Source organism: Psychrobacter sp. ER1, from assembly GCF_048631835.1.
Taxonomy (GTDB): Bacteria; Pseudomonadota; Gammaproteobacteria; order Pseudomonadales; family Moraxellaceae; genus Psychrobacter.
The window spans coordinates 3228976-3286646 of sequence record NZ_CP184640.1; the positions used below are offsets into that span (position 1 = coordinate 3228976).

Below are 57671 nucleotides of genomic sequence, written 5' to 3' on the forward strand. Positions count from 1 at the left end.
GTTTATACCACCACTATGGCTTACGAGGCTGCCAAACGCCGTCACAAGCTCAAATAGATAGGTACTTGATCAAGAATAAGGGACATATAACGGCTATGATTTCTTTTGTTCAATACTTAAACGGTCATCACTAATTTAATCTCGTTTGTAAACGATCATCTAAGAAAATACCAATTAAGCCAGCTTATAGAATAGCTGGAGATAAGGATCGGCAAAAATTTGAGAAGCGATTTATAGCACTAGCTATGTTAACCAGACCGATAAACGATAAGGAAAGATCCAATGGATCAATTATGGTATTAGGTACTTTCATCGATTTTTTATCAGCATAAAAACGCTATCAGATGTAGATATCAAGCCATGTAATGAGTATGAAAATTTAATGTTAGTTCAATACGATAATAAACAGTTTGCGTTACCCAAATTTTAATTAGCTTTTAATATTTTGTATTTTGTATTTTGTATACAGGTCTATAATAATGAGAGACATCATGATTCACTTGATAATATGACACCCGCTGAGTACAGACGGGTGGCTTAGTTATTCTATAATGAGGTTATATTAAGAATGGGGTATTTACATATTGACAACCTTCAAGCCATATTTTCAAGCTTTCCATATACATGGCTATCTTAATTTGAGATTATTAATTAAACGACTACCATGTTAAAAAGAGAGGTTACCGATAATAAATACAGCGAGAACAATACTAAAATAAATAGGAACGAGACATTTTAAGCCAAACCTGAGCATCACTTGCTCCATGCTGGAAGAGCTTTTTTGCGTGTTTTTTGCGAGAGTCAGTATCAAGACAATAATAGGTACTGAAGTAAAGACTGCAAATCCCGCACTGGCATTTTGTATCGCCGAAAATAGAAGCTCTCTATTATAAACTACCCTAAGCTACTTTGCATATCCATCAATAAAGCATTCCCACCAAGATTAGACCCTGTTAGAAGCCACTTAGCATACCTATCAAAGGTGAAGAAACATGGTATAAAATGAGTTTTCATTACTATTTAAAATAACTACAATTTCATCTATGAATTGTGAAAAGTTCATTAACTGAGATAATAATATAAACACAAATAGAGTTGAACAAGCTTTGATTGTTTTATTAATAGGAATACTGATTTTAGTTGATTTGTTTTTGCTCATGATCAGTAGTATGGCTATCACGATAGCTAAAAAAGGACTTTGATGAAAACTAAATCGACACCCACTCCATGAAAGGTAGTTGACTCTATTAAATAAGGAAAAAGAGATACTATAATTTTAAGAATAACAAGAATGATTATCACTAGAATATATGGAGATATATTCATCAATATGTTCTTATACTCAGAAATTAGACTAGAATTATTCTTAACTAACAAGAAGCTAAAGAAGATTAGAAAAGTTATCAGTCCAGAGAGTACTCCATAATCTCAACTTGTCCCATATAATTAAAAATCATTATAATATTGAAATCGTTGAAGCAATAGAGATGCCAAAGATAAAATTTTGTATTTTATTTCTGTTTTCATTGAGGACGAATGAGCTGATTCCTCCCTAAAACAATAAATACAAATAAACTCATACATGCTGTGAGAAACTTAAAGATTCAATGGGTTGACTGGAAATTTTGGAACCAACAACCGTTGCTAAACCCAAGGTTCCCCAAGGCATGATATTCATACTTAACATAGAAACTTTCAAAGCAGTCCCTCTGCTTCAAAAGGAGAGATAAAAACAGGCACGGCTAGTATTAGAGATACACTGAAGCCAGTAATAGACTCTAGTGCAGGCAAAAGACCAAAGACCAGAAGCATAACCTTATGGTTTCTATCAATAGGCATTTCTTTTAGGTAGCCTTGCAAGCTCTGTTGTACCCATGATCTTCAAGTATATTATTCAGAGTTAAGCTGGGTAAGATAACTAAGAATGCGCAATGTAAGAATGATAGTATTCAATAAAGAATTGTAAAGGACTCCTAAGTCCAGTTGTAAGGACTCCATCATGTAACTAATAACGAGGGTAGAACACACGCCTATTAGTCCTGATACAAAACCACTTTTCTTAAATCCTATGATAAGCAACAGTTTAGGATTAACGGCAGTGATAATAGAAATATCATTAAAATCCTTTGTAATATTCATACATTCTATCGTAGCTTCTACAGCCGTTTTAATTGCTAATTTTGGCTCCATACTGGATTTTTTCTACCTCATCAGAAGTTAGCTGGGGAACTTGATTACGGACTGACTCAATAAGCTCATATGTATGGATGAGGATCTATAGTTTTATGTTTATCAAAATATATTAAACTATCATTAGATGTGATACCTACTCGTTTCATCCCTCTAATGATTTTCAAAATGACACTCAACCCATTGCTCTGTTGTAGTAAAACATCCATAAGCAGCAAGCTTCAAAGATGGTTTAGTTAATAAGGCATTAAAAATATTTGAAGTTAAGGAAAAGAAACCACGGTTTTGTACTTCTCCATGTCAAAAATTCGTCATATGAGGATAGATCTCTTATTAACTGTCTCAACCAATAAGTATGAAAATTCTTTTAACACACCACAGCCGCATTCATCCCATGTTTGATGCAGCCACTTTTTTCATCGTCCTTGCAATCCAAACACTAGTAGGGAAACTTCATCATCTACATATTCATTTCTACAAATCTCAGTTTTTAAAAAGTGAATCATAGCTTCTCGAGACATCTCTTCTGCTACATAGTCGAAGAAATACGGTTCATAAATTCTCGTTCCTAGTCGAATCGTCTTCAAAGTAAACAGCTAAAGACTTTGGTCTTTAAATTCAGAGCTTGGCTAACATCCAACTACACTTTCAAAAATATCTTCAAGTTCTACTTTCTTTTTAAGAAAGTTAGTCTCTAAAAAGGAGTCAGTTTCTATTATATATAGATCATCTTTATAATTATATATATGAATATATATTACTGAGAGCTACATTGATTTTTTCACCTCGTACTCATAAGAGTCATTCTCAATTATAATCTTTTAAGGCTAGTTCAGTGGTTATGTACGAATGGAGATATATTGTCGATTTTATAAGTATCTACGGGTGGCCAATAGCTATCTTGCAGTTCGGGGTTATCTACGAATGCTATTTTTCAACATGGTTGTAGTTCTCATATTATGGATTAAAGTGATCGGTAGAAAAACTAGAGTTATATCTTTAGATTTCACGAGCAACAGCTAAGTCTAGAACACCCATTCCAAAAGGAGAAAATATTCTTGGTTTGTTATATTTTATTTCTATAGTTTCCTTTATAAGACCCTTCTGCACCAGAAACCATAAAGTTCATTTCTGTTTCCATTTCGGTAAGGTGTGTAAAGAAGATCCTGCTTTAATACTATGATCGATATCATCAGAAAATCATGTTGTTTTTGATAATATTGGTTGCTAAGTCTTTAAAGACATATGTAAGACGGTAGGGGTTGTGTCGGAATAAAGCCATATCGTCAACATAAGGTCGACGGCTGGCGGCAAAATATAAGGGTCTGATTCCTTGATCGTATCCTCTAAAACTTGCAATTTTTACCGAGACCTTCGAAACTATAGATTCTACTTTCTCTGTACCTTCAGCTCTAGATCATCTCTATCATGGACTTTTATTTCATCACCCTGTATCCTACATTTATCAGGAACTGTACGTTTCAAGAGAAATTAAGCCTGTTCCAATAACTCCCGGCATTTGATCTCCAGACCCTTATGCAGGTATTTAACCCCTACAGTAGCAGAGGCTGCCGTACGAGACGAACTAATTTGACTTTCTAAGCAAGCTATAGGATATCCCGTTACTCATCATTTAAAATAATTGCGGATGAAGCCCTATTAAGTCCATTATTCACATTGGCAGGAAAACTGAAATCCATTTAATCACCAGCTATAGGTTGAGAGTCATCAATATGAGCAGGTAGAGCTATGATTCTATTTATACTAGAATCAGGAAACCTTAAAAATAACTATCGGGATTTCTAGCTATTTCTGACTAAATTGTAAATATGTTTTTTCTACTTTATATTTAAAATCCTCTTTAAAATACTATTATCCATGGTTCTACATCTTATGAAGTAAATAACTTAAAATTTCGTGTATTATTCATAAAAGATCATCCTAAATTTTTTCTTTAACCCAACTATCGCTGTATATAGTATCCAAATACTTATCTCCCATATCAGGAGATATTGCAACAACCACTGATTTTTCGTCTATTTTATCCAAATATCTGTCTACACCAGATAGAACTGTCTCGTAGAACCGGCTAAAAAAATAGCCTTTTTTGCTAATTTTCGCACATTGAAATAGTTTCCATTCTCATTTATAAATTATATCGTCGTAGCTTGAGAACCTTCTAATAGCTGCGGCGAGCTTGTTCCTAAACCCCTGGTATGAATCTTTCCCCTGGCTTACCTCCAAATGTGACAGAGCCTGTTGAATAACACCTATAACCTTGGTAGTTGGAGAATACTTTTAAAAAATGAAGACACACCACTCCAATGTTCCTGTTGTTCCGATACCAACAAACAAATAGTCTACTTGCAAATGGGAGTTGTAAATAGATTTACAGTAGAATTAAGAGTGAGCCTCGATTGTTATTCTTGATTCTCATATTGATTAACCCAAATTAATTCACTTTGATTTTAATATGTCTTGATGTATTTTATGCGGCTTCCAAGATAGCCACTGTTTCTCATCTTTACAATCAATAATAACTAACTCAGAACCATAGGCTTCTGATTAATGTTCGTTAAAGGAGATATATTTACATCTGATACACAGATAAACTTATACCCTTTGTTGGCGCATACCATAATAAAGCTAATCCAAGTTCCCAAAGAACTTTCAATTACTGTCATTCCTTCTTTAAAACTCCCTCCTTCTCTAGTTGTTCAATCATATATACAGCTGATTTAACTTTTATAGAAACCAATAAATGATAGTCCTTCTATTTTTAGATAAATATTATGCTTGACTTCTGTCTAGAATATCTAAATTTAAGAAAATATCATCAAACATTAAATTAATCGGACTATCATATAACATACTCGTATATTCCTTTACGAAGCTTAAGTATTTATTAAAAATAATGATAGTTGGCTTAAATCAGTCAGGACTCCTTTCTGAGAAACAAATAAATGACTACAAAAAATACAGACCTGTCTGTCTAACAAGCTATATTTATACTTAACAGTTGTTTAAAGTCAACAAAATATCTCAAGTAAGATATGTTTGTGCATTAGTGGGTGTAATTTTGACGAGCGACATGCTAGAGTAATAAAATTTAGATAACTTGGTTGCAACAATTAAATATTTTCTAAAACGGTTTGATATTTAATTCTAATCTACCGAATGCTCATATTTTATAAAAATACAGACAGGTTCATACAAAGAAATAAATCTAGTCTATACTTTTGTCTGTAACGAATATATTCAATATTAGACTTTGTTATCATTTTGGAAAATGAGACTAGAGCGTGCTGCCTACACTAACGATAGTAATCCAAATGGCTAGATCTTGCCAAATATATCCATCAGTTATGTAATAGCTCGATATTATCTAGGCGCTACTTTCCTTGTTTAATGCTATTTCGAAATCAGTGCACATCCTAAAAAAGAGGAATGATCTGAGACAGATACAGTTCGACATAATACTTAAGGATAGTATGTAGTGTTTACTAACTAAATCTTACTACAGTTTAAGACCGTGATTCATATACCTAAAGGCTTATCTCAATTCCAATGACCACATCATTCAATAACCAAAACTAAGCAAGGACAAGTAAATTATGTTAGAGATAAGTCTGAAAGATCAAGAAAATTCAGAAAGGAAGGCTTTTTACCGTTTAAATTTTATCCAAAGGATTTTATAAGCTATATTAAAATAAAATAGACGATCAGATAGACGCCCCTACTGGATAAGTATCAGAGCGGGTTTAATCGACTACTTTATCTCTAAGGAACACCTAAGCAGTACTGACTTTATACAGTCTGATCTGCTTTAAAGGGTTTATGAGTATGTTAACTCAAAGAAAACATCTTTGTCAATCATTAGCTTTTGAACTTAAGAAGAAGGTGGTGATATGGATTTACATCATATTGGGACACAGAGGGCTTCCGGGATACCATCGTGCAGGAGGATTTCGGCTGCACAATTTGGGCTCCTTTAATACCACAGTTAAAAGCCCCCCATTGCTGAGGTATGAAGTATATCCCAAGGAGATAAAATCTCAGGTTCATTCATGTATACGCAGGTAGATCCAGCAGTTTTGAGATTGTCGGAGAAAGGCATGGACATAAAAATAGCAGATTAATTCTAGAAGATTACATGAAGACATGAGGATGAGCCTTTTAAATAGTGACGGAATGAAGATGATATTTTCAGGATCATTTCGCCGTTCAAGACGATTTCGAGGTTGGGGATGCTCTTATTTTTGATAAAAATGTTATTCATAAAAGCGTGATGCTCGAAGATGGAGACTATGATAAATGTACCATTTGTTATGAGATTTTTCTGCGGTGAATCAAAGCAGACTTTCAAAGAGCAATAAACCTAGAAGTGCCTAGAAAAATGAAGGCAGGCCCTACTAGCTACCACCTAGATGTAGCAAAAGAAAATGGTCAATCTATCAAAGATAGTGAGTTCTTCCAAAGAAAATCGCATTGCTTTTTATAAGCTTGCTCTCTTTGATAAAGTTTAATAGTCTAATTATAGTATTCAGCCTAAAATACTTATATGTTTAGTCAACTAATTTTATTCTTAGACATGCAAGCTACCAAAGCTAGAAGTTAGGCAGCTTAATGTTTAAGTGTTTTTCAAACTAAAATATCTAGATGGTAATAATCTTTATGAATAAATATTGTCATATATCTTCTTATAGCGTCAGCTACTATAGCAAGTCCAGGACCAGGTGTTATCCTCAGTATTACAAACTCACTCACCTACGATAGAAAGAGAACTACTTACGGCATACTAGACTATCTTCGGCATGCTGGCAGTAGCTATAGTTTCAGCTACAAGCATCGGTCTACTAGTCATTACATCTAAAAAAGCATTTCTAACAGCAGATAATTGGAGCGATTTATATCCTTTATATGGGTGCTAAAATGCTCCTTGTGGGAAAAGGAACTCTCTAAAAATAACATCTACAATAGATAATGAAAACTACAAAAACTTATGATGGTTGAAACTATTTACAAGGATTTATTTACATCTTCTTCAAATCCAAAACCTATTTTATTCTTTATGGCAGTATTCCTCAATTTATTGATCTGAACTTGCCGGTCATTAACAGTTTTACTACTTTCTTTGACATTTTGCCTTTTAGTAAATCAATATCCACTCTTGAAGACAAATATTATTTCTAGTGGCCAGTAAGTACCTTTGAAAGCTCAGATAAACTGTATTTAATTACAAAAACAGGCGGCATTATTTTAGTAATACTAGCATTAATGTTAGTTGTAAATGCAGGGAAACTCTACTAGGTGTTGAAAACACTATATTTCAACATAGTTTTAATAATTAGCCCTGAACTTACAATAGACTTTCCATCTCTAAAAGTAGTTTCATTAATTATAGCACCATCTAAAATAATTCTAATTTGATCAGCCATAAGTTCTGGGTTTTCTATAGAACATTCTTTTAAGATGTTCTTAATAGTATTAGTTATCCACATCTTATGGTTGATTATTATGGAGTTAAGCTTAACATCATGCATAAATTCATCTGTAGCTTTAATGAACATACAACTGAAAAAATCTTTCTGGTTGAACCAACTCTATACCATTTTAAGAAGATTTCAAGCTTTTATCCCTTTTTCTTTATGTGAATTTAAAGTTTGTGTGATGCTGTTTCTTATAAGATTGTCACGATTTGTCAAACATTCTTGTATGAGTCTATCTTGGATGGAAAATACTTATAAAAAGTCATCTTAGATACACTTGATTCACGTATGATCCTATCTACACCCACACTGACATATCCATGCTCATTAAACAGCTCACTAGCAGTTTTTAAAATATCTAGTTGCTTTTTTTGACATAAAATAACCTCTTTAGTTTTGAATCTGTTCTAAGTATAATCAGTAAAAATCTGTTCACTACAACTAGATATAGCTTGGCACAATAAGCTATATCTTATTTTTTACTCACAAGTATACAGAAAGGTCTGTATTAATATTAGGAGAGTGTATATTGTATAATTTAGATGAGAAAATTGCCAGACGAAATACAATAAGCCTACTTAGCAGTAGCATCCCAGAATCCTTATGGAATAACAATCAGGACAAAGTTTTAGACCTTAAGGCAGAGCTCGCAGAACATCATTTATTCAAGCATGACATCATTCAAACTCTTAACCAGGATAGCATTTGCTTAGATACATTGAAGTATATACATTTGGAGTATGAGAATAGTATTGTAGAGATTTTTACTGATGCTCTATTGATGGCACAGTTTCAAGCTAAGCAGTTAGATAAAAAAAATATATTCGTCCGTGAAAATGTATCCTCGTTTTTGCTAGGACTGAATATAGCAGACGAGTTTGGTTTTTCTTTTGAGACCAATGATGGCCTGACTCCTCTTAACTCACACTTCTGTCTTTTCAAAAAAGTCTTAGGGCAGTTAAACATAAGTTCAGAAATTGATTCGAATCACGCATATACAGAAGAATCTACCGACCTGAGAATATATTTGGAAGAAGCTTATGATGATTATATAAAGCTACTTTTATTACTTGCAGTTGCAGAGCAACAAGTTATAGCGTTTTCAGCTCCTTTAAAACAGGCTGTTGAGAATGCTGGAATAAACACCAAAGATGGCTATTATTATGTTCATGGTACTACCTCTGATATAACTACAGTAGCTTCAGATGACTATCATGAAAATGATCTATGGCTATTAATCACGCACTCACTGCACCTGCACTCTGTAGAAGACCTCCGAACTTACGCTTTAGAATACTGTCAACTATGGATAATTTTTGGAATAAAATGTTAGTTTCTGTAAAGTCTACCTCTGTTAATATTCTATGAAAGAGGCTTTTTAAAAGAGTTCAATCCAAGTTAGTGTAACTTCCGTTTGGATAAATATGCATCAATCCAAACGGAAGTTACACTCAATCCTAAAACGACTTAGTACAGATGCTCAGTTATGCAATTAGCATCAACCACTTTTTAGATGCCGACTGGGTTGCTAAGCACACTACTTTAAATGCTGCCTGATCAGAGGAAGATACCTTACGCTTATTTACCGCAGTACAAAAACACACTGTTTAGATAATCAATAGTATAAGTGGCTTTTTTAATGTCTTGAGGATAGTTAAGAAATACAGTTAAGCACTCCCAGTTATTACACCAAGGCTTAACCACCTGTGGGTACTTACTGTTCCCCATACTTTTAGATGATTAAGACTAGCCTTCCGCTATTTCAAACTTATCAGCGCCACAAGATCGCTCTAAATCAGGCATTACTGCCTTTTTATCTATCTGTGGTACACCTCGATTGAATAACAGCATCATTTGTACAATACACAGCTGAAGATTAGCGCTGGGGTAAGCTATGTTAATAGCATCGGAAACCTTTTTACCATCAAGTTCCACACCTAGAGTCAGATAAACAGCCATATTCATAATATGCTTATTTTGACGCACATTAACTACAATGTAGTCTAGATAGACGATAGAATAGATATTGCTAATAATCTCATTCCCTTTTAAAAAAACTGCGAAGCCCTAGTGTTATCTACTTTAAATACATAATAAGAGAGATTCAAAATGGATAAAGAATTTAGAATATTAACGCTTTCGGGGAGGCGGTTATAGGGGATTATATACGGCCAAAGTTTTAGCCGATTTAGAGGAGCAAACTAATCAGCCTATTGGACGCTACTTCGACCTTATAGCAGGTACATCGATTGGTGGAGTAGTCGCTTTAGCAGTGGCGTATGAAGTTCCAATGAAAGACGTTGTCGATATGTTTGTAAAGCATGGAGAACGGATATTTACGAAACAGAGGTTCAGTTTCTTCTCCATATTCAAAGCCACTTATGGTAATGACTATCTGAAAGCACAAATAAGCCAATTCTTCTTAGATAAAAAATAGGTGATTTAAAGCACAATGTGATAGTGCCTGCTATTAACTTCTCCGCTGGACGACCAGTGGCTTTTAAAACACCACATCACCACAGCTTTTTTCGTGATGCCAAACATGACAACGTGGATGTAGCTATGGCAACCTCCGCTGCACCCATATACTTTCCTAAATACCATTTCAAAGATGCAAATTATGTAGATGGTGGACTTTTTGCTAATAATCCAAGTCTACTGGCAATACATGAAGCCCAGCATTTTTTTGAAATACCTAAAGAGAATATATATTTATTACATGTAGGTACACTATCTTCTCATACTTCTGACGTATATAGGAAAAAACCAGCAAGGGGTATGACAGATTGGGCTAATGGTCTCTTTTTGAACAAAGCTCCTAAGAACATAATAGAACTCACTTTGCAAGTCAGCAGCAAATGATGACTCATATGACTAAGCATATGCTAGGTAATAGGTATTTTGATATAGATTCAGATGTATCTAAAAATGCAACAAATTATATAGGGTTAGATAGAGCTGATGAATATGCAACAAAGTATTACTTCTCATGCCCACGAGGCTTCTAAAGATGCGTTAGGGACTCCATTTATATCAGCTTTACTTAAAAAACAAACTACTATACCTACTTGGGCAAATACTGAGGAGCAAGATAATGAATAATGAAATACCTACTAATAATTTTCATCGAGTTTTACGTAATGAACCAGAAGGTTTTTACTCAGTTATTGCCTACAAAAGATCAGCTAGATATTTTTAAAAACTGCAAAGATCTTGTGCAAGGAGCGCTTGCGTTAAGTCTGAAGAAAAATATGGTACTAAACCAAAGTTTAGATTACAAGGTTCATGGGCTTATGGTACTTGTAATGTACCAAATCGCTGAAGGTCAAGAAATAGATTTTGATTATGGGTGCTATCTGCCTGAAAATTGTTTCTCAGGCGATCAAGAAAATGATGCAGAAGTATTAATAGGCCATGTTAAGCAATGCTTATCTCAACTTTGTTTTAATCAAAATTGGCAGCTAGATGATACCAACCCAAGTTGTCTACGTATAAGGGGATTCATGGCAGACGCTCATTTCGATATTCCTTGTACGCCGTTCCTAACGATATGTTTAATGACTTAAAGGATGTACCTATTTCAAGTCGTAAGAACTCAGACGTTGTCGAAAGTAACGAAAGCTTTGATGGTTTATCAAATCAGAATATGAAGGATCTTTAAATTTCAGTGAAGATACTCAACCACAAGATTTATCAGATTTTTTGGAGAGTCTAACTTTACTCGTAGTTCAGGCATTATTAACTTGAGTGAATCTTTGAAAGTAACCAATTTGACAGTACACAAAAACGAGTCGACTCAATCTTATATAAAGGATATTTCGCTAATCGAAATGATGGTAAGTGGAAAGTATCTAACTGTGAACGTGTTCGTGAATGGTTTTTGAAGGAATGTAGTGAACTTCCTGGTGAAGGCCAACAGTTAAGATCTATAGTTCGCTATATTAAGGCGTGGAGAGACTATAATTTTAACCCTGAACACCGCAAAGCACCTACTTCATTAGCGCTTATGATATTAACAGTTGATACGTATAAATACACTCAGCAACGAGATGATAAAGCGCTAATACAAGTAGTCTCGATGCTTCCTGATAGGTTTTTGCAAGACGTTACTTGCAAAGATATGTAAGATCATGAAACTGAAGTATTTAACGATTATAAAAGATGATACACATGAGTATAGAACTGAAGATAATCGTTTGGCTAAACAATTTTATGAATCACTTGAATATTGTTCAACTAAGGCAACCGCCGCAAGACAATGCCTCACTCTCTAAAAACAAGTCTTGGCGATAAAATAGCAGATAATGAGGATTTAGTTTCTATTAGTGTCATAGAGCCTAGTTCTAGACCTGTACAGGTAGCAGCAAGTGCAGCTATTATCCCGCCACAAATTGGCGGTTGATTTAGATTTATGGAATCGTACTGATGTAATAATAGGTATTAGTAGTCGCTACCCTAACTGGACGTTTTCACGTAGAGCGCAGCCTTCATTGTATTTAAGAGGGCAAAATGAAGTAGTATCTAATCGAGCTTATCTCGATACATGGATTATACGTTTAAATATAAGTAGAAAATACCAGATAGAGCTACTAATACAGGTGTCCGATTGGGATTTTATAGAGTTGCCCTTCTGTATATGTAAGGTCTATACCAGAAAGCGCTATCGAAAATCTTCTACCTTCACCTCACCTATTTCTTAAACGATGGGTGCTTGATGATAAGGTCTATTATTACCTGTGCTGATTACTGTCAATACGATATCATTTGATACTTACGATAAATTATCTGTTGTCGAATATTGTTTCAATCAATCAAAAACATAGTTACTAAACTGCTAACTGATCAGCATTATCGATCCAAAGATACAATGCAAGAAATCGTTTTTTTATGGCAACAAATAGCAACTCGTAATAGTGAAAATCATCAATATCATTTAAATAATACTACTGATATTGATGCTAATCCAAAATATTCAAAACACTACAGCTCTATTCTTTCTATAGTTAATGATACATCAGGCTACCATAATTTTGCAGTCTTAAACTTAAAAGAGCGTTCGAACACTCTATGTCATGTGATTAATTTAGGCAGCTCTTATCAGCCTCATTTCATTCCACGCCAATTTATAGATGAAAGCTCATTGAATGGAATCCCTTTTAAAACATTTAGCAACTGGTTGAAGAAGATTTCTTTGAGCGCCTATTCTCAACTTGAATCAGCTATCTTCTCGGATACGTTAATCATATCAAAGATATAGACATAGTCTGAGAAAGAATCCAACTATGATTTTACAGGATGCTTAATTATAGATAGTGAAACACTTAGCTTTAGAATTGACCTATCTTTATTAAACAAGGCTTATCAATACAAAGGAGACTTACATCTCTCAAAAATTATCGACAAAAGATATTGAGTCAAAGTAAGATTTTTCTGCTAAGTTCTTTTAATTATACACCTCATCACATTTTTGAAAGGAATATCAAAAAGTTGGAACAGCCTAGTTTGATCGACAAGAAAGGTATTAATAATTGGTTGCGGTGCTATCGGTGGTTATATCGCGTTAGCGTTAGCCCGTTTAGGTGCTGGGGCTAATAATGGAAAGTTGATCTTAATTGATAATGATAAATTATCTTCATTAAACTTAGGAAGGCACGTTCTAGGTAAAAACTATTTGTATCAAAACAAGGCTACTGTTCTAAAAAAAGAGATTGAGAATCAATTACCTAATATGAATATTGAAGCTTATCCCAACTCTATTTTAAATAAGATGGGTCTTATGGCAGATGTGGATTTGAATAATTGTATGCTACGGCAAGTTCTGCTGTGTCTCAACGTATCAATGAAAATTACGATCAATCAGAAAAAGATAACTGCACCTATTATCCATGCCGGATTAGAAATAATGGTGAATGTGTCCAGTCTTTATTTTACGATAAGATGTAGTCGCAAGTGCCTGTCGCTCTTGTATTAATAAGAATGGACATCATATTCGAGCCGAATACGACGCACTAGAAGGAGGCGTAGAACCTATTACTGCTATTAGAGCCTGTACTGACTTTACACCCTATGCCGTTTCATCAAGTATGTCTACTGCCTCTTTAGTAACTGATATGGTATTAGACTGGTTGAAAGGAGAGGTAAGCCCACGTTATAGAACACGGTATAGTGAAAAGTGGCACGGGAAGAAACTACAAAGTGCTGACTTTTTACCACATGAGGACTGTCATGTATGTGCTAGACCATGATTAACAATACTTGGTTTTTTAAAAATGAATGTCCGATCCGTATGGTCAGCTTTGAAGTTCATGTCCTAGAAATAATAGATAGGTTTAGACAAAGGAAATATTATTCACAGCTAGAAAGCTGTGGCATTTTAATGGGTGAAAAACGGGGATTGCATGGCGAGGACATTCACGTTATGCACCTGTCTACACCGAAGATAACTGATTTTAGAACGCCCGTTTACTATAAAAGAGGCGTACATGGTCATCAAGAGCATTTAAATCAATTGCATGATTCTAGTCAAGGTCGTATTCAGTATTTAGGAGTGGCATACGCATCCACAAAAGAACGCTAAACCTTCTTCTACAGACTATAGAGAATGGAGTAAAACGCAAATACTTCAAAAGAACAACCTGTATTATTTTTTATTGCAGGGGTGCATGAGGATTAGCTTGGTATCCAAAAAAGTGAAGTATTGCATTTACCTACCTATTTTGTAAATAGAGGATCTTATTAGCTGGTTTTTCAGACAATAGCAATAAAAACTATTCTAAAAAGATGTTGACATATACGCCGTTAAACCGATTATTAGTAATGAATACATCAATCGACTAGTTAAAAAGAAGCTAGATGCTGTGTTAAATATAAGGCGTTTACATAACAAAACTTATAGAAATGACGCTGTCAAACTACTTCAAAGATTAATAAGCTATTAATGAAAGTGGTATAATTTTTGCATATAATTTAAGTTGTAGAGAGCCTTTCCCAAACTTTGGTGTAACTGCTTATAATCCACTAACAGGAGAATAAGCAATGACTACTCAATCTGACATTAAAAAGCTGGCTGAGCAATGGCTGGTAGCATGAACAGCTTCGATCGACATCAAAGACTTTCAGAAGCAGCTCATGCAGTCGTTTATCGATATGCCTTAGAGGCTGAGATGGAAGACCATCTCGGCTACCGGAGGCATGAGAAAGCAGACAAGCCTAATAAGCGTAACGGGCACACTAAAAGAGAGTCCGCAGTGACATAGGCGAGCTTGAGATCTCCACCCCCAGAGACCGCGACAGTAGCTTTGAGCCTGTACTTGTCAGTAAGCATCAAACCCGTATTAGTGGCCTTGATGATAAAATCATATTCCTTTACGCCAAGGGTCAAACCACCACTGAGATCGTAGAGAGCATTAAAGAGCTCTACGATGTCGACATCTCAAGCTCTCTTGTCTCAAGAGTCACCGATAACATATTAGAGGACATCACCGCTTGGCAGAACAGGCCGCTGAGCAGTGTTTATCCTATCGTCTATTTGGACTCGCAACGTCGTGAAGATGGTCAAAACAAGCAGACTTCATCAACAAAGCCACTTATTAGCCCTAGGCGTCAATCTTAGGGTAAAAAGAGCTGCTGGTATGTGGCCATCAGGAATGAAGTATGCGCTAAGTTCTGGCTGCGTTCGCTCGTCTCCGAACTACAAAAACCAAGGGTGCAAGATATCTTGATTGCCTGTGTTGATGGTTTAAAAGTGCTTTCCTGATGCCATCAATACTGTTTACCCTAACACCAGGTTCGTGTGTATCGTGCATATGGTGCGTTACTCAATGAAGTTTGTGCCGTGGACGGATAAGAAGGCCGTAGCGGCTGATTTTGGGCGGCAATTTATGCAGGTGCTGCGACGCTTGAGATAGCAGAGGCCAACCTGAGCACTTTGATGAGACTGGGGCACAGAGTACCCACATGTCATCAAGTCTTGGCGTAATAACCGGGAGGGCTTAACGGTGTTCTTTGAGTATCCGCAAGTATATCAGAAAAGTGATTTATACCACCAATGCTATTGAGTCTTTAAACAGCGTGATTCGACATGTTTTCGCGTGAACAAACGTAAGGTGTTCCGTCTGATCAGGCAGCATTCAAGGTAGTCTACCTAGCAACTCAAGGCGACTAAAAAGTGGTCGATGCCAATCGTTTTGTACTAAGTTCTTTAAACTCAGCACTGTAAGTTCTACGTTTGGGTTTGTTAGGTGGTTGTGTTAAATATGGTACATAGTGTCCACGATTATTAATCGTGGACACTATCTCGCATTTTTAAGTGAGGAAAAGATGGGCTGGTCGATGCTTACGTAATACCGCCATTGATAGCGATAAAAGCGACTGTATCCCTTGTGAAGCGTTATGTTCAAATTAAAATATTTGCAGTCAACCCGTTGAACACTCTGCACGATTCTGATCAGCCTACTTACCACTATCTTTTTGTTAAAAAACCAGAAACTCTAGTTTCTGGTTTTTACATTGTCACTGATTATTTGCAAACTTTAAGCCTCAACTTTCTCTTCGCTGAGGAGCCCTTTATTTATTAAACTTTGTTTAAATCTAGCTGATGCTTTACTAGCTATATGGTCTGAAATACGTCACGATTTTTATAAATATCACTGTACATCTCTTCTTCCAGTTAATTTATCTTTTCCAAGAAGCAGTGCATCTTTATTCTTTCTTACCGTGCTGTAAGTGTTACTATCAAACGCAAATGGAAATTCAGTTTTGTTTAACATGGTATATCTCCCTTACGTGGAATAATTGCAGCAAATTAATTAATCAAGTAATTTTGAAAGAAATGTTGATTGAGCTTATCTTCAAATAATGTTTTGCTTTTCCAACAGTAAAGCCATCGCCTTTACTTTAAGAATTGCTACGACCAATCGCATCACTAACACTTTCCAATGAGGACGGAAGTTCGGTCTTTTCAGAAATGTTAGATAGATCAAACTCTCTGCAAGTTCCGCTAAATCTTCCTAGATAGAAATCTGTAAAGCTTGTAAAGTTGGTTGGTATATGGGAGTTAGGTAGAATGACTCTATATTATTTTGCATCGATACCATAATACTTTCTTTAAACTCTTGCTGTAAAGTTTCGGTAGAAGCCCTTCATCAACTCTCTCCTCTGTATTCGCACATTGTATCGTTATAAGGTGATTTAAAGTATCGATAGTGACTTAGGTATAATGAATCATTGACAACATTATACACCTCAGGGTTCATGCCTCGAATAAAAGTATTCATTACACTGCCCTGTGCAAACGGAACAAGGTCGCAGTGATGTTCATCACTAATTGAGATATCACCAGTAACACTGTAACGAAGGTTCCCACTGACCACTCCATCCGTCTGGATAGAATATAGAGCTGGATATAATTGTTCATTACCGTAGCCTACAAAAACTAATCCTGTAAAGCCTAACAAAAAGCAATTAGATGATAAAATACTAATGAACAAATCAGCAATTTTTGCTCTTAATCCTTCAATATTATCTGAATGTAGTAGTAATGGAGTACTATTTATAAGTACATCATCAATAACTTCATAGATAAAATCCTCATTACTCTGCTTAAAACTTTTTAGATCTACCTCATCTAGACCTTCTATCTTATCTAAGGCATTGAAAATTAAGATATCTTGATCAACTATACTGTCTAGTATAGCTGCTACTTTTTCACGCTGTCGATTTTCTCAGATGGTATATCTTCATACGAATCTAAATCTTGTAATACTAACAAAGTGTCATAATCACCCTGATCTAATAGTTGGTTTCCTACATCATTTATAATTTTATTGACTATGATCTGTAACTTCGTTGTAAGAAAAGCTTTTCTTTTTTCTAAAGTTCAATAATTCATTTTTTATAAGAAATTTCCTGAAATCATCGCTGTACTTTTTAACAGTTCTGAATGATCTTTTCTTTAAACTTTTTCTATACAACTTGATGATTAGCTCCCAAGGTGTATAAAGAAACTCTGCATTGTTAAAGATCATGATCGCAACTGGATGGTGTTTTGATAAAGTGAAGACTTTGTTAGCTGTATTAAAAACCTTGCTAGTTGATTTATCACCATTAGTAATTGTCGCAGCACTATCTGCGGCTAATGCCATACCTGTCTTATTTAAGATCGCTACAACCTGCTGTCATATAACTCTCTTTGGTTTAAAAGCTCAAATACTCAAAATACAAACAAACCTGATTTGCTTCATTTATCTGTTTTATAATCTATATATACGGCATTAAATATATATCAATCAATGGCTTAATATACTAAGCATACACTTTCCCTATTAATATTTATATCTCAAAACTATTTTTTAATGTTAGATTATCCATATCACCTATAGCTTCTATAAAACTCTGATCATGAGATACCAAGATAATTGCACCTGTATAGTCGTGTAATGCTTGCTGGAGCAAGTTTTTTTGATTCTATATCTAAATGGTTGTCAGGTTCATCTAGTAGCAGTAAGGCTGGAGCAGTAGGACCACAAAACAAGCATGCAAGGGCTACTTTTAATTGTTCGCCACCGCTTAATGTATTGACTGGCTTGATTGCAGCATCTCCTTAATTCTCAGTTGCGCCAATCGAGTTCGATATAAATCTTCTGTCCAACCAGACGCCTGCTGACGAAAATTATCTAATGCGGACAGATCTTTATCGAGAAAAGAAAAATGCTGATCCATAAGGCGATAGGACTGAGTAACTGCTATTTCACCTCGCAACGCTTCAAGCTGACCTGATATTACTTTTAGTAAAGTGGATTTGCCACTACCATTCTTACCAGTAATGGCAATGCGTTCGCCCTTATTCACGATCAAACTCAATGTAGCTGCCATGCCAAAAGGTAAGACAACATCAGATAGATGCAGCAGTGGATTACTGGTAACTTCGGGAGTAGCCGTTACGATGGCAAGCGGTTCTATAATCTCTAATTGTGCCTTAGCACTAGCTGCTTGTCCGCTAGCATTTTGTATTCGATCATCGTGTAGCTTCGCTTTACGTGATTGAGTAGCCTCTGAGCGCCCTAACTCACGATCTAGAATAATTTTACTTTGATTGCTATCTTTACGTTTATTTTTACCGCGACTTTGGCGCTGTTCGGTCTTCTCTTGAGCAACCTGCTGTTCTCGCTTGGCTTGCTGTAGTTCTTTTTGCCTGATCAGCACTTCTTTGCGCACCTAAAAGTAGCTGTTCTTGACTCTCTAGCCAATCATGCCAACCACCACGACTTATTGAAATCCCCATACTCGTTAATTCATAAACGATCTGTACTTGTTCTAATAAAATGGGATCATGTGACACTAATAAAACACCGCCATTAAAACTCTCTAGCCATTGAGCTAACCACACGCGACCATCCTGATCTAAATGGTTGCTAGGCTCATCAAGTATTAAAAACTTACATCCTTGCCTTTTAATGCTAACAGTTTTAAACGTGTCTGCTCACCACCGCTATGACTTAAATGGACGCTTAAGAACATCTAGTGATAGCTCACCTTCTGCCAATAAGGCGTCTGTTTCAGCTTCCCAATTCCACTTACCGTCCATAAAACTAAAATCTTCCGGTGTACCTTCACCATTGAGAATACGTGAGCTTACTCGTTGTATCTCACTAACACCTAAAACATCACCTGCGGTTCCTACTATTTCAGTTTCTCCCTGAGCCAAGTAGCCTATTTTGCAAAAGCGTTGTACAACACCTTCACTAGGCTGCAACCTATACTAGGCTGCAACCTATCTGCTAGTATTGCTGCTAAACAGGATTTTCCTACTCCGTTTCTGCCAATTAACGCATGTAACTCATTAGTCAAAAAATATCAATTTCTGAAAATAAAGGCAATGATGATTCAGGAAAAACTAAACTTAACTGTCTTGCTTCTATTAGGTTTTGCATAAACCCTCTTTAAAACGTATTACATTAGCCAAATAAATACAATCCAAGCTCCAATAGATGCTAAAAAGCAAAGTAGACTAGCTCTTTTACAATATGAGAATATGCGAAAGTTGCTAGAAGGAATAATGGACTCGTACCTATTAGCTCCTTCTAAAAGTAAGTATAAACGTTGAATACTTAGTTTATCAGCTAAATCTCTTTCACTTCTTATATCGGCATACAAATAAACAGCTCCAAAGATAATACCCAAGGCATTAGCGATAATGGCTCCTTTTAAATAGAAATAACTGATTACTCTGTATGAACAGCAGGGAACTGTCAAGTGCTGGGGACATTCTAGTAATTTGAGACACTATGACTGAGAATACTCCAGAAGCGATAACAATAAGCCACTTCATCCATTCATAATCTTTTTCATTAGCAGTATTGTGCTTCTTTGCAAGCGCTCGGCCTATTTCGTCCTAGTGTAGGTTTCAAAGCTTCATGACGATTATAAAAATCTACCGTGATTCCCTCTTTATCTAGTTTGTTATTGAACCTCCTTTGAAGAGCCTTCAACTCTCGCTTACTCATCAGCTCGTTACTCGCTTAATTGTCCAATGCAAAACTAATACCCCTAATAGAAGTAGGTAGCCAAACAACCAGTCTCCTTGTAATGTATCAATAACAACTAAAGGCGCTTGATTAATACCAACACTACCAGTTGTATTAGAAATATGGTTTTCAGCAATAAAGCTCAACGCAAAGTATCCGATTAAGGCAAAAAAGTAAATATTATTGATAATTTTAAGAATTTTTCGTCGATTTTACGCATAGCTTACTTTTCCGTAATTAGCTTTTCTTTGAACATTAGTATGAACCCAAAGCTAAATATGAGACAGCCTAGACCAGCTACCAGTTGCTCTGACACAGTTGTTTGATGCTCCCAGTCATACGCTATGATGATTATCAGGATAGATATAATCCAAGATATAGTCGCAACTAAAGCAAATAATATTCTATTACTTGGCAGAAAGTTAGTAGACTGTAACCATTTAGGTTTCAAACACAGCCAGAAAGCCACAAGTGGGATTGCCAGCATGGGGAATACTAGGAAAACAGCTATATAATTGTTCATTCTAATCTTATAAGTTGTTAGAGTACTTTTATAGTTTATGAAATCCCACATGCAGCATGGGTCAACCCATTACCACAGAAAAACTTAATTTCAGTACCTTTTCCTATTTTAGTGACATAATAATTAAAGTACTATAGTCTAGTTATTTTTTAAAGTATATTCTAACCTTATTTGACAGGAGCAAACTCATGGCTGTCTACGTAGATTTTGCAAATATAAGTTTTAGGCAAGATAAGTGGTGTCACTTGCTGGCCGACAGTCTTGATGAGCTGCATGACTTTGCTTTGCTTATTAATGTAGACAAACGATGGTTTCATAAAAATGCCAGTTATCCTCATTATGATATTACTGTCAGAACCAGAGAAATAGCTATCAGTAGAGGAGCTTTACCATCAAATAGAAAAAATAATTGAATGTGCAAAAAGTTAAAAGCTGAGCTTGAATACAATCGCTCTTTAACCCTGAATACGAATCAAATGAGCTTATTTTAAGTAAGGTGTTAAGATGATTATTAAAGAAGATTCGTTGGATGATCTATTGAACTCAACTTTCTCTCAAATCGTAAATTGCGGAGATGAGGTAGAGTCTTCAAAAGGGGGAAACAATGAAATTAGAAATGTTCAACTTATTTTAACTAACCCCAGAGCAAGACTAAGTATCTCAGAATCTAGAAGCAAACTGATCAGCTGTATAGGCGAGTTTTTTTGGTACGTGAACGGAAGTGATAGTATTGAGTTCATAGAGTATTACATATCAAACTACCGAGATTTTATCGACTATAAACAAGGTGAAAACGCCCCTGTTTTGGGTGCGTATGGTTCTAGAATGTTTGGTATAAAGAATCAATTTAAAGCGATTAAAGATCTTCTCAAACGAAAGCCTGAAACACGAAGAGCTGTAATATCGATATATGATAAAGAAGATCTTTTTAGGGACGACTCTAGAGACATTCCTTGTACCTGTTCATTACAGTTCTTCGTCAGAGATAATGCTCTCCACTTGACTACAATAATGAGATCTAATGATGCTACTAAGGGCCTAATACATGACTTATTTAGTTTTACCCTTATCCAAGAACTCATGTGGGCAGAGTTAGCGAAGGATAATGAAGCGTTAGAATTAGGCATCTATACACACTTCGCTGGCAGTCTACATATCTATCATGAGGATAAAACTACAGTTGATAATTTTTTACATATTGAAGGATGGCAAAACAAAGCTACGATGGAACCCATAAACCCTTCTTATTTAGAGAATGATTTTAATACCATTAAAGAATTAGAAGAAAAGCTGAGAACAAAGTCTTTACAGGACGACTTTGATATCCACAGCATTAAAGATATATTTTGGCAAGAGATAGCTATAATTCTATTGTCTTATTCATACGCTAAGCAAGGTAGACAAAGCGAATTAAAAGAGCTTAGAGATTTATGTAGAAGTGACCCTATACTCTATTTTCTAGATAAAAAAATTAATGAAATTAACAGAAAAAATTTTAAGTAGGGCGTTTATGAAATATCAAGAAAGAATCGATTATTCAGTCATATTAGCTAATGACATTACCGAATACCTTACAAACGAAGGGCTTTCTTGCGGGCTTTCTAGAATTTCATATGAGGTTTTAGCTATGCAAATTATCGAAAGCATGAAGCGGGTTAAATACTTCAATGCTGTTTCAAACAGAGATATTGATACCCGAAGGTTAGACCCTCAAGACACCATTTTTGACCCAGTAAGAGCAATTTTATACCTAAAAGACAGAAATTATGATGAAGCATGTTGGTTGACTTTTTTGTTAGTCTATACAGCAGAGAATTACCAATCAAATTGGAATTTCTTGAGGCAACTATACTCAGGTGTAGATGAAAAATTGACGTGGGAAGTTGCTAGTAATAATACTCAAATACTTCCTAGGTTAGCAGATAATCTTATCAACTCACAAAACAAACCAAAATTTGGTAATCATGCGAAGTTTAAGACTTTAAGAGATATACCTAGAGTGCTTGAAGATTACATAAACTTTGTTAAAGTTAATGGTGGTCATTATAACCTGTTCATAAATAACAGTTTAGAAGATCCTAAAGAACATTTTAGAATTCTTTTCCCAGTAATTCGACGCAATATACATAGCTTTGGGCGATTATCGACATTTGACTATTTGTCTATGCTATCTAAGACTGATTTGGTTAACGTTGAAGCTGATAGCTGCCATATCGTTGGGTCAACTGGTCCTAAAGACGGGGCTAAACTTATCTTTGGTAGTTTCTCAGATAAGCAATTAGATAGCTACGCTATGGGTCTAGCAGATCACCTCGAAATTGGCTATCAAGAGATGGAAGACGCATTATGCAACTGGCAAAAATCACCTAATGTATTTTATACTTATAAAGGGTAGTCAATTTAAACCCTACCCTTTATCACCTGTTATTTACATAATATGCCAAGGTTTAGCTAAGTACCTCTGGTATAGAGGAGTTATCGAATATAGGCCTATGTCTATCATTAAAATACCTGTAATCTATTTTTTGAGAAGATTTCAATACTCCTATAAGTAGGCTTGGTGACAGATTAACTTCGTTAGCGACCCTACACAAATTTGCAAAGCTAGAACGTTTGTCTCTACGTACTAATTTAAAATCAACTTTTTGTTCAATCTCTTTTAAGGTGAAAGGGTAGATTAACTGTGAAACCATAAATTCATCAGCTTCCTTTTCGCACTCATCATGCTGTTCATTATCTTTAGGTTCACCAAAATCGTAATGTGTCATTTCATCTTGGTGTAAAATTAGATGTGCAGCCTCATGAAAAAAGTCTGCCAAAAGAGGTGGTCTTGATTGTATTTGTTAGTAATAACAATCATTCCTTTGCCCTCTATGAACTTTGATACGCCCCTTATAGGGCATTTATCCAAAGTGCTTAAGAACACTACGGCTACACCGCATTCAATACAAATTTCTAGTAAATCTTTCTTAAAATTCCTTAACCCTCTTTTTCTAGATAAGGTTTTAATTTCTTGTAATTTTTCTATAAAAGAGACTTATTGAAATCGTTTAGGATATGTTGCTTCTTAAACTCTAACTCTGCCATACGCATAAATGCTGCAATGTTCAATGTTGAAAATTCATAGCTTCCAATTTTTTTATACCTTGATCCTAAGAAATTCTTGTATATACTTTCTTCGTTTAATGGACTCAAGTCTGAAATACCAAAAAACTTTTTAAGTTCAATTGATCAAGGTATTTATAATCTGAACTTGGTAACCACGATCTTTTTTCATCTCTTGAACAAGTGTATAGTAATCTTCAAAATTGCTATCGATATTGCTCTCTTGAAATCTTCTAATACTCTTCTCATAGTTGTTTTGTATATTTAACCAAAAATCTTCACTCCCACCTATAAGTCGAGCTAGGTAAATAGCTGTATCGGAATCGATATCTATCTGTTGATTGTTTAGCTTCTTAAGAAAACTGCCACTCAGACAAGATGGGTCAACATTACTTCCTTCCAGAAATTTTAGTATGGTTTGAGAAGGGTGGTAAACCCAATTAGGCTGAAAATCGTGTATCATTGCTATTTTCTCCTATGTATTTGAGTTTTAGTCTACTAACTGTTTCCCAGTCGTAACTTGCACTTTTACCCAAGTGTGACTTATTGGCTATAGAAAATTGAGCTACAATATCACTAGTCAAATTGACTTGCAAAGTATCTTTTTCAAAATAGAAGTCATTTTGAGTAGGTATATCTTGTAGAGTGTCCCCTGCTGCTAAGGTCGTCAAGATAAACTTTAGCTTTTCTCTAGCTTCTTCTGTAAGCTGATAGAAACTAAGAAAGTCGTCTATTGAGCTATCTCTTAGTTCTCTTGATTGATATGAAATGATCATCTTTTTCCAGTAAGAGGCTGTTATGAGTGTGATTAGTGTTGTTGCCGCAGTAATAAAGCACGACGATAAATATCTATGCGCACAAAGGAAAAGAAGTAAGTTCGAATATCTATCGTATAAATTTGAATTTCCGGGTGGTAAAGTTGAGTCTAACGAGACTCACGAACAAGCACTCCACCGTGAGATATTAGAAGAGCTAGATGCACATATTGAAATAGTATCAATATTAAAAAAATAGAACATCAGTACCCAGACTTTAAGGTTCATATCACTTTTTATAGATGCAGCATTTATGAAAAAGAATCTATAAAAAAGTAGAACATAATAACCTATCGTGGCTTACAAAGCAGGAACTTCATGAGCTAGACTGGGCAGAAGCAGATATACCTATTATTAGGTTACTCTGAATATAATCGCGTTGTCGATAATAATACTAATTTTTATATTTGAATTGATTAGATTTTAAGTGTGTTATAAGTTATCTATACCGTTTCTGACCCAATTACTGTTAATCGAGTTAGGATGCTTAAACAAAGCTAACTTCCCATTGTAAAAGTTAGTAAATTCAGAGTTTAGAGTTCCGTTTAAACTTACAACTTTTGCTATCAATTCAACTAGCTTACCGTCCTTACTGAAAAAATCTTCATCATTGTCAGTTTTATAAGCGATGCCATTAAAACCTTTTACTCTTGTTCCATTGCTTTTTGAGTCATTTTTCTTCTTTAACTTTACTTCTCCAAACTCTAAAATATAATACTTATTTTCCGCAATTTGCAATTCTATGACTAAAACATACTCAGGCCAGTATAAATCATGAGCAGTAGAGTGTAACTTGGCTAAAGACATCACATAGAAATCGTCCTGCTCTTGAAGACCCTGACCAAAAGTAAACCAGCGTGCGGTTCCATGATTTTGTTTCGAGTACTCTTTAGCATGATTCCAAGTTTTATTAAAGCGAGATTGATCGTCTTCTTTTACATCAAAAAGTCCCTTGGCTAAACCTGTTGATCCTCTCCCAATTTTCTCTCCTACACCTAGTTCCTCTGGCATCTCTTCTTTTACAAAGCGTGTGCTATCATCAATAGGTTTAGAAATTATACCGTTTGTTAGTTTGTTGATTATGACTAGATCACCAATTCTCTCCAATCGTTCGAGTAATATTAAAGTCGTTAGATTATTTACAGGGTTGTGAGTAAAATCTAGATCTTCAATATTATCTGGTGGTATGTACTGCCTTACTGTCAAAAAATCTTGAATCTCTATAGATTCATCAGTGCTAAGTCGTCTTTTTGGTTGAAGAACAAGGTTAATAGGATCAAGTTTAGGTTCACTGATACCGATAATATTTGCGCATAATATTTTATCCCCGATAGGGATACCCTTAATATGTAAGGTCAAAGGTTGATACCAAAAATCAATTCGAACGTTTCTTTTTTATTATCTTTAGCCTCTTGAATATTGTTGTGTATTTTCTCAACTTTTTTCCATACGTCTAAGTTATATTTTAACTGATGTAGAAATACTGCGTCTCTTTGAGTGAATTTTGGAGGTAATACAACATATTCATCAACTCCCTCGGCCTTCATTTTTTCTTCGATCTGTTTGTTTCTTGGAATCAGTTTTTTCTCTATAGTATCCAAATTATATCTACTAATAATACGTTTTATATCCATGGAATACCCATAATGGGTAATGAATAAAGATAAAGGGTGAACGATAATTTTATGTTCACCATCTTCAATATTTATTAATTGATTTTTATCATAGCCATTTATTTTTTCAAAGTATTTTGTACTATCGAATGGCATTTCATTTATTAGTTGGCTTCTTTTGATAGTTTCCTCAAATGTAGGATTTTCTTTAAGGTCTATTTCTGCTCCAACTCTCATATCAAAATATGCTTTTGAAAAAGAGTGAATATTATAATTATCTTCAACTTCAACTTCATAGGAATTAAGAACAAAGCGCTCTTCTGACTTACCATTTTTCCAAATACTACCGAAAGGTAATTTATGTATGTGGTTGATATGAATTCTTAACTTTAAATAGCTAGTAGCTTCTTCTCCATTTTCTTTTTAATATACTTAGGCTCTGTTAAATTAGCGAATAAAACATCTACATAGGTAACTGTTCCGTTGCTGCTGGAGCTTGAGCTTGCATTAGTAGGTGCAATAAAATCCTTGTCATACCAAACGACCACATATTCAAAATTCTTATTAAAATGATTTATCGTATAATTACGGTCAGGTTCAGAATTAGCATCTGTATCATAATCAACCTGAGAATGAGGCTTTATGTAGTTACTAATGTCGAAGGAATTTTTATATTTTTCTCTAGGACTGTCTTTAGTAAAAAAATGGCTCATATAGTTCTCACATTTATCAATGATATTATTGTGCCATCAATTTAGATTTTTTGCCATTAATTTGGAACTATTACACCAACATGCTGCTGAGCAGGACTAGGCTGCACCACTGCTAAATTCTCATAGCTTGCACTTGGGTCAACGAGCGACTGTAGATGGTCGCAAACTGCTTTTAGACTCTGAGCAGCTAGTATCGTTACGCCATCAACGCGGCTGGCCTCACGACCATTATCAATCGGCACGATCAGTTGCGGTGTTGTCGGCGGCGAGTTATTTGAGTTATTTGAATTATTTTGTCCTTGGTCACTCGCTGTTAACTGCGACAATGCTAATGCCAATTTCTCAGCTTTGATTGCTCGTGCGACTGCCAAACTACCAGTTACTTGTCGCAATTGACCATTGAGCGCTAATTCGCCAATAAATTCAAATCCTGATAGCACCTCTGGCTCAAGCTGTCCGCTTGCTGCCAGTATACCAATAGCAATTGGTAAGTCTAAACGCGCGCCATCTTTAGGCAAATCAGCAGGGGCTAAATTGATCGTGAGGCGGCGATTAGGAAACTGGAAACCTGAATTGAGAATGGCGGAGCGCACCCTGTCTTTACTCTCACGCACGGCGGCCTCAGGTAGCCCAACGATGGTCAATGCAGGCAGTCCTTGCGATAGATGCACCTCAATGATGACCTTGGGAGCATGCAGACCAACCACCGAACGGGTATAGACTTGGGCAAACGACATCAGCATCTTCCTAATACAGAGTATCATTGATAATAAAGTATTATTTATCAACGCGCAAATGTCGTGTTTTATTGCTGGTGTGGAGAGAATCACCACAACCTCAGCGTCCTTCTGAGGTTTTTTATGTGTAAATGATAGCTCTATTTTAATATTTAAGAATACTCACCGACCACCCCACTGCTAACAAGGATTTGCTATACTAACTACTATACATTTAGCGATACATACTGCTGCCGATGATATATTCAAGCCGTGTTATCAATCAATCTTAAAAGCAAAAAATAAACGCCAAATCCGAAATCATTGATAATATAAAAACCAGCAGTATCTAGAGTAAAAACGAGGAATATCGCATGACAGACTATTCAGAACAGAACACTCAGCAGCCCTACAACCGTGCGGACGAGCCGCCCACGACTGTGCGCCCTGTTATGCAGACTGACAACCCTTATGCTAGTACACGTGGCAGTATTACTAGCAAGCAGCTACCAGCATTTGATGAGGCAATCATCAATAAGTACAATCGCTCAGGGCCACGTTATACCTCTTATCCGACTGCTTTAGAATTTACTCCAATACCGGATAGCTTTGAGGCTATCGGTCTTGAGACAAAAATCCTGCAGAATCGTGAAGGGCGCGCTCCTTTATCGCTATATTTTCATATTCCGTTCTGTCGCCACCTTTGCTACTACTGCGCTTGTAATAAGATTATTACCAAAAAAATAGCGACTCTGGCGATTACTTGCAGTATTTAATCGCTGAAATTACGCATAAGCGCCGCCTGTTATCTACGCCAGAAGGCAGCGACAAACCATTGGTCAAACAGCTACATTTAGGCGGTGGTACGCCAACGTTTTTACGTGACGAAGAGATGGTGCAATTATGGGAGTTTTTACAGACTCAGTTTGAGTTTTTGCCAGAAGACGAAGGTGACTACTCTATCGAAATTGATCCTCGTGAGCTGAGTGAAAACACTCTGAAAATATTGCGTAATCTCGGTTTCAACCGTATCAGCTTAGGTGTGCAAGATTTAGATGAAACTGTGCAAATTGCCGTTAATCGTGTGCATTCCGCAGAGCTTATTGAAAGCGTGCTAACAGAAGCACGTGAGCTTGGTTTTCGCTCTATCAATATTGATTTGATTTATGGTTTACCGCATCAAACGCCTGATACTTTGGACAAAACCGTAAATCGTATCATCGAGATGTCACCAGACCGCCTATCGGTCTTTAACTATGCGCATTTGCCTGAGCGATTTAAAGCCCAACGTCAGATAAAAGATGAAGACTTGCCCAGCCCAGCTGCCAAACTGACGATGCTCGGCAATACTGTCAACACATTGACCGAAGCCGGTTATCAATATATCGGTATCGATCACTTTGCCAAACCTGATGACGAGTTGGCTATCGCCCAGCGTGAGGGTAAATTACATCGTAACTTTCAGGGTTACACCATCATGGGTGATTGTGACTTATTAGGCTTTGGTGTCTCATCAATCAGTCAGATTTCTAATGCCAATACGCGCTATATTTTGCAAAACGATACTGATCTACAGAGCTATCAAGCCAAGATTGATATGGCGAAAATTAATCCAACTGTCATGCCTGCAGTAAAGTACATTAAAACCTCTATTAAGGATCGCTTGCGTGAATATGTCATCATGAACCTGCTGTGTCATGACTATCTCGATTTTAAAGATGTGAATCAAAAATTTGGTATCGATGCCATCACCTACTTTATTAATGAGATTCAGCAGTTGGGCGCTATGCAAGACGACAGACTGATTGATATGGATGCAGCAGGTATGCGCGTCTTACCCAGAGGTCGCTTGCTTGGCCGTAACGTCGCCATGGTATTTGATGAATACTTAGAAAAGAAACACCAAAACCGCTTTTCAAAAGTTATCTAAGCTAGCGAAACTTTAGTCCAATTAATACACATAAAAAAGACCTCAAGCGAGGTCTTTTTTTAATATTGCTATGATTTCTTACACTTTTAATTTATCACCGACCATACCTTTTACAGTGCTTAAGATATCTGCTGGTAATACCACCATTTTGGAGTTATCAGATTCAGCCAACTCTCGTATCGCTTTGATATATTGTTCACCCAGCAAGTATACGATCGGCATCTCTTCCTCGCCCATCGCACTAGTAATCAAACGAATCGACTCTTCAGAACCTCTGGCTAGTACCACCTGCGCTTCAGCATCACGGCGTGAAGCTTCCAAGCGACCATCCGCTTCTAAGATAGCAGCTTGCTTTTGACCATCAGCACGGGTCACGGTCGCACGGCGCAAACGTTCTGCCGCTGCCTGCTCTTCCATGGATGCTTGCATGGTCTGCGAAGGATTAATATCTTGAATCTCTACTGTCTTAAGGGTAATACCCCAATCCGCAATATCTTCTGAAATTGCATGTTTTAGCTTGGTTTTGATCTCGTCACGACTGGACAATGCACTATCAAGATCCATCTCACCAATGATCGAACGCAATGACGTCTGTACTAGATTACGGATACCGTACTCATAATCTTCGATACCATAGACCGCCTTATCAGGACGCACGATATTAATATAAGCGACAGCATTTGCAATAATAACGACGTTGTCACGAGTAATGACTTCTTGTGACGGGATATCGAGTACGATGTCCTTAGTCGTTACTTTATAAGCCACATCATCTACATAAGGGATGATGAGGTTGAGTCCAGGCTCTAGCGTTTGGCTATACTTACCCAGTCTCTGCACTACCCATTTATAACCTTGCGGTACAATACGTACGCCTTTAAACACGGTGAATACCACCAGTGCAATCAATACCACCATGACAATACTAAAGCTTTCCATAACTCATCCCTTATTATTATACCTGCATACTTTTATGCATCGCTGCCTGCGCTTTTGTACTGCTCACAATTAGCTCATTGCCAACGATATCCGTCACGACCACTCTATCACCGATTGCCACCTGCTCCCCTCTCGTACGGCACATCCATTCAGCCGCACCAACGATAGGAACACTAAATCTAACCGTGCCAGCTTTATCTAGCTGCGGTGACACGATAATCATCCCCACTTCACCAACTATGACACTACCGCCTAGCCCAGCTTTTGTACGATCTACTGACAACGGTCTGATAAACTTGAACCAAGCTAGCAAAAACACAGCAGAGAGCACTAACCAGACGATAATCTGAACAGAGACAGCAATAGGCAACAGCCATGATAGCGCTGCAACGATGATGGCAGCGGCACCAAACCACAGACTGGCAAACGTCGGTACAAACATCTCAACGATTAGTAATAAGAAGCCCAATACTAACCAATGCCAAGGTTCAATCATCCAAAGTATCTCCATCCTTGCCACCATTCCTATCTTTATCATTCCAGTTTTTAATGTAGCACATTTTTAAGGATAACAACGCTTTAACGATAATGATATATTACTTATTAGCTACTTATAAATTACCGTCCTAAAAACTTATACGTAAATTTTAAGCAAAAAAAACGACCACTTAAAGTGATCGTTTCTTTATTATAGCTGTTTGCTAAAAGCTTGTTTTCTAAATAATTAGAATTTTAGCTGTGCGCCAACAGTCATAAGGTCTGCATCGCTACCTAGCATGTCGTATTCAGCTTCGACACTGAAATCAGAGTTTACTGCGTAACCAAGACCTACACCACCAGCGATGTTAGTATCGTCGTCTGAGAAATCAGAAGCACCAGCAAAATTAGTATTGTTAGCTTCTACTTCAGTTTTTGCAACACCTAGCTTACCTTTTGCGTATAAGCCGCTGTTTGGGAATGCATAACGGTAAGTACCATAAGCGCCGTATGTCTTAGCATCGATGTCGCCGCCTCTATAGTCAGCATCATCTGAACCTACGTATTCTGCTTCGATACCGAAGTTAGGATCAAAGTTATAACCAGCAGTTACACCGTATGCAGTAGGGTCATCAGCACCATCAACATCTAGATCGAACTGACCAACTTTAGCAGCAACGTATGGCTGACCTGTATAGCCGTTGCCATAGTTAACAGCAGCTTGTGCACCTACAGAAAGTAAAGAACCAGTTGCTAGTGCAAGTATTGTTTTTTGTAGAGTTTTCATTATTAGCTCCTTGAAAGAAATTTGGACAAACAAGTTATTTATTTATATTGGCCTTGTGGCCCTATCGCCTTGTCTGCTAACGATGAATACATAGTAACAAACTATTTCAGACACTCTGTCAGTGTTTAATGGTACGAGAGTTAAGATTTGAAAGCGTTTATCAGTGTATGGGTTACAAATGCTTAGATATGAAACCTTTTGTTACATCCACCCAGTTTATGCAATAATCCGTACTCATTTCATAGTTTTCTTGCTAGACAAATCGGCTAAACATGGCTGATATAACAATAATTAGAGAGAAAAAATGCAAAATTCTATCACTGAGCGTTTGCAAACTGCACTTGCAGACTTAAAAGTAAAGCAGCAGTACCGTCAATTACCAAATCTAAAGCACGATGGACGATATGTCGTTAGTAGAGGTAAAGCCCTGCTTAATATCGCGAGTAATGATTATCTGGGTTTAGGTGGCGATACCGAGATGCAAGCTGAGTTTCTTACTCAAGTGGGACAGCTATCTACTACGCACACTCCTAAAATGAGTGCCACTTCCTCACGCCTACTGACAGGCAACGATATACAGTTAGAAGCTCTAGAAGAAGAGCTGCAAAATTGGTATCACAGCGCCATAGAAAAACAGAGTTTAACCAAATCCAAGTCGGTGCTGGTGTTCAACAGTGGCTATCACGCCAATCTAGGTATCTTGCCAGCATTGACAGCACTGCCCGTCAAGACGCTCATTTTGGCTGACAAGCTAGTACATGCCAGCATTATCGATGGGATGCGCCTGAGCCAAAGTAAACTTGTCACCTATCGTCGTTACCGTCATAACGATTACGAACATTTGGCCAAGTTTATTGAACAAGCAGACGAGACAGTTGAACGTATCATTATTGTCACCGAGAGTATATTTAGTATGGATGGTGACCGTGCTGACTTACTTCAATTAGTACAATTAAAATCCAGAGATGCTCGTATTGAGCTGTATGTCGATGAAGCACATGCTATCGGGATATTAGGCGATACAGGTTTAGGATTGGCAGAAGAGACGCATACGTTGGCTGATATTGACTATTTGGTGGGTACCTTTGGTAAGGCATTTGCTTCAATGGGTGCTTATATAATGTGTGATGAGGTCGTCAAACAGTGGCTGATCAATGCCATGCGTCCACTGATTTTTAGTACCGCACTCCCTCCTATCAATCACGCATGGACACGATTTATCTTAGCAAAAATGCCGACCTTAACTGACCAACGTGCACATCTAGCACAGTTGTCTACCACGCTTAGCCAAGCCATTGACCCACGGCACCGTGTATCGCCAACCTTGCAAGATATAGATTATCAATCTCCTATTATTCCTTATATATTAGGCGATAATGCAAGTACCCTTGCCAAAGCACAACAGTTACAAGCCGCTGGATTTTACGCGCTGCCTATCAGGCCTCCTACTGTGCCTACAAATACTGCTCGCATTCGCTTAGTTATGAATGCCAAACTAACTAACGAAGACTGCGAGCGATTGATACAGCAATTGTAATTTTATCGTTTAACACAAACTTTATTTCTACTATCGATAGATAACTGGCGCACTTGGACATAATGAAGCCTATGACAACACTCGACACAGCTGATGACCTCAGTGTTAGAAAACGAACCATCGCTCGCCACTTTGCCAATGCAAGCGACTATGACCAGCATGCCAGTATCCAGCAGACCGTTTGTCAGTATTTATTAGGCAGTATTGCTCATACCAAGCAAAGTAGCGTGCTAGAAGTGGGTGCCGGTACAGGTCAAATGACGCGCCTACTCGCTGCTCATATTCAAAGCCAGTATTGGCTTATTAATGAGTTATGTAATGAGCAGAGTGCTACATTGCAATCAATACTGCCAACTGCTGACGTAATGATTGGCGATGCTGAAACCATAGATTTAGCAAAAAATTATAGCTTAATAGTCAGTGCTAATGCCGTGCAATGGTTTGATAGTCCGTTGAGTTTCATCACACAATCAGCGCAGCGGTTAAAATCAGGAGGTCAGCTGGTCTTTAGTACTTTTACGCCAAATAACTTTTTGCAAATCAAAACTCTCACTGGCCAAGGACTTCACTATCCAGATATTGATGAATGGCAATTGGCATTAGATAGTGCTTGCTTTAAGAGTATCGAACTCTCAATTCAGCGCTTTGATTTACCATTTCCAACCCCCTACGCTATCTTAAAGCATATGAAACTCACCGGCGTATCGACCAATCAAACACAACAGTCAGCCCATGACACTCAGACTTTTAGATGGACAAAGTCACGTCTACAGCAATTTGAGTCAGACTACTGGCGGTATTTTTCCGCAGAAAATGAAACAGGGCAACCTGTTGTGAATTTAACCTATGAAGTACTGGCAGTGAGCGCCTTTATACCATAGGCGCGCAGCACGCTATGAAAGCAGTAGCTAGGGCATATCATAAATAGAAAAAGTAACAGCCATAAAAAAACGCATCTCGAAAGATGCGTTTTTTAATTTAACTGCTTGTCGATTTGTATCGACTATACCATTTTCAAAAACTTGAGTAGCCGAGAAAACGAGCGTAAGTACTACATTGAGTAGACTAGGCGAGTTTGACGCAGCTCATCGCGTTTTTGGAGTTGATATTATTTTTTGTCTTCGTCTACTTCAGTAAACTCAGCATCAACGACGTCGTCATCAGCCTGGTTGCTTTCTGCTGCGCCTTCAGCACCTTGTTGGAACTGGCTTGGATCCATACCTTCTGCGCCAGCACCGCTATCAGCGTAGATTTTTGGCTGATTGGCAAGAAAGCATTGTCTAATGCTTCAAGCTTTGCTTTAATTTCGTCATGATCGTCTTCTTTCGCTGCCGCTTCAAGCTCAGTGATCGCAGTTTCTACTGTTGATTTTTCTTCATCAGTAACTTTATCTTCTGCTTCTTTCAGTGCTTTTTGTACCGCATGGATACGACCATCTGCTTCGTTACGAACTTGCGCTAGGTTAGCGAATTTCTCATCTTCAGCAGCGTTGGCTTCTGCATCACGAACCATTTGTTCAACTTCTTCATCCGACAAACCAGAATCTGCTTTGATTTGGATGCTTTGTGCTTTACCAGTACCTTTATCGGTTGCTGAGATGTTCATGATACCATCAGCGTTGATGTCAAAAGACACTTCGATTTGCGGTAGGCCACGTGGTGCTGGTGGGATATCCGTCAAGTCAAAACGACCAAGCATTTTGTTTTGGTTAGCGATTTTACGCTCACCTTGATATACCTGAATCGTTACTGCTGGCTGGTTGTCTTCAGCCGTTGAGAATACCTGTGATTTCTTGGTAGGAATCATGGTGTTTTTCTCGATAACTGGCGTCATCACACCGCCCATGGTTTCGATACCTAGGGTCAATGGCGTCACATCAAGTAGCAATACGTCAGTTTTGTCACCAGACAATACCGCACCTTGAATCGCTGCACCAGCTGCAACTGCTTCATCAGGGTTCACGTCTTTACGTGGCTCTTGACCGAAGAAGTCTTGTACTTTTTGTTGTACTAGTGGCATACGAGTCTGACCACCGACCAAGATTACATCGTTAATGTCGCCAATTTTTAGGCCAGCATCTTCAAGTGCAGTCTTACAAGGACCCATTGTACGTTGTACTAGCTCTTCAGTTAGGCTCTCTAGTTTTGAGCGACTGATGGTCACAACCAAATGCTTAGGACCACTGCTATCAGCAGTAATATAAGGCAAGTTCACTTCAGTGCTTTGTGCACTTGATAGCTCAATCTTCGCTTTTTCAGCCGCTTCTTTTAGACGCTGCATCGCAAGAGAGTCACCTTTTAGGTTAACGTCTTGCTCTTTTTTGAATTCAGCCACTAAGAAATCAATCAATGCTGAGTCAAAGTCTTCACCACCTAGGAACGTATCACCGTTGGTTGCTAGTACTTCGAACTGTTGCTCGCCATCGACGTCTGCAATTTCAATGATTGAGATATCGAAAGTACCACCGCCCAAGTCATATACAGCAACAGTGCTATCGCCTTGCTTCTTGTCCATACCATAAGCAAGTGCAGCAGCAGTTGGCTCATTGATGATACGTTTTACATCTAGACCAGCAATTTTACCCGCATCTTTAGTTGCTTGACGCTGTGAGTCATTGAAATAAGCAGGTACAGTTACAACTGCTTCAGTCACGCTCTCACCAAGATAGTCTTCTGCTGTTTTTTCATTTTTTCAAGATTTCAGCAGAAACCTGTGGTGGCGCAAGCTTTTTACCGTTGATTTCTACCCACGCATCGCCGTTGTCTGCTTTAGCAATTTTGTAAGGTACCATGCCAATGTCTTTTTGTACGACTTTGTCATCAAAACGACGACCGATCAAACGCTTGATCGCAAACAAAGTGTTGCTTGGGTTGGTTACTGCTTGACGCTTAGCTGACTGACCAGCAAGCGTTTCGTCATCTTTATAAGCGACGATTGATGGTGTTGTACGAGTACCTTCAGCATTTTCGATGACTTTGACTTTGTCACCTTCCATTACTGCTACACACGAGTTAGTAGTACCTAAATCAATACCAATTACTTTACCCATAATCAATTGCTCCTAATTTGTTTTTAACTATAAATACTTATTTATCCAGACCGTAGTCGGTCACTTGTTGCTATATATCGGTTTACCCATCGTATTTTTCAAGGCGATAATCACGCAAAAACTGTGTTTCATGTCATTTTTTGTGAAAAACCTTCATATTAGTAGGGTTTAGCCCTAAAAATATTACTGACCAACACGAACCATAGCTGGACGTAATAGACGACCGTTTAGGCTATAGCCTTTTTGTAAGACCGTACCAACTGTATCTGCCGCTGCTTCTGGGTCAATACCCACTGCTTCATGGAAGTCAGCGTTGAATTTTTCGCCTTGTGGATCGACCACTTCTACGCCGTTTTTGGTCAATACTGCAACCAATGCTTTGTGCGTTAATTGCACACCCTCAGCGACTGGATCATTGGCATCGGCATTTTCGATAGCGCGCTCTAAGTTGTCAACGATGTCTAACAATTCTTTAGCAAATTTCTGTAGTGCAAACTTTTTGCTCTTATCCGCTTCTTGCTCCATGCGTTTTTGCGCATTGTAAGCTTCAGCATTAGCGCGTGCAGTACCTTCTTTGGCTTGTTTTACTTCGCCTTCTAGCTCAGCGATACGCGCTTTGAAAGTATCAAGGTTGATTTCGTTTTCGATAGTCGTTTCTTCACCTGAATTATTCTGTGGATCAAACTCTTTCATGGTTTCTTCTAAGATACTGTCATTGTGATCAATATTCTCATGTGCCACATTTTGGTCAAGATTTTCGTGGTTCGGGTTTTGCTCGCTCATGATAGCTCCTTGGAATTTCAATAATGAAGATTAAGAGACGGCACAGTAGACCGAATAATTACTAGTCCTACTATGCCATTATTAAATGCTCGATGATTCTAACTCATTGTTTTTTTAATACGCTTCAATAGCTGCTTGATAAAGGTGATAAGGACAAATTTCAAGCCTAGAGCAAAGGAATTTTTACCATTTATGACAAATATTCGTGAAGTGTCATTAATACGATACATCTAACGTTTTTGTCCTATGTCAATAAATCTCAATATTTGCTCACAAAAAGAACAAAAAACCGCTATTTATTCCAATTGCTTTACGCTTATTAATCAAGCTATTACCAAACGATACCCTATTACTCTGCTAGCTATTTTATCATTGCTATAAATATTATCGCCTACACTCAAATGCACGCTAAAAATCATTTATGAGAGCTGTTATGTCTAATTCAAAAAATTTATCTATCAATACTTTGCTTAATAAAGCATTGATGACATTGCACTTAGCGTCAAAAGAAAATCCAGTGTCAAAAGAATCATCAAATCAAGATGCGAAAGCGTATGACTCATTAGAAAAACGTTTGAGCGTTAAAGAGAAAATACTCGCTTATAACCCTGTGGCAAACTATCAGCCGCATACATTGCATTACGCAATGAAAAGTCTCGGCTACTTACCAGACCCTATTTTGGAAGGCGCGATTGGTTATCTTAAAGGCCCTAATTCAAAACAGTATCTGCATGCAAACGCTCATCTACGTCTCATCCTTGCAGTAAATAGTTACCTCAAAACGCCGTTAGAACTAACCCCAATGCCGGAATTGCGTGAGAGATTTACTGCTGATGCGGTAGCCATGCAATCACCTAGAGTATGGCAGCAAGCCAATACGACTATGCTAGGCAATATAAAGCCCTTCACTAAAAAGGTGATTCACCTGTTAGCTGGAAAGATGAAATGATTGCCAATGCTGATGATGGCGACATGACTGTCCGTTGTTATAAAGGAGGCGGCAAAAAATCTGGTTTTAGAAGAAAACGTATCCATAATCCCGACGAAACAGTCATGCTGTTTTTTCATGGTGGCGGGTTCTGCATTGGTGATGTCGATACACATCATGAGTTCTGTCATGCGGTCTGTGAGCAGACTGGCTGGTCCGTGGTTAGTGTCGATTATCGCTTAGCGCCTGAATGTCCCGCTCCAGCAGCATTAAAAGACTGTATCACCGCATATGCTTGGTTGGTTGATCACTGTCACACATTGGGCGCATTACCCTCTCGTATCGTCTTGGCTGGTGATAGCGCAGGTGGTGGTTTATCAACTTTGATTGCGCAGCAACTGACCGCACCGAGCAAAAGCGCATGGGCAGACCTAGGCATAGATGGTCAGAAAATGTTTAGTCTATTAGAAAAACTACCTGAACCTCTAGCGCAGATGCCTTTGTACCCAGTCACTGATATTGAAACAGATTATCCTAGTTGGGAGCTATATGGTGAGGGTCTACTATTAGATCATGCTGATGTAGCAGTATTTGATGCTGCTTGTTTGGAGAACAGTCCGCTGCCTCGCTTACACATACTGAACTCACCTATGTTGGGTGATAATAGTAAAGTCTGCCCAACTTACATTGTAGCTTCTGAGCTCGATGTATTACGTGATGAGGCATTTGCTTATGCAAAGCAGCTGAAAGGTTACGGCGTTGCTGTAGAGACCTATACTGTGCTTGGTGCACCGCATGGCTTTATTCACTTTATGAGTGTTCACCAATGCCTTGGACAAGAGACAAACAATATCATTCTTGGGTTTAGCAGCTTTGTACGTGAGATCATCAGTACACAATCGCGGTTAGCTGCATAGACCGCTTGCTAGCTAATTATCGGTTTGTATATTCAATTTGTATTGCCAGATAGTGTAATTAACCAAATCTCTGAGCGCGATCCCAATCGAAAGGGAATGCCCCAAAAACCATAACCAGAGGACACGACGAAGTGCCCTTTACCAATCTGCTCATAGCCATAGCCTAATCTATTAATAGCATTGACGATGAAATTAGCGGGGAATACTTGACCGTTGTGGGTATGTCCCGAGACTTGTAAATCTATAGGTAATTGACTGTGATTATCTATATCACTCGGTCTATGGTCTAACAATATCACTGGCTGCGACGTATCTACTTGCGTCAGCAGATCGGTAGTTGCTACACGTTGACGTTTATGATTATCAAAACGTCCAACTAACCATACTGGTTGACCCTCGTGCTCGATATAGAGCACCTCATCGTTCAACAATTGTATACCTGCATTTTGCAGCGCTTCGCTAATGGGTCGCTCATGACCATACAAATCATGATTACCCAATGTCGCATAGACACCACGTGGCAGACTACTGCACAATTCTGCTAAGTTTTGCTCCATATGATATTCATTAAAGGCCTCTGTATTATCATCCATAATATCCCCTGGCATTAGTAGCATATCTGCACCAGAGCGAATCATAAGTTGTTGCAATCTATCTATGGCTTTTACACCAAATAATCGTCCTATATGCAAGTCACTAGCGACTGCAATGCGTAATGGCTTGGTTAAAGGTTTATCTATATTAATAGAAAGCTTGCGTATAACAGGGGTATAGGCACTATATAACGAATAAATAAATAGTCCTAAAAATAGGAATAGCGCTAGTACTCTTAGCCCTATAGCCATTTCATTCGATTGGTGTAACGTACTACCTGATAAAGCAACTACTAGCAGATACCCTCCGTAGAATAGACTCACTGCCAACGCCGTCAGTATCATAAAATGCATGATTAGCATCCATCCACTAATCCAGCGATAACTGTTAGCAAATGCTCTTTTTACGCTCAATACTAATAGACCATTAGTAATAATAAATACACTAACCCATATCGTTGTCTGTAATGTTGGCGTCATCCAAGGCTGGAGCCACCACTGTATACTTAATACTGTACCCAGACTGAACAGCTGTAATAGCAAAAAGATAGTGAAGAAAAATGCGTAACGCATGGACTGCCCTTAGACATAAATACGGATCGGTAAGCGATTATCAAAAGATGGTTTGTAATGTTTCACATGAAACAACACCCATATAACTATCTTTGGTTTTCTAATGCTTGCTGGAGTGTCGAGTGTTTGAACAAATAACCTGCATCCAATAGCGCTTGTGGCAGCACTTTTTGACCATCGATAAGTAAGGTCGACATTTCACCAAACATTAGCTTGAGCAAGAACTCTGGTAAAGTGAAAAATGTTGGGCGATATAGCCACGAACCAAGTGCTTTGGTAAAAGTATGATTGGTCACAGGATGTGGAGCGGTAAGGTTATATACGACTGCATTTGTATCATTTGCGGTACCGCTTGCAGTTTTGATAGTGCTGTCACTAACAGGTGCATTGTCTTGGGCTAAGCTTTCAATGTGATTAACGTCTGATTCTTTAGTAAGTTTAAGCTGCTGCTCGATAATAAAGATGACCGCACTAACCCAATCTTCACGGCTGATCCAGCTCATGACTTGCTGTCCATCACCCAACTGTCCACCGACACCAAATTTAAATGGTAGCAACAATTTTGCCACCATACCGCCCTCAGGATGAATAACCACACCTGTTCTGACAATAGCTACAGGAACATCATGATTGGTCGCTTTAAGTGCTAACTGCTCCCATTCATCACATAATGTATGGGCAAAGTCTGTCTCATAATCGCTATTTTCAGTCAGTGGCTTGTCGCCTTGCGTACCATACCAACCGATTGCTGAGCCGCTTACCAGTAACTTGGGTTTTGTGCTAGCACGTGCGATAAAATCCAATATCGACTGAGTAGGTTTGATACGGCTCGCCATCAACTCTTCTTTTCGCTCATCGCTCCAACGAGAGTCAGCAATCCCAGCGCCTGCTAAATTCAATATGACATCAAAGCTCATATCAGACACCGCAAACTCGTCATAAGTCATCATATTGATATCATCGGGATGTGGTTGACCGCTATTACGAGTTAACCAAGTAATCGCCACGTCTTTATTCTGCGCGCGATATCGTGCCATTAGCTCTCGACTAAACGCACTTCCCAAAAACCCTGAACCGCCACTAATCAAAACCTTCATACCCTAATCCCTATATGCCTTAAATATCGCCAATATGACTGATCGTTAAATTATTTATTGTTGAAGTACTTATCGTTCAATAAAAACCAGACCGTTACAACCATCGTCTGCTTTTTTGTGGTTTTTATCAAAACGACTTTTACATGCTTTTGGTAAAGGAAGGTGAGGAATGAAAGGTTTACGAGGTCAAACATTGCACTTTGATAATTACTGTCAAAAATAGAAGTTTTTTTATTAAAAAAGTATCCTAATTTTTTGGCTAATATTGCAGACTTTGTTTAGGTTTAGGTAATGCGGACATACCCACAATCAAAGCACTTATACCTCCTACTAAGCTAATAGCCAACCATGTACGAGCATCTTGACCAATAAAAAATGTGGCATTGATAGAAAAACCAACAAAAAAACTCTTACCCACCATCTTTTAGACTTATATGTTTGTTTGGAAGCAAGCCATATACCGCACAATAGTGTAGGCATTCCAATAAGAAATACACCTGCAATAAGGTAAAAAGGTATGGCTACAGCGTATGCCAGACCTACATCCTTATTCCACATTATCAGTGATACTAAAATAGGGAATAAGATCAACTGATATAGCGTACCTAAAGTTAAAAATAAAAATATCACCATTTTTTTGGATAGTGGCTGTTGTTATCTAACATTAGTTTTAACTCATAAGTTGGTCAATTTGTGAATGGAAATAATATAGCTGTTATAACCCGTTTCGAACTTTCTTGACCATCCAAACGCATCATAATATTTCAGAAATAGTTTGATCAGCTCTTCATTTAATGGCTCAGCCTACGTCTTCAACATTTTCTTTTAATACTGGCAAAGCTGACATACCTGCTAATACGGCACTTACTCCTCCAGTTAAACTGATAGAGAACCATATCACCAAACCAAATTTAGAAAATATAAACCAAACAAAAAATAAAGCATTAATAAGAACTCCCATAAAAAAGTTCTTATCCACCACCCATCTTGTATGTATATTTCTTTATACGAATGCCACTTTCCCATCATTAATGTAGTTGGCATCGCAAACAAGCCACCTGCAATAAGATAAACTGGAAAAAACAGTATGAACAATAGACCTATGCTGTCATCTGGGCTAAGAAGTGTCGCTATCCATGGAAAGATAATGAGCTCATACAGCGCTCCTACGAATAAAAATAACTTAGTAACCCTCATCTTTGGATATTCAGCCAAACTTTCGTTCAAACTATGACTTGGCTGATTTAATTTATTTTTCATATGACTGCCTAAATCCTATTCAGGGCTACCGTCAGTATGTGATAAACAGTATTTGTGCCAGCACTACTGTAAAATGTAGCTCATACAATAGAAAACATGTTGAGTAAGGCAAACAGGTAGCAAAAAAACGTCTACATCTTTCTTGTCCACTAACGAATAACCAAGCCTGTCGTTGCGTCACGAATCTTACTAGGTAAGGTATAACCCAATGTATCGCCCTGCAAGTAACCAATTTGCTCATCAAAATAAGCATAGGCGGCCTCAAAAGTGCTAGCAGGCGTTTGTCCTGATCGGTTGCAGCTTGTAGAAACCAATAGACCAAATGGATTCTGCTCACCGACCATCTGCTGGCAAAGCTGGCGAACTGTAGGGTGCGAGATGACGCGAACAGCAATAGTCTGATGCTGACCGGTAATCCAAGTAGGTACAGTGCTCGCAAGCGGCTGAGGAGTCGGTAATAACCAAGTATGTGCTTGACGATTGTGCTGTTCATCTCTGCTATCGTTTGTCTGCCAACTATCAATAACCTGCTGGCGCTGAACATCATTTAAAGAGGCTAGCAAAGGTGCTAAGCGAGAGACACTATCAGTAACGACTATCATGCCTTTGGCTTGTGGACGTTGTTTGATATCCAAAATACGCTGAACAGCTGCTTGGTCATAAGGGTCGCAACCAATACCCCAAACGCTTTCTGTAGGATACGCGAGCAGCTGCCCTTCTTTTAGCCACTTAGCAGCTTGGATAGCAGAATCAGTAATAAGAGGTGTAGGTTGGCTCATGACTTAGATAGTTCGTAGAAGTAAATTCTAATAATACCACAAGAAAGATATTGTCTAGGAGAGTCTATAACTAAGGGCTATCTATGCCAGTGTCCAATAAGGAATATTTACAACATTTTAAATGCGTAAATATCGTCCACCTTGTTCACTGATAAGACCCATTAGCTCAAGCTCCATTAGCTGCCCAATCAACTGTGGCGGTGCAAGATTTGTTGCACTAATAAGCGCATCTAAATCTTGCCCATGCCAGTCAAGCTGCTCATAGATTGCAGCTAAATGCTCAGGCACTATGACTGTACTGCGCGCAGGTTTTATCTCAGAGGGTGATTGCTGGCTAGTAGATTTGATTGAGTTTGTCTCTATCGCATCAGAAGTCTGATTAATAGTAGAGTGATTGCTATTGAAATTAGTAGCGTTGGCTGTTCTATAAGCGCCTTTATTATAGTCAAGCTGACCGTTGACGTCTTCTAGTACTTGCTGAGGATGATAAACCAAGGTCGCACCTTCACGTATTAAATGATGGCAACCCTCTGCATTACTGTTATCAATATGACTGGGAATGGCAAAGACCTGTTTACCTTGTTCAGACGTGAGACGTGCTGTGATAAGCGAGCCGCTTTTGATTGTCGCTTCCGTTACGATGGTCGCGAGACTCAGCCCAGCTACCAAACGATTGCGACGCGGAAAAGTATGTTTATGCGGCTGAGTGTGTGGTAATAGCTCACTAATAATGCAGCCACCTTGCTCAATAATTTGAGTAAATAACTGATCTCGATGATTGGGATAGTTCACATCGATCCCTGTACCCATGACACCAACCGTCCGTCCCTGATAGTCAGGGTCTGCTTGTGCTAGCGCGCCTAAATGTGCGCGTTTATCTACACCCATAGCCAGACCGCTAGTCACGATATAACCTGCTTGCGCTAAGTACTGTGCCATATCAAACGTGATTTTTTGCGCATGCGCGGTGGGTTTGCGGCTACCTACTATAGCGATTTGTGCTTGATGTAGGCGCGCGCTATTCCCACGATAAAACAATAATGGCGGCGGGTCGTATATTTGTGAGAGTTGAGCAGGATAATCGGCGTCATCAGCGAATAGCAAACCATAGCGCCCCTCTATCAATGCTTGCTGAATCTTATCGATATTGGCAAGTGTTTGCTCTGGCTGCTCATGACGTTTGAGATGGGTGTGGTGAATACCGAGCTGCTTCCATGCCTCTACTTTGGCTTGCCAAGCAAGCTGCGGATAACCGAAAGAAGTGATCAATTTGTGATAAGCAGATAATGATGCATTCACCTCGTACCACAGCGCTAGGATAGCGCGCTGATCGTCGGATAAAGAAGAGGTGACTGCCGTCATTGTGATCTGTCTCGTATAGGCAAGCTTAGATTAGTATTTAGTTTAATATATTGCTTAATAAAACCTTATAGCTATTTATAAATAAGGGGTGGTAATAACTGATCGCCAATATTAAGTGGCAGCTCAGAGTCAAGTACGTAAGCATAGCTAATGTGGTCAAAGGTATTGAAAACCATCACCATACCACTTGGCTCGTTTGGTAGACGTACAGGCGTGTCGTTGTCTTTAGTATCACGTACCAAAGGTCCTTTTTGATAAACCGTCAGCACATCACCTGGTTTAGCACCTTGTAAGCTACCCAGATTGATGGCAACCACACTACCCTTCGCAGCCGAGCTGATAGAGTCCATCACACGTACGATCATACCACCGCGACTGACACTTGCAGGCGTTGGATAAAAGACAGGAGGAATAGCGTTGTCTAACTCTACAAAGACGCGATCCCCTTCACGCACTTCTTTGCCATAGCTGTCGATAAGCTGCAAGCTAGTCACACCATTACTTTCTGTAGAAGTAACAAGACCAGTCGCTACCTGCGTAACTTCTAAGCCGATCACTTCTTGCGTTTTGGGGTCTACATATAGCTCACCCTCACGGTAAACGCCGTAACGCTGGCCTACGATAAGCGGTACGCCTTTAGCATAGACTTTATCACCACTTGCCGTGATTAAGTTACCTTTTTTAGAAGCTAAAATATAAGGCGTGGTATTAAAGTCTTGAGGATTAACAATGAGTGTTTTATCAAGCCAGTGCTGAATAGCAGACCATGGAATAGGTGGAATGCTATTGGCAGTTGAAGTCACTGATACTGTACTAGCAACCACATTACCTGTTAGCTGCTTTTCAATACCAGCACAGCCCTCACCAGTATCAACGCCAATCAGTGTTTTTCCTTGAATCACACAAAGAATGAGAACGTCATTGGGGTAGATAAGGTTTGGATTTTTGATTTGCTTATTGGTTGCCCAAATTTCTTTCCAGCGCCAAGGACTGTCTAGATAGCGACCTGAGATATCCCATAAGGTATCGCCTTTTTTGACGATATAACGATTGGGCGCATCAGCTTTGATAGTTGGCGGCGGATTGTTAGCTTGAGCCGTGCTCATCAACATGGCACTACTAAACGTCGTAACTAACAGTGCTTTTGCTATCTTTTTAAGCTCATCTTCATCGTTATATCCACAATATGTACCACTGTGTTCGACATAAAAAACTGTACTTAATTTATCACTGCAAAAACCTTTAAAATTAATAAAAGTTTAATTATATCAGAAACTTATCAGTAAAATTCTCATGGCGATTATAGGGTAACTGTTCAGTGTAATTGGCTAGAATAATTCATAAAAAAGCGTCTAGCACAATGATGACTTGCTGACGCCGTTTCTAATATTACAATTATATCTACCATAACACAATCATAAACACTTTATTACAATGGTGTAACTTTTACGCGGATACTTTTCCTTGTTGATGACAAGCATAAAGACCGTAATTACTTAAGCAGGATTCGGCGTGACATGTTGGCGGATTTGTTCAGCGACCAGTTCAGCCTTGTTATCCAGTACCACTACGTGCTGCGGTAAATCTTCTAGACCTTTAGTATGTGCTGGACGCTCAATGTCTATTTGACCTACGGCTTCCACAATAGTGTCAGCGAATTTAACGGGTAATGCCGTTTCTGCACAAACGATAAGCTCGCCATCTAACTGTAGTTCTTTAGCAACTTTAATGCCGTCTGCAGTATGTGGATCAACCAATTCACCATGCTGTTCATAAAGCGCTTTGATAGTCTGCAAGCGGTCGCTATGAGTAGATTTACCAGCAGCAAAGCCATAACGCGTATTAATCGCTTCCATCAAATCAGACAAATCAAAGCCTCGACCTGATTTTACGCCGTCAAATAATTCATGAACGCGTGCGCTGTCTTTTTCTAATAGCAAATAAACAAAACGCTCAAAGTTAGATGCTTTTGAAATATCCATCGACGGGCTTGAAGTGACATAGGTTTTTTCAGTCGGACGTGGCTGATAGGCACCTTGATTAAAAAAGTCATTCAACACGTCGTTTTCATTGGTTGCGACAATTAAGCGGTCAATTGGCAGTCCCATTTCACGGGCAATATGACCGGCACAAATATTACCAAAATTACCTGATGGTACGCTAAAGCTGACTTTTTCATCGTTGCTCGTCGTGACCGCGAAGTAAGCTTTAAAGTAGTAAACAATCTGCGCTAGGATACGCCCCCAGTTGATAGAGTTTACCGTGCCTAGGTTATAAGCAGCTTTAAACTCAGCATCTTGCTGTAGCGCTTTGACGATGTCTTGGCAATCATCGAACATCCCATCGATAGCGATATTATGAATGTTTTTATCGGTCAAACTATACATCTGCGCACGTTGAAATTCACTCATTTTGCCATGAGGTGATAGCATAAACACTTCGATATTTTCTTTGCCACGTAGTGCATATTCTGCTGCACTACCGGTGTCACCACTGGTCGCACCAATGATCGTAATACGTGCGTCTTTTTCTTAAGCACATATTCAAAGGCATTGCCCAAAAACTGCATGGCAACATCTTTAAATGCCAATGTCGGACCGTTTGATAATCCTAGAATATATAAATTGTCTTCGAGCTTGCGGACAGGAACAATCTCGTCAGAGCCAAATACATCAGCAGTATAAGTGCGCTCAATGATATCTTGCAAATCAGCCACAGGAATATCAGTGGCAAAACGCTGCATAATCGCCATCGCAAGCTTTGGATAGCTGAGCGTACGCCATTCATCAAGGGTTGCACTATCGATATTTGGATAATGCTCAGGCAACATCAAACCACCATCTGGGGCAAGACCCATCAAAAGCACATCACTAAAATCCATCGGCGCTGTCTGACCACGGGTACTGATATATTTCATTAGATTGTCCTGTCTACAATAATGTTATTCAATAGTTAAAAACGGTTTATTCAGCAGTTTTTTGTAGCAATGCATAATAAAAACCATCGCCACTCGCGCTATCAATTGGCAAGCACTGACGACCGATTGCTTGTTCGATACCCCAGTTGCAATCTTCGGTAAACTCAATCACTACTGCATCATTATGATGAGTGATAAAGTCCTGCATTTGCTCGACGTTTTCTTGTTTTAAGATGGAACATGTCACATACAACAGATAACCACCAGCTTTGAGTTGTGGCCATAAGTTATGCAAGATATCTGCTTGCAACAGTGCCGTTTGCTCGATGTCTTCTTCGGTACGTAAGATACTGATATCAGGATGACGGCGAATCACGCCAGTCGCAGTACAAGGAGAGTCCAATAATATCGCATCAAATACGGGTTCATTGGTAGCCGCTTTTTTATTTTTTCCATGCTGCCATCTGGTCGCATCTGCACAGACTATATTAAGTGCGATGCTGTTATTTGCTTGCTGCAAATCATGCTGACTTAGATTTAAACGCTGTAAATTCTCGCGAATACGCTCGATACGCGGTGCTTCATTATCAATAGCTGTTACTTTGACGTTGGTAGTCTCAGGCGACGTTTCATTGTTGTTTTGTTTCACGTGAAACAACGATGATTTGTCATTAGCGCTTATAAGCTCTAACCAGTGAGCAAGCTTACCACCAGGTGCCGCACAAGCATCTAGAATATGTATCTCATTATTCATATTTTCCGTATCAGATTTTTCAGCACTAAGCTTAGCCATTAATGCTTTATTGATAATCGGTGCAGCTAACTGAGCATGCATATCTTGAACGCTAGCCGTTCCTAAAGCGAAATCAGGCAAAGCGTTAACGGCAGTGCTTTGATGTAGCCGGAGACCTTTGTTTGATAGCGTGGTAGAAGTGGCAGACCCTGATGAGCTTGCTACCTTAAAACCAGTCGTTAGCTCAACGATATCTGCATCAATTTCTGCCCCGTCTAATGCATGCTGATAGTCCTCTACCGACGTAACCGCAGAATTCACTCGTAAAAACATCGGTGCTGGCTGACGCAAGCCTTGTGTCAGATCGTCATACTGTTCGCTCCAATCTTGCTTAAGCTGATAAGCGAGCCAGTTCGGTAAGCTATGCTTTTTATCGCATTTCTTACGGAATTTGCTTGGATTCTTAGCGACTTTACGCAAAATAGCATTTACTAAACCAGTCGAGTGAGCGAATTCAATCTCTTTAGCTGCTTCAACGGTTTCATGAATCGCAGCATGGTCAGCCACTTCTAAATACAGCAACTGTACTAAGCCGACTTGAATAGTGGTACGCACTTCAACCTCGTCGATAGGGTTGTCTGCTAAGCTATCGAGCAAACGTGCCAGCGCATGCCACTGGCGCAATGTCGTGAGCAGTAACGCATGAGCAAAGCCTTTATCGCCATCGTGCAGACTATTCAGTAACGGGTCAAGGACGCTTGAGAGCGACTGACCATTTTGAATAGCCAGTAAGGTACGAATCACACGCACGCGTACGCTGCCATTCATAATAAGATTGCTTGATGGTTTGAGCTTATTGTTTCTAGGCGCAGTACTGTTTTGTCTCATTAAATTTCATTTCCTTGACGTATGATCGATAGCGTCTTGTGCAAGTAGGTTAAATATAAGTAACGTTATTTTGTTTCTGACGTAAATTGATCGCCGTCATTTAATTGGTTGCCATGGCAAACTTGTTCAGCAGTCATCGGCTTACCACCCGCAAACTGTAAATGAGTAATGGCTAAAGTAGTGGCCGACGACTCGGTATCATTATCCTTACCACAAGCTACTAAAATCGCTTTACGTCCGACACTGATAACCGTTCCAGCAGGTTCATTGGTTTGCTGCGATGTATTTACAGGTAAGCTAGCCAGTACTTTAACGCGCTGCCCCGCCAGGAAAGTATAAGCACCTGGCCATGGTGTCAGCCCACGAATTTGGCGTTCAATAGCGGCAGCAGGCTGCGACCAATCAACTTCGCCTTCGGTTTTGACCAGTTTTTCAGCGTAGTTGGCTTGACTATCATCTTGAGCGATAGCTTGCGCTTGATAAGCAGCTAAATCTTTTAGCACCGTACTAATGGCTGTCGCACCAAGTGCAGCCATCTTATCATGTAGGCTAGCAGCGGTATCATCAGAGGCAATACTTTCGCTAACTTTATAAAGCATGTTGCCCGTATCAAGACCTTTGTCCATCTGCATAATGGTAATGCCGGTCTCATCGTCTCCGGCCAAGAGTGCACGATGGATAGGTGCAGCACCGCGCCAGCGTGGCAACAGTGAAGCGTGAATATTCAAGCAACCATGAATAGGCGTCTCTAATACACCGATAGGTAGGATCAACCCGTAAGCGGCGACAATCATCACATCTGGCTGATAGGCGCGCAGAGTTTGCCTAGCAGCTAGCCCTTCTGCACTAGACTTCTTAAAAGTGACTGGTTGCTCTACAGCGATATCATTTGCTAATGCAACTTCTTTTACCGCAGAGGCTGACAGCTTCTGACCACGACCTGCTTTACGATCAGGCTGCGTGTAAACAGCGACTATTTCTATATTCAGCGCTTCTTGCTGCTTAATTAACGACTCAAGGCTGATAGCAGCAAATTCAGGTGTACCCGCAAATACTACCCTTAATCGGTTAGTAGTTGGGTTATCATGGTCAGTAAGCGAGTTAGATGTATCAAAGGTAGGAGCAGTTGTAGTCATAATCATGCATTATATAAGGTTTATTTGTTCATTATAGGTGAGTTTACGGCGCAGTGCCATGATTGTAATGACCTCAGTTCATGATAACCAATGACATTATTTGCCTTTATAATATCAAGGACATCGAACGTTCTATTTATATCTTTTACAAAACAATTTGGTGTTAATAACCACTCTCTGTAAACAGTAAGCCGTTATTCTGCTATAAATAGAAGGTAACACTAAAAATTTTAGGCAATTCAACTGCCGTATAATTCCCCTACTATATGTAGAAACCTAATTTTAATTTCACTATATTCTTTCGTGTCGAGATAGGGCCACGCTTTCATGCAACAGTTTCAGTCCTTACAGCGCTTATTGATTTTTTATGCCTTGTCTCTCACGGTTATGTTACTGCTGTACTATGTCACACTGTTTGATGGGATGAAAAAACATAGTGAGCAACATAGCATAGATACTTTTTATGCCCTACAGCACAGTATTATTGAGCATGCAGCGCCTGTAGATAGTGAAATAAAAAGAATCTTAGAGCAACCTACTTTTGATCACCTTAGCTATCAGCTGATTTTAATGATGCCTTCTGGGCAGACCTATATTCATCATAATACTCGTCCTAATGAATCTGCTTTTTCTACCGTTGCTTTCCCTACCATCGGTACATCAGCTTCTAGCAGCAGCGACCATAGCTCTTATACTGTCAATAGTAGTGAACTAACAGGGATCATTAATCTAAAAAGCGGACATCAGATTTATATCGTATTACGTCATGAGCCTTTTGTTGTCGACTGGATATCTTACCGTTATTGGCTTCCTTTGATGGTCGCCATCGTACTGTTCTTCATGGCATTGCTCTATATGCTCAATCGTCGAACCAGCTGGGAGCAATTACTGGTTTATACGGATAATTTGAGTAGCCGAGCAAAAGAATCTTATACGCCGCCGCCGTTTTTACAAAGAAATCTACTACCGAGTTCATGCTGTTAGGTCATGCGCTAAGTCGCGTCAGCTACCAACTACATAATGACTATCGGCGTATAAAAACATTGACTCATCGCTTAGAACGTTTGGTTGATCAGGCACCCTTACCGATGTTGATGAGTATACGACATGGTCAAATTAGTTTCTATAATCAACGCTTTGAGCAATTATTTACCCCTCCTACCCAGAGTGAACAGAGCTATGAGCTGACTGATTTCGTTGAAGGGAAAGATGAGGCCACTCAAATACTGTTAAAAACCATCTCAAGTTTACGCGTTACTCGCACACTGATAGTTTATGGCTTGGAGAACAAACAAGCCTACCAACTACACGTAACACCATGGTTCGGTGAACATGGGCAAGTTCATGGTTTTACTGTGATTTTTAATAATGTCGATGAGATTTTCCATCAATCTGAGCAATTACAGCTGCACAACCAACAACTGCAATTACAAATTGATGAATCAAACGAAGCCCAGGCATTTATAGGTCGCAAGTTAAAGATACCACTAGAGAAGATAATTGATTCGTTGGAACCCATCGACCCTTTAACATTGACAGCTCAAGGCAAAAAAACTCTAAATACATTGATTACAACCAGTCAAAGCATGTTGACTGTGCTCAATGAGACGCTAGCAACAGAGGAAGTTGAAGTCAGAAAAACACGTCTAAGTATCGAAACGGTTGATATTTATAAGTTAAGTAAAGAAGTTAGCAATTTAGTCACACAAGAAATAAGACAACAAGGGTTAGAATTGATTTATTTCTTTGCGCCAGACTGTCCTCGTTACATCGAAACTGATTACATTCGACTGCACCATATCCTATTAAACATGTTGAAAAACGCTATTAGCTTTACAACATCAGGCTATGTCGCGCTCACTGTTGATCGTATACCTGAAGATAAAGTAACGCGAATAAGTAATCAGCCTTTAGCTTCTAACAATGACACGACAATGCCTGCGCAGACATCCTATTGGATTCGCTTTAGCGTAAAAGACACTGGAGCAATTATTACTCCTGAGAGAAAAAATCAATTAGTCAATATCTTGAATCAAAGCAATCATAACTTAGTTGAAGACAGTAATATTGGCTTGAGTGATGCCAATAGCTTTGCTCAGTTACTCGGCGGTTTTATCGAACTAAGTAATACGGTGGATAAAGAGACGATATTTAGCCTCTACCTTCCTTATCCTCATACCACTTATCAATCAGTATATCATCGTTGTTCGCAGCTGCCCCATATTCACCTTATCGCTATCATCAATCAGCCTCTAGTTGCTGAACATTTACAACGTTTGTGCGAGTACTTAACGATATCCGTGACTATCTACAGCACTTTAGATAGAGCCACTGTACAGCAGCTAAAAAACAAATTAAAACAAGATGAGCAAACCATCATTCCTGTCTTGTTATTAGATTATGAATACAGCGAATCCATCACCTTATCAGCTCATGCGAGCAACAAGTATAGCGAGCAACAAGAAGTGTTAAACGACCTAGTCGCTACGCCTTCACTACCAAAGATATTACTTAGCATGAAACTTGAAAGGCATATACCCTCTATTTTACTAGGCCAATATGATGGATTTTTGACCAAACCCTTGGACGCAAGTTTATTACTTTCTGAACTGCTACGCTTAACCTTGTTTGCAAGGAAAACGCTAAACATACTGGTCAAACATCAATACGACAGCAGTCTATCTTTTGTAGAAGATATACCTAAGAAAGAAATCTTGTCTCCACTTATCTTAGTGGTAGAGGACAGTCCTACTAACCAAAAGATAGCCTGCAAGATGTTAAGTAAACTTGGTTATCGTAGCATCGTCGCAGAAGATGGACAGCAAGCACTTGAGAAGCTCAAAAGCCAACGTGAAGAGATCTCTCTGATTTTGATGGACTGCAGAATGCCCGTTATGGATGGCCTACAAGCCACACAAGTGATTCGCTCGCAAGGTGATAAAATACCGATTGTGGCGCTAACTGCGAATAACACAGAAGAAGATCGCGAGGCTTGTATGCAAGTTGGTATGGACGAATTTTTATCCAAACCCATTAGTAAGAAAGACTTAGAATCCGTTTTGCAGAGTTTTATACAATAAATCTCTAGTGCAAATAAAAAATACCCTATCGATATCACCTAATCAAAGTAATATCGATAGGGTCAAAAACTTGGTACGAGGATAGTATTTCGGTAAGCTTAATTGTTATTTCATAAACCCATTATCGGCCAAAAATGTTTCTGTGATTTGGCTTTGCGGGCTTGATGCATTCATACCGCCAGATTGAGATTTATTTAGTAGACGTTCTAGATAACGAGCAACGATATCTACTTCAATATTAACTTTATTACCTACTAACCAATGCTTAGCGATATTCGTCACTTGAGCAGTATGCGGAATGATATTTAGAGAGACAATATTGTCACGCACTAAATTGGTCGTCAGACTAATACCATCTACTGTAATAGAGCCTTTCGTCGCTGTATAGTGCGCCAGCTCCTGCGGTATCTCAATTTCAATATAGATAGAACGAGCATCTTGTTGTAATTTACTAACGACCCCTACTCCATCTACATGACCAGCTACTATATGACCACCAAAACGAGTTGTCGGTAGCATGGCCTTTTCTAGATTGACCGTATGTCCTGCTTTTAACCCTTCTAATGCTGTTCTAGCAATAGTTTCACGTGAGACATCAACAGAGTAGTAGTTGCTTCCGAACTCCACCACAGTTAAACAAATACCATTTGATGCAATAGAATCGCCTAGCTTCACGTCACTGAAATCCAAGTCATCAGACTCTACCGTCAAACGTATGTCACCGCCTGTAGCCTGCATAGATTTAACTTTTCCAACGCTTTCTATAATTCCAGTAAACATATTATCCTCATCTCATTACAGTATTGCCGTTATAGGCGATATGTTTTAGTTTATCAAATCATCTATAAATTCTTTATCACAATTTGTTCAAATAGCTGACAGTGAAACATCGTTAGACTTGACCTTTAATAGAATAGATTGTGGATAAGTAGGGATATATCAATAGAGATATAGCAAAAAGCATCTATAAATACATAGTTATCCACAACGAATGCAAATTTCACATGAAGTATACTTATCTAGTAAACAACCAATAAGTTATTGATTTTAAATAATATTTATCAAAACACTCAAGATAAACCCATCTTTTCCGTTTCATGTGAAACAAAGTTATACACAGTTCCATGTGAAACACGTAAGTTAATAATTGATTTATCCATATTCTAAGCTTTTTTTATAATTTGTGGACAACCTACTTATACGAAGAATATTTATAAAGGTAATAGGGTTAATTTGAGATCTGGACCAAGCTGCTGATAATCTTCTATATCAAACCGTAACTGCTGAGCAAGAGACATAGGGTTGAAATCAACCATTGGACGTGCCTGTCCACCAAGTAAACAAGGTGCTTGATACACGATTAACTCATCTACTAACTGTTGACTCAAAAAGCTACCTGCAACGCTAGCACCTGCTTCTACCAACACGTCATAGCATTGATGCTCATTAACCAGTTTCGCCAACAACGTCGACAAATCGTCTTCATGCCAATAGATAGTATCTGGATGCCGGCACAGCTGATAATCAGACTGCAGGCTGTGCTTTAAACGCTGACGCCTATCAAGTATGACTATTTTGGGATTAGGTATTTTTTCAGGTGGCATTCCCAACTGTTCTGAGCGCACATTGAGCTGCGGGTTATCAGTTATTACAGTTTCACTACCTGTGATAATCACGCCACTTTGTGCTCGTAGTTTTTGTACATCTTCGCGAGCAGCTGTCGAGGTAATCCACTTTGATTCACCAGATGCCATCGCTGTACGACCGTCTAGACTGGTTGCTATTTTCAATCGTACATAGGGCATTTTAGTACGCATGGCTTTTAGAAAACCACGGTTTAGTGCCTCTGCCTGCTCTGTCAGGACACCGACCGTTACCTTAATACCAGTTTGTTCTAATAGTTTCACACCGCGACCTGCGACCTGCGGATTTGGATCTAGACCTGCAATCACAACGCGCTTCACCTTAGCGGCAACCAGCGCCAACGCACATGGCGGTGTACGTCCCGTATGACTACATGGCTCTAATGTAACGTAAGCAGTTGCCCCTGCTGCCTGTGTACCAGCATCTTTCAGCGCAAACACTTCTGCATGTGGCTCACCAGCTTTAGGGTGAAACCCTTGACCAACAATCTGCTCTGCCTGAACAATAACGCAGCCTACTGCAGGATTGGGTCGAGTAGTATATAAACCGCGCTTCGCTTGTTCGATAGCAAGCATCATAAAGTAGCGGTCTTGTGCATCTTGAGCATGGCTTTGAGTAGACATAAGGCTAGGCTTAATAAATGATTGAGGGTTCTATATAAGAACATAAGGTTTGAAAGCTGATTGGTAATTCTGATTAGTAATTGGGAAACACTTATCAACTAGGGATTATTTAAAAGCTTACTTCGCTTACTTCTCATTTGGACGAATATTGGCAATTTCTTGATGGAATGCATCGATATCTTGAAAGTCTCGATACACGCTAGCAAAGCGTACATAGGCGACATCATCTAAAGTTTTTAGTTCACTCATGATGATTTCACCCAAGACCTTACTACTGATTTCTCGCTCACCCATCTGCCTAACACGCTTTTCAATACGACTAATCATCGCCTCTTGTTCATCGATAGTGATAGGACGCTTTTGTAAAGGTAGTAAAATAGAACGGCGCAGCTTTTCATTGTCGTAAGGTTCAATCTTGTTGCTTGATTTGATAATCCTTGGCATGACAACTTCTACCATCTCAAAAGTCGTAAAACGTTCTTGGCAGCTGTTACACGAACGGCGTCGACGCACTTGTGCCCCTTCCGCAGCAAGACGTGAGTCAATAACCTTGGTCTCTGACGCATTACAGTACGGACAGTGCATAACATTTCCTTATTTTACGATTGAGAATAAGAGTAGTGTTTTCAAGATAGCTAATTTATCAAATAATAAAGAACACCGTTTATCCGTTATTTACCAATACAAAAGCTACCAAATATTTTACCTAATAAGTCATCGGCACTGAACTCACCTGTTATTTCACCCAAACTCTGCTGTCCCTGACGTAAGCTATCAGCAACCAACTCACCTGCTTCGAATACGGTTAATTGTTCATGGGCTTCTGCCAAGAAATTAGCTGTCCGTCTAAGCGCGTCTAAATGTCTGGTACGAGCAATTAAACTATTCTCTGGTGGATGAAAGCCTACTTTCTCACATAGTGCTTCAATCAAATTATCGATACCAATGCCTGTTTCACATGAAACATTAACTTGCTGATAGCCTCTATTCTTGATTTCAGCTTGGGTCATAGCAGCACTTTTTTCTTTATCATTATCGCTTAATAAGTCGCTTTTATTAGCAATGATTAGTAAGCGTTTAGCTTCTGGCAATTCACCAAATAACTGTTCAGCAAGCTGTAACGGTGTGCTTTCTTCTTCAACATCGCGAGTCACATCATAGACCATCAGTAGCATATCAGCCTGCGTGATGGCAGTACGGGCACGCTCGATTCCGATACGTTCCACAGTGTCTTCTGTCTCACGTAGGCCTGCTGTGTCAGTCAGGTGTAGCGTCAAACCATTGAGCACAACTGTCTCTTGCAGCGTATCACGTGTAGTACCAGCGACATCAGTCACGATAGCACGCTCTTGCCCTGCAAGGCGGTTGAGCAAGCTAGATTTACCTGCGTTTGGCCTACCTGCTAGCACAACATGGATACCATCGCGCAAAAGCTGACCTTGCTTTGCCGTTGCTAAGACTTGTTGTATCTTATCTTGCGTCTGCTCAAGCTTGCTTTGTATGACACCATCAGACAAAAAGTCGACGTCTTCTTCGTCAGGAAATCAATCGCTGCTTCAACATGTAAACGAAGATGAATGAGTTGTTCTAATAACTGGTTAATCTTCTGTGAAAACTCACCACTTAAAGAACGAATAGCACTACTGGCCGCGGCAGCACTGGTTGCATCAATCGCATCAGCGATCGCTTCTGCCTGCACCAAGTCCAACTTATCATTATCAAAGGCACGGTAAGAGAACTCTCCTGCACTCGCTTGCTTGGCACCTAGCTCAAAAACTCGTGCAAGCAACTGGTTTTGCAAAATAACACCACCATGCCCTTGTAGCTCAATAACGTCCTCACCTGTGAATGAATGCGGACCTTTGAAAAACAAGACCAATCCCTCATCGATGACAGTGCCATCAGCTTGATAAAAACGACAAAAGCTGGCCATCCGCGGCGTAAAAGTAGA

The 57671-nt window shown here is 38.8% G+C and carries 46 protein-coding genes and 8 pseudogenes (1 of these 54 running past the window's edge); 22 read left to right on the top strand and 32 right to left on the bottom strand.

Annotated elements, in window-relative coordinates:
• Positions 1 to 445: 445 nt before the first annotated feature.
• A complete protein-coding gene (locus ACOBWA_RS15030; RefSeq protein WP_420229809.1) occupies positions 446 to 541 on the top strand; it encodes an IS3 family transposase in 96 nt (31 codons plus the stop codon).
• A 6955-nt stretch (positions 542 to 7496) separates the two neighbouring features.
• Here the strand turns inward: ACOBWA_RS15030 and ACOBWA_RS15035 are convergent.
• Positions 7497 to 8062: pseudogene (locus ACOBWA_RS15035) on the bottom strand (TetR/AcrR family transcriptional regulator).
• Positions 8063 to 8208: 146 nt separating this feature from the next.
• Between ACOBWA_RS15035 and ACOBWA_RS15040 the strand changes: the two are divergent.
• A complete protein-coding gene (locus ACOBWA_RS15040; protein WP_420229810.1) occupies positions 8209 to 9012 on the top strand; it encodes a hypothetical protein in 804 nt (267 codons plus the stop codon).
• Positions 9013 to 9425: 413 nt separating this feature from the next.
• Here ACOBWA_RS15040 and ACOBWA_RS15045 read toward each other — a convergent pair whose 3' ends face one another.
• Positions 9426 to 9644: a hypothetical protein gene (locus ACOBWA_RS15045; RefSeq protein WP_420230797.1), complete on the bottom strand. Its 219-nt coding sequence runs from the start codon at positions 9642 to 9644 to the stop codon at positions 9426 to 9428.
• 232 nt (positions 9645 to 9876) lie between these two features.
• On the opposite strand from ACOBWA_RS15045, the pseudogene ACOBWA_RS15050 reads away from it, so the two are divergent.
• From ACOBWA_RS15050 to ACOBWA_RS15090, 9 genes and pseudogenes are all read left to right on the top strand, one after another.
• A pseudogene (locus ACOBWA_RS15050) lies at positions 9877 to 10116 on the top strand (hypothetical protein); the annotation flags it as partial.
• A gap of 23 nt (positions 10117 to 10139) precedes the next feature.
• The gene (locus ACOBWA_RS15055) at positions 10140 to 10541 is read left to right on the top strand and encodes a patatin-like phospholipase family protein (protein ID WP_420229811.1); all 402 of its coding nucleotides are present in this window, start codon (positions 10140 to 10142) and stop codon (positions 10539 to 10541) included.
• Between the two features lie 99 nt (positions 10542 to 10640).
• The gene (locus ACOBWA_RS15060; RefSeq protein WP_420229812.1) at positions 10641 to 10781 is read left to right on the top strand and encodes a hypothetical protein; all 141 of its coding nucleotides are present in this window, start codon (positions 10641 to 10643) and stop codon (positions 10779 to 10781) included.
• Between the two features lie 38 nt (positions 10782 to 10819).
• Positions 10820 to 11245 (top strand): cyclic GMP-AMP synthase DncV-like nucleotidyltransferase, encoded by a 426-nt coding sequence (locus ACOBWA_RS15065; protein ID WP_420229813.1) that lies wholly within the window; start codon positions 10820 to 10822, stop codon positions 11243 to 11245.
• 314 nt (positions 11246 to 11559) lie between these two features.
• Positions 11560 to 11805 (top strand): hypothetical protein, encoded by a 246-nt coding sequence (locus ACOBWA_RS15070; RefSeq protein WP_420229814.1) that lies wholly within the window; start codon positions 11560 to 11562, stop codon positions 11803 to 11805.
• Between the two features lie 741 nt (positions 11806 to 12546).
• Entirely contained in the window at positions 12547 to 12936 is a 390-nt protein-coding gene (locus ACOBWA_RS15075; protein WP_420229815.1) for a hypothetical protein, read from the top strand.
• A 297-nt stretch (positions 12937 to 13233) separates the two neighbouring features.
• Positions 13234 to 13650 (top strand): ThiF family adenylyltransferase, encoded by a 417-nt coding sequence (locus tag ACOBWA_RS15080; protein ID WP_420230794.1) that lies wholly within the window; start codon positions 13234 to 13236, stop codon positions 13648 to 13650.
• 270 nt (positions 13651 to 13920) lie between these two features.
• Positions 13921 to 14256: a hypothetical protein gene (locus ACOBWA_RS15085; RefSeq protein WP_420229816.1), complete on the top strand. Its 336-nt coding sequence runs from the start codon at positions 13921 to 13923 to the stop codon at positions 14254 to 14256.
• A 458-nt stretch (positions 14257 to 14714) separates the two neighbouring features.
• Positions 14715 to 15862 (top strand): annotated as a pseudogene (locus tag ACOBWA_RS15090) (IS256 family transposase); the annotation flags it as partial.
• A gap of 462 nt (positions 15863 to 16324) precedes the next feature.
• Here ACOBWA_RS15090 and ACOBWA_RS15095 read toward each other — a convergent pair.
• The 5 genes from ACOBWA_RS15095 to ACOBWA_RS15115 all read right to left on the bottom strand — a co-directional run bounded on the left by ACOBWA_RS15095 (position 16325) and on the right by ACOBWA_RS15115 (position 19526).
• Complete coding sequence (locus ACOBWA_RS15095) at positions 16325 to 16447, bottom strand: hypothetical protein (RefSeq protein ID WP_420229817.1); 123 nt, start codon at positions 16445 to 16447, stop codon at positions 16325 to 16327.
• 1053 nt (positions 16448 to 17500) lie between these two features.
• Positions 17501 to 17821 (bottom strand): hypothetical protein, encoded by a 321-nt coding sequence (locus ACOBWA_RS15100; RefSeq protein WP_420229818.1) that lies wholly within the window; start codon positions 17819 to 17821, stop codon positions 17501 to 17503.
• A gap of 424 nt (positions 17822 to 18245) precedes the next feature.
• A complete protein-coding gene (locus tag ACOBWA_RS15105) occupies positions 18246 to 18881 on the bottom strand; it encodes an ATP-binding cassette domain-containing protein (protein WP_420229819.1) in 636 nt (211 codons plus the stop codon).
• 286 nt (positions 18882 to 19167) lie between these two features.
• Positions 19168 to 19431 (bottom strand): hypothetical protein, encoded by a 264-nt coding sequence (locus tag ACOBWA_RS15110; RefSeq protein ID WP_420230798.1) that lies wholly within the window; start codon positions 19429 to 19431, stop codon positions 19168 to 19170.
• The gene (locus tag ACOBWA_RS15115; RefSeq protein WP_420229820.1) at positions 19389 to 19526 is read right to left on the bottom strand and encodes an ATP-binding cassette domain-containing protein; all 138 of its coding nucleotides are present in this window, start codon (positions 19524 to 19526) and stop codon (positions 19389 to 19391) included. Before ACOBWA_RS15115 ends, ACOBWA_RS15110 begins: the two co-directional genes overlap by 43 nt.
• A gap of 1388 nt (positions 19527 to 20914) precedes the next feature.
• On the opposite strand from ACOBWA_RS15115, the gene ACOBWA_RS15120 reads away from it, so the two are divergent.
• The 3 genes from ACOBWA_RS15120 (at position 20915) to ACOBWA_RS15130 (ending at position 23121) form a co-directional block, all read left to right on the top strand.
• Positions 20915 to 21139, top strand: coding sequence for a DUF4031 domain-containing protein (locus ACOBWA_RS15120; protein ID WP_420229821.1), 225 nt, complete (start codon positions 20915 to 20917; stop codon positions 21137 to 21139).
• A 91-nt stretch (positions 21140 to 21230) separates the two neighbouring features.
• Complete coding sequence (locus tag ACOBWA_RS15125; RefSeq protein ID WP_420229822.1) at positions 21231 to 22229, top strand: thymidylate synthase; 999 nt, start codon at positions 21231 to 21233, stop codon at positions 22227 to 22229.
• A gap of 7 nt (positions 22230 to 22236) precedes the next feature.
• The gene (locus ACOBWA_RS15130; RefSeq protein WP_301449115.1) at positions 22237 to 23121 is read left to right on the top strand and encodes a hypothetical protein; all 885 of its coding nucleotides are present in this window, start codon (positions 22237 to 22239) and stop codon (positions 23119 to 23121) included.
• Between the two features lie 52 nt (positions 23122 to 23173).
• Here ACOBWA_RS15130 and ACOBWA_RS15135 read toward each other — a convergent pair whose 3' ends face one another.
• The 3 genes from ACOBWA_RS15135 to ACOBWA_RS15145 all read right to left on the bottom strand — a co-directional run bounded on the left by ACOBWA_RS15135 (position 23174) and on the right by ACOBWA_RS15145 (position 24607).
• A complete protein-coding gene (locus tag ACOBWA_RS15135) occupies positions 23174 to 23545 on the bottom strand; it encodes a hypothetical protein (protein WP_420229823.1) in 372 nt (123 codons plus the stop codon).
• Between the two features lie 404 nt (positions 23546 to 23949).
• On the bottom strand, positions 23950 to 24294 hold the full coding sequence (locus tag ACOBWA_RS15140; protein WP_420229824.1) for a hypothetical protein: 345 nt from the start codon (positions 24292 to 24294) through the stop codon (positions 23950 to 23952).
• On the bottom strand, positions 24272 to 24607 hold the full coding sequence (locus tag ACOBWA_RS15145) for a hypothetical protein (protein WP_301449113.1): 336 nt from the start codon (positions 24605 to 24607) through the stop codon (positions 24272 to 24274). The genes ACOBWA_RS15140 and ACOBWA_RS15145 overlap by 23 nt, the downstream gene beginning before the upstream one ends.
• A 22-nt stretch (positions 24608 to 24629) precedes the next feature.
• On the opposite strand from ACOBWA_RS15145, the gene ACOBWA_RS15150 reads away from it, so the two are divergent.
• Entirely contained in the window at positions 24630 to 24845 is a 216-nt protein-coding gene (locus tag ACOBWA_RS15150; protein WP_420229825.1) for an NUDIX domain-containing protein, read from the top strand.
• A 233-nt stretch (positions 24846 to 25078) separates the two neighbouring features.
• Here ACOBWA_RS15150 and ACOBWA_RS15155 read toward each other — a convergent pair whose 3' ends face one another.
• The 4 genes and pseudogenes from ACOBWA_RS15155 to ACOBWA_RS15170 all read right to left on the bottom strand — a co-directional run.
• Complete coding sequence (locus ACOBWA_RS15155) at positions 25079 to 26005, bottom strand: hypothetical protein (protein WP_420229826.1); 927 nt, start codon at positions 26003 to 26005, stop codon at positions 25079 to 25081.
• Entirely contained in the window at positions 26002 to 26496 is a 495-nt protein-coding gene (locus ACOBWA_RS15160; RefSeq protein ID WP_420229827.1) for a hypothetical protein, read from the bottom strand. Before ACOBWA_RS15160 ends, ACOBWA_RS15155 begins: the two co-directional genes overlap by 4 nt.
• 152 nt (positions 26497 to 26648) lie before the next feature.
• A complete protein-coding gene (locus ACOBWA_RS15165; protein ID WP_420229828.1) occupies positions 26649 to 26972 on the bottom strand; it encodes a hypothetical protein in 324 nt (107 codons plus the stop codon).
• A gap of 113 nt (positions 26973 to 27085) precedes the next feature.
• Positions 27086 to 27709 (bottom strand): annotated as a pseudogene (locus ACOBWA_RS15170) (magnesium chelatase domain-containing protein); the annotation flags it as partial.
• 431 nt (positions 27710 to 28140) lie between these two features.
• Here ACOBWA_RS15170 and hemN point away from each other — a divergent pair.
• Positions 28141 to 29618 (top strand): annotated as a pseudogene (gene hemN, locus ACOBWA_RS15175) (oxygen-independent coproporphyrinogen III oxidase).
• 78 nt (positions 29619 to 29696) lie between these two features.
• Here hemN and ACOBWA_RS15180 read toward each other — a convergent pair.
• The 3 genes from ACOBWA_RS15180 to ACOBWA_RS15190 all read right to left on the bottom strand — a co-directional run bounded on the left by ACOBWA_RS15180 (position 29697) and on the right by ACOBWA_RS15190 (position 31821).
• Entirely contained in the window at positions 29697 to 30557 is an 861-nt protein-coding gene (locus ACOBWA_RS15180; protein ID WP_057762202.1) for an SPFH domain-containing protein, read from the bottom strand.
• A 16-nt stretch (positions 30558 to 30573) separates the two neighbouring features.
• Positions 30574 to 31053 carry an NfeD family protein gene (locus ACOBWA_RS15185; protein ID WP_102078338.1) on the bottom strand — a complete coding sequence of 160 codons (480 nt, stop codon included), beginning with the start codon at positions 31051 to 31053 and terminating at the stop codon, positions 30574 to 30576.
• Positions 31054 to 31281: 228 nt separating this feature from the next.
• Positions 31282 to 31821: a porin family protein gene (locus ACOBWA_RS15190; protein WP_201547565.1), complete on the bottom strand. Its 540-nt coding sequence runs from the start codon at positions 31819 to 31821 to the stop codon at positions 31282 to 31284.
• Between the two features lie 304 nt (positions 31822 to 32125).
• On the opposite strand from ACOBWA_RS15190, the gene ACOBWA_RS15195 reads away from it, so the two are divergent.
• Together ACOBWA_RS15195 and ACOBWA_RS15200 are read left to right on the top strand one after the other, a co-directional pair.
• On the top strand, positions 32126 to 33358 hold the full coding sequence (locus ACOBWA_RS15195; protein ID WP_420229829.1) for an 8-amino-7-oxononanoate synthase: 1233 nt from the start codon (positions 32126 to 32128) through the stop codon (positions 33356 to 33358).
• 71 nt (positions 33359 to 33429) lie between these two features.
• Positions 33430 to 34239 (top strand): methyltransferase domain-containing protein, encoded by an 810-nt coding sequence (locus ACOBWA_RS15200; protein WP_420229830.1) that lies wholly within the window; start codon positions 33430 to 33432, stop codon positions 34237 to 34239.
• Between the two features lie 227 nt (positions 34240 to 34466).
• On the opposite strand, the pseudogene dnaK reads toward ACOBWA_RS15200, so the two are convergent.
• Positions 34467 to 36407 (bottom strand): annotated as a pseudogene (gene dnaK / locus ACOBWA_RS15205) (molecular chaperone DnaK).
• 183 nt (positions 36408 to 36590) lie between these two features.
• Positions 36591 to 37190: a nucleotide exchange factor GrpE gene (gene grpE, locus ACOBWA_RS15210; RefSeq protein WP_057762215.1), complete on the bottom strand. Its 600-nt coding sequence runs from the start codon at positions 37188 to 37190 to the stop codon at positions 36591 to 36593.
• Between the two features lie 433 nt (positions 37191 to 37623).
• Here grpE and ACOBWA_RS15215 point away from each other — a divergent pair, with 433 nt between their 5' ends.
• Entirely contained in the window at positions 37624 to 38139 is a 516-nt protein-coding gene (locus ACOBWA_RS15215) for a hypothetical protein (protein WP_420229831.1), read from the top strand.
• Positions 38136 to 39035, top strand: a complete 900-nt coding sequence (locus tag ACOBWA_RS15220; RefSeq protein ID WP_420229832.1) for an alpha/beta hydrolase — start codon at positions 38136 to 38138, stop codon at positions 39033 to 39035. The genes ACOBWA_RS15215 and ACOBWA_RS15220 overlap by 4 nt, the downstream gene beginning before the upstream one ends.
• A 32-nt stretch (positions 39036 to 39067) precedes the next feature.
• Here ACOBWA_RS15220 and ACOBWA_RS15225 read toward each other — a convergent pair whose 3' ends face one another.
• The 9 genes and pseudogenes from ACOBWA_RS15225 to fmt form a co-directional block, all read right to left on the bottom strand.
• Positions 39068 to 40201, bottom strand: coding sequence for a metallophosphoesterase (locus ACOBWA_RS15225; RefSeq protein ID WP_339727122.1), 1134 nt, complete (start codon positions 40199 to 40201; stop codon positions 39068 to 39070).
• Between the two features lie 86 nt (positions 40202 to 40287).
• On the bottom strand, positions 40288 to 41298 hold the full coding sequence (locus ACOBWA_RS15230; protein ID WP_420229833.1) for a TIGR01777 family oxidoreductase: 1011 nt from the start codon (positions 41296 to 41298) through the stop codon (positions 40288 to 40290).
• 897 nt (positions 41299 to 42195) lie between these two features.
• Positions 42196 to 42558: a hypothetical protein gene (locus tag ACOBWA_RS15235; protein WP_420229834.1), complete on the bottom strand. Its 363-nt coding sequence runs from the start codon at positions 42556 to 42558 to the stop codon at positions 42196 to 42198.
• Between the two features lie 149 nt (positions 42559 to 42707).
• A complete protein-coding gene (locus tag ACOBWA_RS15240) occupies positions 42708 to 43337 on the bottom strand; it encodes an L-threonylcarbamoyladenylate synthase (RefSeq protein ID WP_420229835.1) in 630 nt (209 codons plus the stop codon).
• A 117-nt stretch (positions 43338 to 43454) separates the two neighbouring features.
• Positions 43455 to 44699, bottom strand: coding sequence for a DNA-processing protein DprA (dprA, locus tag ACOBWA_RS15245; protein ID WP_420229836.1), 1245 nt, complete (start codon positions 44697 to 44699; stop codon positions 43455 to 43457).
• 71 nt (positions 44700 to 44770) lie between these two features.
• Positions 44771 to 45805 (bottom strand): LysM peptidoglycan-binding domain-containing protein, encoded by a 1035-nt coding sequence (locus ACOBWA_RS15250; RefSeq protein ID WP_420229837.1) that lies wholly within the window; start codon positions 45803 to 45805, stop codon positions 44771 to 44773.
• 390 nt (positions 45806 to 46195) lie between these two features.
• Positions 46196 to 47616: pseudogene (thrC, locus tag ACOBWA_RS15255) on the bottom strand (threonine synthase).
• 46 nt (positions 47617 to 47662) lie between these two features.
• Positions 47663 to 49237, bottom strand: a complete 1575-nt coding sequence (locus ACOBWA_RS15260; RefSeq protein ID WP_420229838.1) for a transcription antitermination factor NusB — start codon at positions 49235 to 49237, stop codon at positions 47663 to 47665.
• A 65-nt stretch (positions 49238 to 49302) separates the two neighbouring features.
• The gene (gene fmt, locus ACOBWA_RS15265) at positions 49303 to 50373 is read right to left on the bottom strand and encodes a methionyl-tRNA formyltransferase (protein WP_420229839.1); all 1071 of its coding nucleotides are present in this window, start codon (positions 50371 to 50373) and stop codon (positions 49303 to 49305) included.
• A gap of 327 nt (positions 50374 to 50700) precedes the next feature.
• On the opposite strand from fmt, the gene ACOBWA_RS15270 reads away from it, so the two are divergent.
• Both ACOBWA_RS15270 and ACOBWA_RS15275 read left to right on the top strand, forming a co-directional pair.
• Positions 50701 to 51357 (top strand): hypothetical protein, encoded by a 657-nt coding sequence (locus ACOBWA_RS15270; RefSeq protein ID WP_420229840.1) that lies wholly within the window; start codon positions 50701 to 50703, stop codon positions 51355 to 51357.
• Positions 51348 to 53453: a response regulator gene (locus ACOBWA_RS15275; protein WP_420229841.1), complete on the top strand. Its 2106-nt coding sequence runs from the start codon at positions 51348 to 51350 to the stop codon at positions 53451 to 53453. The genes ACOBWA_RS15270 and ACOBWA_RS15275 overlap by 10 nt, the downstream gene beginning before the upstream one ends.
• A 105-nt stretch (positions 53454 to 53558) precedes the next feature.
• Here ACOBWA_RS15275 and ACOBWA_RS15280 read toward each other — a convergent pair whose 3' ends face one another.
• The 4 genes and pseudogenes from ACOBWA_RS15280 to mnmE form a co-directional block, all read right to left on the bottom strand.
• Entirely contained in the window at positions 53559 to 54233 is a 675-nt protein-coding gene (locus tag ACOBWA_RS15280) for a riboflavin synthase (protein ID WP_290178171.1), read from the bottom strand.
• A 431-nt stretch (positions 54234 to 54664) separates the two neighbouring features.
• A complete protein-coding gene (ribD, locus tag ACOBWA_RS15285) occupies positions 54665 to 55720 on the bottom strand; it encodes a bifunctional diaminohydroxyphosphoribosylaminopyrimidine deaminase/5-amino-6-(5-phosphoribosylamino)uracil reductase RibD (protein ID WP_420229842.1) in 1056 nt (351 codons plus the stop codon).
• Positions 55721 to 55846: 126 nt separating this feature from the next.
• Positions 55847 to 56305, bottom strand: a complete 459-nt coding sequence (gene nrdR / locus ACOBWA_RS15290) for a transcriptional regulator NrdR (protein ID WP_057762240.1) — start codon at positions 56303 to 56305, stop codon at positions 55847 to 55849.
• Positions 56306 to 56391: 86 nt separating this feature from the next.
• Positions 56392 to 57671, bottom strand: a pseudogene (gene mnmE, locus ACOBWA_RS15295) (tRNA uridine-5-carboxymethylaminomethyl(34) synthesis GTPase MnmE); it runs 108 nt beyond the window's last position.

Coding starts and splice junctions, on each gene's coding strand:
- dprA (WP_420229836.1), bottom strand. CDS start 44,699: ATGACGGCAGTCACCTCTTCTTTATCCGACGATCAGCGCGCTATCCTA.
- ACOBWA_RS15065 (WP_420229813.1), top strand. CDS start 10,820: ATGAACCAGAAGGTTTTTACTCAGTTATTGCCTACAAAAGATCAGCTA.
- ribD (WP_420229842.1), bottom strand. CDS start 55,720: ATGTCTACTCAAAGCCATGCTCAAGATGCACAAGACCGCTACTTTATG.
- ACOBWA_RS15220 (WP_420229832.1), top strand. CDS start 38,136: ATGATTGCCAATGCTGATGATGGCGACATGACTGTCCGTTGTTATAAA.
- ACOBWA_RS15140 (WP_420229824.1), bottom strand. CDS start 24,294: ATGATACACGATTTTCAGCCTAATTGGGTTTACCACCCTTCTCAAACC.
- ACOBWA_RS15230 (WP_420229833.1), bottom strand. CDS start 41,298: ATGAAGGTTTTGATTAGTGGCGGTTCAGGGTTTTTGGGAAGTGCGTTT.
- fmt (WP_420229839.1), bottom strand. CDS start 50,373: ATGACTACAACTGCTCCTACCTTTGATACATCTAACTCGCTTACTGAC.
- ACOBWA_RS15100 (WP_420229818.1), bottom strand. CDS start 17,821: ATGGCATTAGCCGCAGATAGTGCTGCGACAATTACTAATGGTGATAAA.
- ACOBWA_RS15200 (WP_420229830.1), top strand. CDS start 33,430: ATGACAACACTCGACACAGCTGATGACCTCAGTGTTAGAAAACGAACC.
- ACOBWA_RS15275 (WP_420229841.1), top strand. CDS start 51,348: ATGCTGTTAGGTCATGCGCTAAGTCGCGTCAGCTACCAACTACATAAT.
- grpE (WP_057762215.1), bottom strand. CDS start 37,190: ATGAGCGAGCAAAACCCGAACCACGAAAATCTTGACCAAAATGTGGCA.
- ACOBWA_RS15075 (WP_420229815.1), top strand. CDS start 12,547: ATGCAAGAAATCGTTTTTTTATGGCAACAAATAGCAACTCGTAATAGT.
- ACOBWA_RS15225 (WP_339727122.1), bottom strand. CDS start 40,201: ATGCGTTACGCATTTTTCTTCACTATCTTTTTGCTATTACAGCTGTTC.
- ACOBWA_RS15160 (WP_420229827.1), bottom strand. CDS start 26,496: ATGAGAGTTGGAGCAGAAATAGACCTTAAAGAAAATCCTACATTTGAG.
- ACOBWA_RS15045 (WP_420230797.1), bottom strand. CDS start 9,644: ATGAATATGGCTGTTTATCTGACTCTAGGTGTGGAACTTGATGGTAAA.
- ACOBWA_RS15095 (WP_420229817.1), bottom strand. CDS start 16,447: ATGTTAAACAAAACTGAATTTCCATTTGCGTTTGATAGTAACACTTAC.
- ACOBWA_RS15120 (WP_420229821.1), top strand. CDS start 20,915: ATGGCTGTCTACGTAGATTTTGCAAATATAAGTTTTAGGCAAGATAAG.
- ACOBWA_RS15190 (WP_201547565.1), bottom strand. CDS start 31,821: ATGAAAACTCTACAAAAAACAATACTTGCACTAGCAACTGGTTCTTTA.
- ACOBWA_RS15165 (WP_420229828.1), bottom strand. CDS start 26,972: ATGAGCCATTTTTTTACTAAAGACAGTCCTAGAGAAAAATATAAAAAT.
- ACOBWA_RS15180 (WP_057762202.1), bottom strand. CDS start 30,557: ATGGAAAGCTTTAGTATTGTCATGGTGGTATTGATTGCACTGGTGGTA.
- nrdR (WP_057762240.1), bottom strand. CDS start 56,305: ATGCACTGTCCGTACTGTAATGCGTCAGAGACCAAGGTTATTGACTCA.
- ACOBWA_RS15250 (WP_420229837.1), bottom strand. CDS start 45,805: ATGAGCACGGCTCAAGCTAACAATCCGCCGCCAACTATCAAAGCTGAT.
- ACOBWA_RS15195 (WP_420229829.1), top strand. CDS start 32,126: ATGCAAAATTCTATCACTGAGCGTTTGCAAACTGCACTTGCAGACTTA.
- ACOBWA_RS15240 (WP_420229835.1), bottom strand. CDS start 43,337: ATGAGCCAACCTACACCTCTTATTACTGATTCTGCTATCCAAGCTGCT.
- ACOBWA_RS15130 (WP_301449115.1), top strand. CDS start 22,237: ATGAAATATCAAGAAAGAATCGATTATTCAGTCATATTAGCTAATGAC.
- ACOBWA_RS15270 (WP_420229840.1), top strand. CDS start 50,701: ATGCAACAGTTTCAGTCCTTACAGCGCTTATTGATTTTTTATGCCTTG.
- ACOBWA_RS15185 (WP_102078338.1), bottom strand. CDS start 31,053: ATGATTGAACCTTGGCATTGGTTAGTATTGGGCTTCTTATTACTAATC.
- ACOBWA_RS15085 (WP_420229816.1), top strand. CDS start 13,921: ATGATTAACAATACTTGGTTTTTTAAAAATGAATGTCCGATCCGTATG.
- ACOBWA_RS15215 (WP_420229831.1), top strand. CDS start 37,624: ATGTCTAATTCAAAAAATTTATCTATCAATACTTTGCTTAATAAAGCA.
- ACOBWA_RS15280 (WP_290178171.1), bottom strand. CDS start 54,233: ATGTTTACTGGAATTATAGAAAGCGTTGGAAAAGTTAAATCTATGCAG.
- ACOBWA_RS15260 (WP_420229838.1), bottom strand. CDS start 49,237: ATGAGACAAAACAGTACTGCGCCTAGAAACAATAAGCTCAAACCATCA.
- ACOBWA_RS15235 (WP_420229834.1), bottom strand. CDS start 42,558: ATGAAAAATAAATTAAATCAGCCAAGTCATAGTTTGAACGAAAGTTTG.
- ACOBWA_RS15145 (WP_301449113.1), bottom strand. CDS start 24,607: ATGATCATTTCATATCAATCAAGAGAACTAAGAGATAGCTCAATAGAC.
- ACOBWA_RS15060 (WP_420229812.1), top strand. CDS start 10,641: ATGAATATGCAACAAAGTATTACTTCTCATGCCCACGAGGCTTCTAAA.
- ACOBWA_RS15150 (WP_420229825.1), top strand. CDS start 24,630: ATGAGTGTGATTAGTGTTGTTGCCGCAGTAATAAAGCACGACGATAAA.
- ACOBWA_RS15125 (WP_420229822.1), top strand. CDS start 21,231: ATGATTATTAAAGAAGATTCGTTGGATGATCTATTGAACTCAACTTTC.